The organism is Sphingomonas turrisvirgatae (assembly GCF_001721295.1).
Classification (GTDB): Bacteria; Pseudomonadota; Alphaproteobacteria; order Sphingomonadales; family Sphingomonadaceae; genus Sphingomonas; species Sphingomonas turrisvirgatae.
Genome location: NZ_MDDS01000024.1, coordinates 1 through 55235, shown reverse-complemented (window position 1 = coordinate 55235; position 55235 = coordinate 1). Strand labels below are relative to the sequence as shown.

The following is a 55235-nucleotide window of genomic DNA, read 5'->3' as shown; positions in this document are numbered from 1 at the left end:
CTCATCGAGGATGACGAAGGCGTCGGCAAGCGTGCGACCGCGCATGAAGGCGATCGGCGCGATCTCGATCTCTCCGCTGGCGATGCGTCGCTCGACCTGTTCGGCGGGCAGGCAGTCATAGAGCGCGTCGTAGAGCGGGCGCAGATACGGATCGACCTTGTCCTTCATGTCGCCGGGCAGGAAGCCCAGCCGCTCGCCCGCCTCGACCGCCGGGCGCGAGAGGATGAGGCGCTTGACCGAGCCGGTGATGAGCTGCGCCACGGCCTGAGCGACGGCGAGATAGGTCTTGCCGGTGCCCGCCGGCCCGAGCGCGAAGATGATATCGTTCGAGATCAGCGCGCGCATGTAATGCGTCTGGGTAATCGAGCGCGGGACGATCGTCTTGTTGCGCGTGCGGATCATGATCGGCGGGGCGTTGCCGCCCGCGCCGCCTTCGTCCCCCTCGGCGCGGAAGATGCCGCTGAAGGTCGGCTCGCTCGACATGGCGATGACCGCGTCGATCAGCCCGGTGTCGATTGCCTCGCCGCGGATCACGCGGCTGTGCAGCTCCTGAAGCACTTCGCGGGCGTGAGCGACGGCCTCGGCGCTCCCCTCGATCACCACGCGCTGCCCACGGGCGTGGATGTAGACGCCGAGCCGCTCCTCCATGGCGAGGATGTTGCTGTCATACTCTCCGAACAGCTGCGGCAGCAGTTGCGGCCGGTCGAACGTCACTTCGGTTCGCGAGCGTTCGCCTTGCTGGGCGGGAACGGGTTTGCGGCTCATGCAGTCCTTTCGGCGCGGAAGTTGTTGCGGGATGCGAACGACGAAGCGGTGGCCATGGGGGCCAAACCGGGGGACAGCGCGGAGGTTCCGTTGACCATGTCGTGCCCAAAGAATGGCAGAGCGAACGCGCGGAGGACAGGGGAGAATGGCGCTTTATCGTCATCCCGGCGAAACGGGGAGCGGCTGTGGCAAGCGCGCCACACCATCGTCCGTCACGCCGCCTTTCGCCGGATGACGGTGGGGCGGGGATCGGCTATAGGCCCGCGCGATGAACGCTCCGACCAAGACCCCCAAGGCCGATCCCAAGACGTTCCACGTCAAGTCGTTCGGCTGCCAGATGAACGTTTATGACGGCGAGCGCATGGCCGAGCTGATGACGGCACAGGGCATGACCGCCGCTGCGGACGCCGACAGTGCCGATCTGGTCGTGCTCAACACCTGTCACATCCGCGAAAAGGCGACCGAGAAGGTCTATTCGGACATTGGCCGGTTGCGGAAGGGCGCGCGGCTGAAGGATCGCGCTGCACCGATGATCGCGGTCGCCGGCTGCGTCGCGCAGGCCGAGGGCGAGGAGATCGTGCATCGCGCCAAGGTGGACGTGGTGGTGGGACCGCAAGCCTATCACAACCTGCCCGACCTGGTGCGCGAGGCAGCCGCGCGGGGATCGGCGCTGGACACCGACATGCCGGCGATCGCCAAATTCGGCGCGCTGCCCGCGCGGCGCAAGACCGGGCCGTCGGCATTCCTGACCGTGCAGGAAGGGTGCGACAAGTTCTGCACCTATTGCGTGGTGCCCTATACCCGAGGCGCCGAAGTCAGTCGGCCGTTCGCGGCGATCGTCGATGAGGCCAAGGCGCTGGTCGATGCCGGCGCGCGCGAAATCACGCTGCTGGGCCAGAACGTCAACGCGTGGGACGATGAGGCCGGCACTGGCCTGCACGGGCTGATCGCCGCGCTCGACCGGATCAAGGGGCTGGCGCGCATCCGTTACACGACGAGCCATCCCAACGACATGCGCGAAGGCCTGATCCGCGCCCACGCGGAGGTCGAGAAGCTGATGCCGTTCCTGCATCTGCCGGTGCAGGCGGGCAACGACCGGGTGCTGAAGGCGATGAACCGGTCGCATGATCGCGATTCATACCTTCGCCTGTTGGACCGGGTGCGCGCGGCGCGGCCGGACATCGCGCTGTCGGGCGACTTCATCGTCGGCTTCCCAGGCGAGACCGATGCGGAGTTCGAGGATACGCTGAGCCTGGTCGACGCGGTCGGCTATGCGCAGTGTTTCAGCTTCAAATATTCGCCGCGGCCCGGGACTCCGGCAGCGGACATGGCGGGGCAGGTGCCGGCGGATGTGATGGACGAGCGGTTGCAGCGGTTGCAGTCGGCATTGAACCGCGATCAGGCAGCGTTCAACGCGGCGACGCTGGGCAGGACCTGCAGCGTGCTGATCGAGCGGCAGGGCAAGCTGCCGGGTCAGATGCTGGGCAAATCGCCCTGGCTGCAATCGGTGCATCTGATGACCGACGCCCGGATCGGCGATCTGGTCGAGGTCGAGATCGTGCGGGCCGATCCCAATTCCCTGGCCGGGGTGGAGCGGGTGAAGGCGGCAGCCTGAGGGGCTGAACGCTGGTCGCCCTCACCCTTCCGGCGCTTCGCGCCTCCCTCCCTCTCCCGGCGGGAGAGGGAAGGGGCCTGCCGCCGCACCGGTGGGACGGGTATGGCGATCGGCTAGAACCAGGCCCGTACGCCCGCGACGAACGACCAGCCGCCCGTCCGCTCGCCAGCGGCTCGCGCATGGTCGGCGGTTCGTCCGACCGAACGCTCCCATTCGACGCCGAGATAGGGCGCGAACTCCGGCACGAATTCGTAGCGCAGGCGTAATCCCGCTTCCACTTCCGTCAGCCCGGCACCTACGCGCAGCTCGGTGATGTCCTGCGCCGACAGGCCGAGCTCGACGCGCGGTTGCAGGATCAACTGGTTGGTTATGCGCTGGTCGTATTCGGCCTCGACCCGCGCGGTCAGCTCACCCTTTGTGGAGAGGAAGGCGGCGGCATCGATCTCGAACCAATAGGGCGCGAGCCCCTGGATGCCGAGCGCGAGCTGCGTACGGTCCGGGCCGTGGCCGAAGTCGTGGCGGACGCCGCCCTGAAGGTTGAACCACGGGTTGATCGCGCGGCTGTAGAGCGCTTGAAGCTCGGCGGATTCGAGCGGCTCGCCAAACGTGCCGTCGGCTGCGAACTTGAGCCAGAGCCGATCATAGTCGCCCCCGAACCATGCCTCGCCCTCCACCGCATAGCCGTCGCGACCCTTTGCGGCGCGATATTCGAGCCGGTCGAGCAGGATACGGTTGTCGGTGAAGCCGCCATGCTCGGCATGGACTGCGCGGCGCGCCGGAGCCATCGCGTCGGCGCCCCAGATCGCATCGGCGGCATGGTCCGGTCCGCTGCGTGCGGCTGGCGGCGGGGCTGAACTGGGCGGCGCGGCGGGCGTTGCGGCGGCGGGCCGGCAATGCCCCATCGCCGCATGTTCCGGCGTGCAGGGGTCCGTAGCCGGCGGCGTCGGTAGCGGGGGCGCCGGCGACGACGGCGCGGGCGCCGCCGGCTGCTGCGGAAGCTGGCAATGGCCCATTGCCGCGTGCTCGGGCGTGCAGACCGGCCCAGCTGAGGGTTGCTGCCTGGGCGTTACGGCGGGATGCGGCTTTTCACGAGCGGCGGCCGCAGGTCGTGGGCGCGGGTTGGCGACCGGCTTGGGCTTTTGCCTGGCGACCGGCTTCGGCTTTGCGGCCGGCGTCATCTTGCAATGGCCCATGGCGGCATGTTCCGGTGTGCACTGGACGGCGGTGAGGAGGAGCGCGGCGAGCAGGCTCATTGCGCGCCTCCATCCGCCAGCGGACGGATCTTGACCACGTTCATCATGCCGGCGTGCATGTGATAGAGCAGGTGGCAGTGGAACGCCCAGTCGCCGGGCGCATCGGCGGTGAGGTCGAAGCTTGCCTTGCCGCCCGGCATCACGTTGACGGTGTGCTTGATCGGGTGACCGTGCGCCTGCCCCGTGACCAGCTCGAAGAAGTGCCCGTGAATGTGGATCGGGTGGTTCATCATCGAATTGTTGATGAGGTTGATCCGCACGCGTTCGTCGAGCGCGAGGCGAATCGGCTCGGCCCCCTCGTTCATCTTCTTCCCGTCGAACGACCACATGAACTTCTCCATGTTGCCGGTGAGGTGGATGTCGATGCTGCGGGCGGGTGGGCGCTTGTCTGGAAAGGGCACCAGCGGGGCGAGTTGATGATAGGTAAGCACGCGGTGCGGCACTTGTTCCAGCCCCAGTGGGCGATCGCCGGTGCGATCGACCGGCATGGGCGCGATCATATCCACGCCGACGCCGACTTTCACGCTGGGCGGAACGAGCGACTTGTCGCGCATGCTGTGGTCCATCTTCATCGACGCGCCGGGCGCGCAATGGCCCATCGCCGCGTGCTCGGCGGTGCAATGGTCCATGCCGTCCATTCCTCCGGCGGCTGTCCCACCATGCTGCGCATGGCCGGAGCCTGGGCCGCCCATGCCCATGTCCTTCATGCCGAGCGTCGGGCGTTCGCGCAGCGCCGGCACGGGCGCGGTCATGCCGAGCCGCGGGGCGAGGGTGGCGCGCGTGAGGCCTGACCGGTCGATCGATTCGGCGACCAGTGTATAGGCCCGGTCGGCCGGAGCGACGATCACGTCATAGGTTTCCGCGACCGAGATCTGCAGCTCGTCGGTTTCGACCGGCTTCACGTCCATGCCGTCGGCCTGCACGACGGTCATTGGCAGGTCGGGAATGCGAAGGTTGAAGATCGTCATCGCCGAGGCGTTGATGATGCGGAGGCGAACTCGCTCGCCGGGCGTGAACAGCCCAGTCCAGTTCTCGGCCGGGCCGTGGCCGTTGACGAGATAGGTGTAGGTCGAAGCGGTCACGTCGGCGATGTCGCTGGGGTCCATGCGCATCCGGCCCCACATCGCGCGGTCAGCGGCGGACATGCTGCCGCTGGTCGCAGTCTGACGGTTGCGGTTGAAATAGCCACCGCGCGCCTTCAGCTTGGCGATCACTTCATGTGGGTGGCGGAAGGTCCAGTCGGACAGCACGATCACATGTTCGCGATCATAAGGTGCAGGCTCCGCGCCGGCGGGATCGATCACGATCGGGCCGTAATGGCCCATCTGCTCCTGCAGGCCGGAATGCGAGTGATACCAATAGGTGCCGGCCTGTTTCACCGGGAACTCGTAGGTGAAGGTCGAGCGCGGCTTGATGCCGGGGAAGCTGATGCCGGGCACCCCGTCCATGTGGAAGGGAAGGATGAGACCGTGCCAGTGGATCGAGCTGTCCTCGTCCAGCGCATTCTCAACATGCAGGCGGACGTTCTGCCCCTCGCGCAGGCGGATCAGCGGGGCGGGGAGGACACCGTTGAGCATGATGGCATGGCCGGTGCGGCCGCCGACGTCGAACATGCCGTGCGCGATGCGCAGGCGGATATCCTCGCCCGACAGCGGGGGAGAAGTCGGGCGCAGGCCGGGCGAGCCGGTCTGTGCCCAGGCGGGATAAGGAAGCGCCAGGCCGGACAGGCCAAGCGCGCCGGCGCGCAGCACGCCGCGGCGTTTGATGGTGGTGGTCATCGGTTCGTTCCTGAGATCGGATCAGATCGGCGGCCGCGACGGGCCGCACAGCGGATCGCTCAGGCCGGGCGAGGTGGCGGCGGTTCGTGATCGATCAGGATGCCGGCAAGCGCTGGCATGATGGGCAAGGCCAGCGCTGCGCGGCGGTGCGCGACGCGATCGGGCAGGCGGGCAATGCCGACCTCCACGCCGAAACACGCGCCCATGCAGCGGAACTGCTTGGCCGGCGCCGGGTGGTCACGATCGGCTGCCGAGCTGTCGGGCATGTCGGCGCAATGGCTGGCGGCCACGGTGCCCGCGTCGGCGACGCGCTCGCCGGCCATCGCCAGCGGGGCCAACAGCAGTCCGCAGACGACTGCCAGGGTGAAGAGCCAGCGGCGCAACATCACGCAAGTCTAGGCGTGGCGAGTGCGCGCCGCAAGGCGGTCAGCCGGTCGGGCAGGGCGCACTGTCGAGGCCGGCAAGGTGTGCGATGCGCAATGCCTCAGGCAGGCCGCGCACGCCCAGGCGGCGCATCATCCGCACGCGGTGCATCTCGATCGTGCGGATGCTGAGGCCGAGATCGAAGGCGATGATCTTGTTCGGCTTGCCCGCGGCGAGGCAGGCCAGCACCTCGCGCTCGCGCGTGCTGAGCGCCTCTACCCGCCGGATCGCCTCGATCATGCTTTGGTCGCGCTGTGCGTCGTCGCGCAGCTGTACGGCGGCGGCGGCCACGATGGCGAGCAGCGTCGCCTGTTCCAGCGGCTTTTGCAGGAAATCGAACGCGCCGCCCTTCATCGCGCGCACGGCGCAGGCGACATCTCCGCCGCCCGTCATCAGGATGACCGGCGTGGCCGGGCGGCGGCACTTCACCGTGTCAAGCAGCGCCAGCCCATCCATGCCCGGGATCCAGAGATCCGCAACCAGTGGTGCGATGGGGAGATAATCGAGCTCGTCGAGATAATCCTGACTTTCGGCGAACACTCGCGGCGCATATCCGGCGGTTTCGAGCATGTACCACAGCGCGCGGCGCATTGCGGCATCGTCGTCGACGATATGGACGGCCGTGCGCGGCGGCCGGATGGGCGCGTGTTTCAAACCTGCCTCTTCGCAGTGAGCGAGCTAACCTGCTGTAAGGTACAGAAAAACTTCGGCATGTTGGCGCGTCGACCGGTCCAATCCGGGTTAATCATCCGCAAGATCCGGCGGATGCGCCTGCGCCGCTGAAATGCGCGGTTTGCCTGAAGGTCCGTGCCGCGGTCGACGCCGTACCGCGCCGCGAAGTGCCGCCTTGATCGCGTAAAACCACCGTATCGGCCGCGCCGCCGCCGCCGCGATAGCTGCACACAATGGTAAGCGCGCCGGCAGCAGATCGAACCCCACGAACACATCGAAGAACAGCGCGAGTGATCGGTCCGAAACGGATCGAAATAGGCGCCGACAGACGGATCTGAACTGGGGGGAGGCATGCGCATATTGGTCAACGGCCGACCGAGCGGAATGATGTTGATCGCGCTCGGAACGGTCCTGGGGCTGGGACTGATCACCATCGGCATCGTGCGGTTCAACAATCGTGCGATGGTGCCGCAGGGCGCCGTCGCCCAGCCCGAGATGAAGCTGTCGCGGCTGGTCACCGCCGCCAAGCCGATCGAACGCGGCCAGCTGATCAAGGCCAGCGACCTCAAGGCGACGCTGGTGTTCGGCGCGCCGCCGGCGCATTCGATCGTGACGCCCGCCCAGGCGATCGGGCGCATCGCGACCGTCGATATCCAGCCACAGCAGCTGATCCTCAGTTCGCTGGTCTCGTCCGATCCGTCCGCCGCCGGGCTTGCCATGCTGGTGCCGGTGGGCCAGCGCGTGATCAGCATCGACACGACCGACGAGATTGCGGTCGGCGGCTTCCTGCGTCCCGGCGACACGGTCGACATCGAAATCGTGCTGCCGAGCGAAGCACTGGGCGGGACGAGTGGCGTGGATCGCAGCGAATCGCACACGCTGCTCCAGAACATCAAGGTGCTGACCGTTGGCCCGACGCTGAGCGAGGCCGATCCCAAGGCGAAGGACGCCGATGCCGCGGCGAAGGCCGCGCAGCAGAAGCGATCGCTGACGCTGGCGATGGCGCCCGAGCAAGTGGGCCAGCTGACGCTCGCACGGAAGATCGGGCGTTTCTTCCTGGTGCTGCGCAATCCGCGGGACGAGGCGATCGTGCCGCCGGGCCGCACCACGCTGACCGGCCTGCGCAATGGCGAGGCGCCGCGTGAGGCGATCACGGGCGCGCCGCAAGCCTATTCCCCCGCGCCGCGCCGCCAGCCGGCCGCGCAGCCCCGGCCGGTCGAACTGATCGTCGGCGGCGAACGCCAGATCATCTATTCGGGAGGCCGCTGATGCGCCCGCTTCTTACCTCGGTCGCTATGTCGGCCTGTGTCGCCGCTGCCCCGGCCCTGGCCCAGAGCCAGGAAGTCGAGGTCGGCGCGAGCCGCACCCTGTCGGCGCGCGGCGCAATCCGCCAGGTCATCGTCGACGTGCCCGGCGTGATCGATGCGCAATTGCAGGGCAGTCGCCGATTGCAGGTCCAGGGCGTAAGGCCCGGCCGTGCGACGGTGACGCTGGTGAGCAGCGCCGGGCGCAGCAGCCATGTCATTGAGGTGGTCGAGGCCGGCACGATAGAGGCCGCCGAGTTCCGCCGCCGCCTGGGTGAGGAACGTGGCGCCGAGAATGTCATGGTCGAGCGCAAGGGCGGCCAGTATATCCTCATGGGGCAGGTCGGCGATGTGGCGACCCATAATCGGATCGTCTCGGCCGCGCGGGCACTGGCCGGCGACAAGCTGGCAGACCAGTTGCAGATCGCCGGCAACCAGATGGTCGCCGTCGACGTGCGCTTTGTCGCGGTGTCGGACACGACGCTCAAGTCGCTTGGCTTCAACTTCTCGAAGCTGGCCGGCGGGTTTCAGAGCGCGCTGGTCGCGCCCAACGGCCTCAATGGCTTTGAGTTCAACCGCAACGGGCTGCAGATCGATGGCGCCGCGCCGTTGCAGAACGCGTTCAACCTGTTCCTCGCCAGCCGTGGCAACGGGCTGTTGAGCGTGATCAGCGCGCTGTCGGACACGGGTCTCAGCCAGGTGCTGGCGCAACCGACGCTGCTGGCCCGGTCGGGCGAGCAAGCCGAGTTCCTGGCCGGGGGTGACGTGCCCGTGCCGGTGCCGCAGGCCGGTGGCAATGGCGGGGTCATCACGGTCGAATATCGCCAATATGGCGTGCGGCTGAGCGTCGAACCCTATGTGCTGAGCAATGGGCGCATCGCGCTGAAGCTGGCGCCCGAGGTCAGCGAACTGGACTATGCCAATGGCGTAAGCCTGCAGGGCTTCCGCATCCCCGGCTTTCGCCGGCGCTCGGCGAACACGACGGTCGAACTGGGGGACGGCGAAAGCTTCGTCATCGCGGGCCTGAGCTATGCCAGCAGCAACCTGCAGGATGGCAAGGTGCCGCTGTTCGGCGACATTCCCGTTCTGGGGACGCTGTTCAAGCGCACGCAGGATAGCCGCGAGAAGCTGGAGCTCATCATCGTCGCGACGCCGCGGCTGGTGAACCCGATGACCGAGGCCGCAGTGCGCGCGATCGTGCCGCCGCCGCCGGGCGCACCGAAGCTGTCGCGCGGCATCGTCAATCCGGGCAGCGCGGAAAAGCGCGCCGCGTCCTTTGGCCTCAGCCGCTGACCGGAGCCGTCGACATGCACCGGGTCGCCCTGCTTGCCCATGATCAGTTCCTGATGGGCCGCGTGCGTGCCGCCGCCGCCGATCTGGCGGGGGTCAGCGTGCTGCCGATGCTGCCGAGCAAGTTCGCGCCGGAACTGGCGATGTTGAAGCCGGTGCTGGTGCTGGTCGATGCCGCCGGGCCCGAGACGCTGGCGATGCTGCCGCAGATCATCGCCAGCGTGGCGGCATCGGCCGGGGACGTGCCGGTGGTGACGATCGGCAACGCGGGCAATGCTGCCGACGTGCTGACCGCGGTGCGCGCGGGGTCGAACGACGTGATCGATCGCGAAGAGCCGATCGCCAATCTGCGCGCGCAGATCGAGCGGCGGCTGGCGGATACCGACCCGTGCAGGCCGGGGGAGGCATGCGGCTTTTCAGTCGTGCTGAACGCGCAGGCGGGCGGCGGCGGCGGGCTGTTCGCGCTCAACCTTGCCGTGCTGCTCGCGAGCCGCACCAAGGAGGCGCTGTATGTCGATTGCCAGTTGCCGGCGAGCGATGCCGGCGCGGCGCTTGACATCGGTATCTCCTATTCGCTGGCCGATGCCGCGCGCGACATCGGCCGGATGGACCGCACGCTGCTGCTCTCCGCCATCGCCCATCACGCGCCATCGAGCCTCAGCGTCCTACCGCTGGCGATACGGGCAAGCGACCAGCTCGGCATCTCGCACGAAGGGCTGCTGGCGGCGCTGCGCACGATCCGCCCGCTGTTCCGCAACCTGGTGCTGAATGCCGGTAGCCTGCGTGAGCCCGGCGTGCTGGACGTACTGTCCGATTGGGCGACGCGCGTACATCTGGTGGTGCCGCAGACCGTGACGGCGTTGCGCCACGCCAAGGCGTTGCTCGACGCGCTGCCGTCCCGCTTCGATGCCAGCGAGCGCGTGCAGCTGGTGGTCGACCAGTTCAGCCCGCGGATCGAATTGTCGCCGCAGAAGATGTGCGATGCGCTCGGCCTCGATCAGATGATCGCGTTGCCCGATGCGCGCGACGAGCTGATCAACGGCTTCAACATCGGCCGCCCCTATGTGCTGGCCAAGCCGCGGGCGCCATGGAGCCAGACGATCGCGGCGGCGGCGGGCGTTCCCGTCTGCGTCGAGCCGGCGCGGCCGCGCAGCCTGATCGGCGCATTTCGCAGGAAATCGGCATGACCATGCTTTCCTCTGCCTGGACCGCCCCGAGTTCGATCGGCACGCTGCCCGATGCCGCGGCGGCGTTCGGCCTGAGCGACGCCTATCAGGCGACCAAGTTCACGATCTTTGCTCAGGTGCTCGAACTGCTCGACCTGCGCAACATCGCGGCGGACGCCAGCTCCGCGCGCGCCGTGCGCACGACGATCGAGGAGGGCATCCAGCGGCAAGCCCTTCGGGAAGGCCTGGCGCTCAACTCGGCCGAGCGGGTGTGGCTGGCCGACGATATCTATCACGAGATCACGGGGCTCGGGCCGCTCGACCCGCTGCTCGCCGACCCTAGCATCGACGATATCATCGTCAATGGCGCGCGGCATGTGTTCGTCGAGCGCGCCGGGCAGCTGGAGATCGCGCCCGCGCGCTTCCGCGACGATGCGCATCTGATGACCATCATCCAGCGCATCGTCAGCGCCATCGGCCGGCGCGTGGACGAAGCCTCGCCGTTCGTCGACGCGCGGCTGGCCGATGGATCGCGCGTCAATGTGATCGTGCCGCCGATCGCGCTGGACGGCCCGATGCTGTCGATCCGCAAGTTCAAGCCCGAGCCGATGACGGGGCAGGAATATGTCCGCACCGGCGCGATGGACGATGCGATGCTGGCGTTCCTGGCAAATGCGGTGGAATCGCGGTTGAACATCCTGATCTGTGGCGGCACCGGATCGGGCAAGACGACGCTGCTCAACACCCTGTCCGGCTATATCGGCGAGCGCGAGCGGCTGATCACGATCGAGGACGCGGCCGAACTGCGCCTGCGCCAGAGCCATGTCGTGCGGCTGGAGACGCGGCCGCCGACGCTGGATGGCGCGCGCGAGGTGCCGGCGCGCGACCTGCTCCGCAACGCACTGCGCATGCGGCCGGATCGCATCATCCTGGGCGAGGTGCGCGGGACCGAGGCGGTCGAGATGCTTCAGGCGATGAGCACCGGCCATGCCGGGTCGATGGCGACCGTCCACGCCAACAGCGACCGGGAGGCGCTCTCGCGGATCGAGATGCTGCTGAATTTCGGCGGCCTGCAGACCGACCTTAAGACGCTGCGCCGCTACATTGCGAGCAGCATCGAGCTGATCGTGCACATTCAGCGCATGGGCGATGGGCGGCGGCGCATCCATTCCATTGCCGAGGTGATGGGGCTTGAGGGCGACACCTTCGTGCTCAACCAGCTTTATCGCTTCGTGCCGGTCTCGCCGATGTCGGGGGAGGGCGGGTTCGAGCAGTTGTCGAACCGGCCGTTCTTCGCCGATCGGCTCAAGCGGCCGGTGAGCGTGGCGCAGGGGTGGGCGGCATGATGACCCTGGCGTTTCTGCTGAGCGGGCTGGCGCTGATGCTGACCGTGGCGGTGGCGGCGCAGCGGATGTTGCGCGAGCGAGCGGCGGCGGCGCTGGTGCTGGACACCCGGCTGAGCGCGCTGCGCCCGAGCGCGGTGGCAGTGGCGCGGTCCGACTTGCCCTGGCTTGCATGGATCGAAGCACGGGTTCCGGCTTTCCTGAAGCGCAACCTGGCGCGGGCGGACGTGACGATCGCGGCGCGTTTCCTGAACGGCTATGGCGTGACGCTGTTGCTCGCCGTCATGGTGGCGACATGGCTGGCGGGCGTGCTGGGCCTCGTGCTGGCGCTGCTTGCCGGCGGGGCACTGCCGTTGTTGTGGATCAAGCATCTGGCTGATCGCCGCATCGGTCAGTTCATCGACCTGCTGCCGCATTATCTCGAGGCGATCCGCCAGCTGTTGCTGGTCGGCAACTCGTTTCAGCAGGCGCTGACAAAAGCGACGAACGACGCGGGCGTGGCGGTGCGCCGCTACCTCGATCCGGCCGTGCGCCGCATCGCCAACGGCGCGTCGGTGAGCGATGCGCTGGATGCGGTCGCCGAGCGGATCGACCTGACCGAACTGCACATGGTCGTCGCGGCGGTACGCACCAACCAGCGGACTGGCGGCAGTATCGCGCCGATGCTGGTGGCGCTCGCGACATTGCTGCGCGACCGGGCGCGGGTGATACGCGAGTTGAAGGCGGCGAGTGCGGAGACGCGACTGTCCGCCGCGGTGCTGTGCGGCCTGCCGCCGCTCGCCTTCCTGCTCATCTCGGCAATCAACTATGACTATATGCGCTATATGTGGGAGACCGCAGGCGGGCGGCGGCTGTTACTCGTCGGGCTCGGCTTCCAGACCGTCGGCGTGCTGGTCATGCGTCGCCTCATGCGGCTGCAATTCTGATGTGGGGCGTGGCGGAATTCGCGCTGATGGCGCTGGCCGGGCTGTTGTGCGCCGGACTGCTGACGCGCGGCACGATGCAGCTTGCGGGCGAGCGGCGGCTTGGCGCGCGGCTCGATGCGCTGACGCAACCGGCCGAGCCCGCGACGGAGCGGGATCGGTCTGCGCTTGCGACGCTGCTGGCGGGTGGGGGCGAAGCGCGCGCCGAGATCGATCGGCAGCTGGGCGCGGCAGGCTATGTTTCGAAGAACGGCGTGCTGATGTTCGGGCTGGCGCGACTGGGCGCGACGCTGGGGAGCGGGGTGGCGCTGTACTGGCTGCTGTCGCTCACCGGCCTGCCGGGCGCGTTGCGTGTCGCCCTGCCGGTCGCCGTGTCGGCGGCGGTGTTCCTGCTCACCCGGCTGGTGCTGCACATGCGCAGCGCGCGGCGGGCGCGGCAAATCCGCGCCGAACTGCCCTTCACGCTCGATATCATGGTGATGATGGTCGAGAGCGGCGCGAGCGTGGACCAGTGTTTCCGCAGCTTTGCCGCGAGCGAAGGGCGCGCCGCGCCGCTCACCCGGATCGCCACCCAGGCGCTGGTCGAGGATATCGCGCGCGGCATGCCCTATGACCTGGCGCTCGGCCGCTGGTCCGACCGGCTGAGCGTGGACGGCGCGCGCGAACTGGCGAGCGTGCTGCGCCAGTCGCTGGCGCAAGGCACCGAGCTTGCCCCGACGCTGCGCGAGTTCGCGCGCGAATTCGCCGAGCGGCGCGTGTTCGTCGCGCGCGAAGCGATCGGCCGCAAGACGACCCAGATGACGATCGCAATGCTGGTGCTGCTGATGCCGGCGCTGATGATCGTGCTGGCTGGGCCAGCCGTGTCGACGCTGGGCACCACCATCAAGAAGATCAGCAGCAGCAAATGAGGAGCGAGAGGATGGCATTGCGGATTTACTGGCGAGCGAAGCGGCGGCGGTGCGTTGCCGAACTGGTGATCGCCGCGGGGCTGATTGCGCCGAGCCTGGCCTGGGCGAAGGATGAGCCGGCACCCCGCGTCACGGCGCGCGAAGCGATGGAGCGGCAGTTCGCCGCACCGGCCCCGGCCGAGCGTGCGACGATGAGCGCGGCCGAGGCGGTGGCGATCATGAAGAAATATCACGCGCGCATCGGCCAGATGATCGAGCCGAAGCGCGAGATGGGCGGGGATCGGCCCGGTCGATGACGCGCGCCCGGTTCACTTGGCTGGCCGCCGATCAGGGGGCCATCGCGCCTGCCACCGCAGTCTTGCTCGCGGTGCTGATCGGCATGGTCGGTTTGGTGACCGACAGCAGCGTCTGGTACGCGCAGCGTCGGCAGCTGCAGGCGGCGACCGACGTTGCCGCGCTCGCTGCCGCCCCCTATGCGGAAGATGCGGTGGCGGCGCGCGATGCGGCAAATGCTACGCTGGTGGCGAATGGGCTGGACCCGGCCGAGGCGGTGCTGACCTTCGCGACCGGGCAATATTGCACCGGCGAAGGCGTCGGCCAGCGCTTTCGCAGCGTCGGGTGCAGCGACGCGATCGACACCACCGGCAACGCCGTGCGGATCGAGACGGGGCTGGGCTCGCCACTGTTTCTTTCACGCCTGTTCAGTGAGCGGGCGGAGCGGCGGATCAGCGTGGTTTCGACCGCCGCCCGGATCAACCAGGCGGGTATCGAGGCGGGGACTGGTATCGCCAGCCTGAATGCGGGCCTGGCCAATGCGGTGCTGTCGTCGCTGGTTGGGGGATCGGTGTCGCTTAGTGCCGCGCAATATGACGGGTTGCTGAGGACGAATGTCGACGCGCTGACCTTTTTCGACGCGCTGGCGACGCGTTTGGGCGTGACCGGCGGCACTTACGAGCAGCTGCTGCAAGCCGATGTCGGGGTACGCGACGTGATCGCCGCGCAGATCGCCGCACTGGCCGCGCAAGGCCAGGTGGCGGAGGTGAGCGCCGCCATCGCCGGACTGCAGGCGTTGCAGGGGCAGATCGCGGGAAACCCTGCCATCGCGCTTGGTCGCCTGTTCGACCTTGGCCTGTGGCAGACGCGCCAGGTGGGCGATCGCGCCAGCACCAGCGCGCTGCGCGCCGGCATCAACCTGATGCAGCTGACCAGCTTCAGCCTGCAACTGGCCGACGGCAATCATTTCGCAACGGTGCCGGCAAGCACATTCGGCATCGGCAACCTCGCCAGCATTCGCGTCGCGGCCACTGCGATCGAGCCGCCGGTGCGGCCCTATTTCGCCTTCGGTCCCGAAGGCACGCGCGTGCACAGCGCGCAGGTGCGACTGAAGCTGGAGCTCGAGGTCCTTAACCTGGTGCCGCAGCTTGGCACGGGCGTTCGCGTGCCGCTGTATATCGAGGCGGCGAGCGGCGACGCACAAATCGACGAGATCGCCTGTTCGGGCGATCCGGCGCGGGACACGACCGTCACGGTCAGCGCCAATGGCGGGGTCGCCAACGTCTATATCGGTGCGCCGGCCGACGAGGCGATGAACAATTTCAGCCAGCCGGTGGCGCTGTCGCAGATCCGTCCGGTGCGCATCCTCAACCTTGGCCTGCCGGGCATCCTGACGCTGGCCGAAACCAGCGCGCGGGCGCACGTCGCCATCGGATCGACGCTGGCACCGAGCCGCACGCTGAACTTCGTTCAGCCGAGCGGGACGGTGAGCCAGCCGTTGCCGCCGACCTCGACCGGCGTGATCGGGCGACCGGCGAGCGGCACCCAGACCGCATCGTCGGTCGTGCGAGCGCGGGCGACCAGCACGCAGCTGGCCGGCAACCTGCTGGGCGGGCTTGCCGAGACGCTGTCGGTGCGTGCGTGCACGCTGTCGCTGCTCGGCGGCTGCCTGTTGCCGGTGACGCTTCAGGGTAGCCAGGTCGGTGCGCTCTATACCGTGCTCGATCCCGTGCTGACCGGCCTGGACGGCGTGGTCGATGGCCTGCTGCGCACGCTGGGCGTCCAGCTTGGCTATGTCGACGTTGCCGTCACCGGCGTGCGGTGCGGCCATCCGGTTCTCGTTTCGTGAATTCCCCCGGCGCCTGGGCAGCGCCGGTGGGCCAGTTCGTGCCCCAAGGAAGGAACCTGCCATGTTGAACAAGATCAAGCTGTTCGTCGCCGAAGACGATGGTGTCACCGCGGTGGAATATGCCGTGCTCGCCGTGCTCATCATCGCCGCCGTGGCGGCTGCGGTCACCGCATTCAGCGGATCGTTGACGACCGCCTTCGAAGCGATCGGCGATCGTCTGACCAACACGACGCTTTGATGAAGTCCGGAACGCGGGGGCGACGGATGAAGCGAGCATGGGGCCGTGCCGCCCGGCGGCTGTCGGCGTCGAACGGCGCGGTCGCGCTCGAATTCGCGCTCGTCGCCCCGCTGTTCCTGTTGCTGGTGTTCGGGACGATGATCTTCGCGATCTATTTCGCCACCTTCGTCGCCGTGATCCATGGATCGGCAGAGGGTGCGCGGGCTTCGATCGGCGGATTCACCAATGCCGAACGCTCGCAACTGGCGCGCGAGCGGGTGGACGCGCTGCTCACCGGATATCAGCCGCTGCTCAACCCCGCACGAGCGACGGTGACGACGCAAGCGACGGTATCGGGCGGGCGGCCGGCCTATCGCGTTTCGGTCGCCTATCCGGTCAGCGAGTTCGGATTTGGCTGGTTCTATGGCCTGATCGCCTCGGTCGGCGGAAACGGTCAGGCGCCGACCACCGTGTCCTTTTCGGTCACCGTCGCCAATGGAGGCTATTGATGGATATGATCGAGATCGTGGCGGCGGCGATGCTGTTGCTGCTGCTCGTGCCGATCACGGTTGTCGACCTGCGTGTGCGGCGGATTCCGAACAGCCTCAACGTCATGCTCGCGACGACCGGCATCGGCTTTCGCATGCTGACGGCACCGAACTGGCAGTCGCTCGCCTGGGCGCTGGCGGCGCCGATCGCGATCATCGCGCTGTTCCTGGCGCTGATCGGCGTGATGAAGCTGTTGCGGCGACGCGGCACGCTGGGGCTGGGCGATGTCAAATTCCTGGCTGCGGCGAGCCTGTGGGTCGGTTTCGTGGGCACTACCCTGGTGTTCGTGTGCGCCAGCCTGCTCGCCCTGCTGTTCACGTTGGCCCGGACCCCGTGGCGCAAGCTGGACCTGAAGGCCGCGATCCCGTTCGGGCCGTTTCTGGCCGTCAGCCTCGCGCTGATCTTCGTAACGGGCGCATCCTTCTAGCTGGCGGGCTGAGCGGTCGCGGCGGCGACTGCGGGCCTCGCCAGCTCCGCTTCCAGATCCGCCTTCTGCTGCGGGTCGGCGACCGTTGCGAGCAGTTGTCGTGCCGCGGCATCGTCGCCGGAGGCGGCGAGCGCAAGGATGAGGTTGTTGCGCGCACGCGCGTCACCGGCGTCGAGTTCCACCGCCTGGCGCAGGCGGAACACGGCGTCGCGAGGACGCTGCGCGCGCAGCAGCACGAAGCCATAGTCACTGAGATAGGCGGCCATGGTCGGCGCGCGCTGCACGGCCAGCGCGTAATTTGCGGCGGCGGCCGCCCAACGCTCGCTCAAGGCATCGATGCGGCCGAGCCCGGCATAAGCGGCGGCGGCCGCCTGCTTGCCGCGCGTCAGTTTCTGAAACACTGCCGCCGCCTCGGCATGGCGGGCGATATCGGTCAGGCAGTCGCCGCGCAGCAGGGCCGCGTCGTCAGAGCGCGGAAACTGGCGGTCGAATGCATCGAGATGCGCAAGCGCCGCATGGACCTGTCCCGCGCGGCGCAGGTTGCGGATCAGTGTGAGGTAGAGCGAGCGCGAGCGCGCATCGGTGCCGGTGAGCGTTGCGGGCGGCGCTGCGCCGTCCTGTCCGCTCGCCGCGGCGGTGCCCCACGGGAGCGACAGCAGCATGGCTGCAAGCAGGCAGTTGCGACGCAGGCGCATGGCGAATCCTCCCCTCGTGCCAGCGATATAGCGGAAGGAAGCGCGAGATAGGCGCGCCGTTCAGTCCGGAATGGACGTTACACGGCGCGCCGGGGCGGTGCGCAGCGCGTTCAGCCGTCGAGCACCGCATCGTCAAACAGGCCGAACGCGATGGTCGAGCCATAGAGCGCGATGGCACGCTCGCGCGGCATGGTGCCGGCCCATTTGCGCATGTCGAACGCGGCGTTCTGCATCGCCATCATCGTCTGGCTGGCGACGAGCGGGTCGATGGCGCGGATCGATCCTTCCGCAATGCCGTCCGACAACATGCCGGAATAGCGGCGCGCGATGCGGTTCGAGCGGTCGATCATCGTGGTCCGCACGCGCGGCTCAAGGCCATTTAGCGCGGTAGTGCGCAGCAGCGGGCCTTTTTCGGAGAACTGGAAATCGAGCAGCGTCGCGATCACGCTGGTTAGCCGCTGCCATTGATTGCCGGGCAGTTCCTCGGACAAACGCTGCGCGTCGGCGATGATGTCGAAGCTGCGCTTGTAGCATTCGATCACCAGTTCGTCCTTGGCATCGAGATGATGGTAGAAGCTGCCCTTGGTGACGTTGAGCTCGCTCGCGATCTTCTGCACCGAGGCGCCGCGATAGCCGAGTTCGTTGATCAGGCGCGTGGCGGCGAGCAGGAATGCCTCGCGCCCCGGCTCCGCCTCGTCATGCGTGAGGTCGAGCAGGCGCGGCGCCCAGCTGTCGCCGGGGGTCGCGATGCCGTGGCGGAAGACATCCATCAGCCGTTTGCCGACGCGATTATATTCGTCGATCTCGTAGCGGACGAGCCACGCGGGCAACCAGAAGGTGTTTTCGAGCAGCACATGCGCGCGTGCCCCGCGCAAATCGGTCTGTGCCCGACCGCCATCGGTGCCCCATAGCGCGCGCGTCTTGCGGAAGATCTGTTGCCAGCGCTGCATCAGCCGCTGGCGCACCTCACCCTCCATGGCGCGCAGGTCGGACAGGATCGCGAATGCCTTTTCCTCGCCGCGCTGGATCCGCGCCAGCCGCTCCATATTGGTGTCGAGGTAGCGGGCGACGCGCGCTTCGGGCGTTGCTTCGCCATGCGCCGCGTCGAGCATCGCATCCAGTCGGTCGAGCGTCACTTCGAACGCGGCGGCGGCAAGGTCTTCCTTGCGCTTGAAATAATAGGTGACACTGGTCGTATTGAGGCCGACGCGTTGCGCGACATCGGCGAAGGTCATCCCCTTCGCGCTCTGTTCGTTGATGACGTCGGCGGCCGCCGCGAGGATCGCGTCGCGCTTGGCACGGAATCGTTTGGTTTCCCCCCGCGCCTCTGCCGGGCCCGCTTCTTCGATCGTCATCCGGCCAGATTAGCAGCTTTGATTCGAAGATACAGTCATAATGCGGGTCAGGCGGTCATGGTGCGCCGCCGCAGCGGAAAATGGCGTCCAGCCCACTTTACCGAATATCGGGTATGGCGTAGTCAGGCGCAAACCGACGAATCTGGAGAGGTGCGGCATGGACTTCACGCTGAGCGAACGCGAAACCTTTTTCAGGGACCGCGTGAAGGCGTTCATCGACCAGTATATCACGCCGCGCACCGACACCTATCGCGAGCAGGTGCGAACCGGCGAGCGGTGGAAGGTGCTGCCGGTGATCGAGGAGTTGAAGCCGATCGCCCGGGCGCAAGGGCTGTGGAACTTCTTCATGCCCCCGCACTCCGGACAGAACCATGTCGACGACAGCTTCGAGTTCGAGGGGACGCAGCTCACCAACCTGGAATATGCGCTGTGCGCCGAGGAGATGGGGCGTGCGGGCTGGGCGAGCGAGGTGTTCAACTGTTCGGCACCGGACACCGGCAACATGGAAGTGCTGCACCGCTATGGCACCCGCGCGCAGAAGGACCGGTGGCTGAAGCCACTGATGGACGGCGAGATCCGCTCCGCCTTTCTGATGACCGAGCCCGACGTCGCATCGTCCGACGCCACCAATATCCAGACGTCGATGGTGCGCGACGGCGACCACTATGTCATCAACGGACGCAAATGGTGGTCGTCGGGCGTGGGCGACCCGCGCTGCGCCGTCGCGATCGTGATGGGCAAGACCAATCCCGACGCCTCCCGCCACGCCCAGCAGAGCCAGATCCTGGTGCCGATGGACACGCCGGGCGTCCGAGTCGAGCGGATGCTTTCGGTGTTCGGGTATGACCACGCCCCGCACGGACATGGCGAGGTCGTGCTGGAGAATGTGCGCGTGCCGGTCGAGAACCTGTTGCTGGGCGAAGGGCGCGGGTTCGAGATCGCGCAGGGCCGGCTGGGGCCGGGGCGCATTCACCATTGCATGCGCTCGATCGGCGTGGCCGAGGGCGCGCTGGAGCTGATGTGCAAGCGACTGGTCAGCCGCGTGGCGTTCGGCAAGCGGATCGCCGACCATTCGGTGTGGGAGCAGCGCGTTGCCGAAGCGCGATCGAACCTCGAGATGATGCGGCTCCTCTGCCTCAAGGCCGCGGACATGATGGACAAGGCGGGCAACAAGTCGGCGCAGCTGGAAATCGCGATGATCAAGGCGATGGGGCCGCGCATGACGCTGCAGATCCTGGACGATGCGATCCAGGCATTCGGCGGGGCGGGCGTGTCGGGCGACACGCCGCTCGCCAGCGCCTGGGCGAGCATGCGCACGCTGCGCTTTGCCGACGGACCCGACGAAGTCCACAACCGCGCCATCGCACGGAGCGAGTTCGGAAAATACGGGGAATTCAAGGTCGACCGCCCGTCCAGTGGCGACATGGCCGTGGCGCGGTAAGGAGCGGGCAGTTGAAGGCAGCGGTTCTGTTCGAGGCGAAGCAGCCCCTCGAGATCCACGACATCCAGATATCCAAGCCGGGGCCGCGCGAAGTGCTGATCCGCACGGCAGCGTGCGGGGTGTGCCGGTCCGATTTGCACTTCGTCGACGGTGCCTACCCGCACGTCATGCCGACGGTGCCCGGGCATGAGGCGGCCGGGGTGGTCGAGGCGGTTGGCAGCGACGTGACGCGGCTGAAGCCGGGCGATCATGTCATCAGCTTCTTCACCGTCTTTTGCGGATCATGCGAGTTCTGCGTGTCGGGACGGCCGTCGCTGTGCGTCGACAGCTCGACCCGGCGGCCCAAGGATGCCGAGCCGCGCCTGAAGCTGAACGATGGAACGCCGGTTGCGCATTTCCTCAACCTCTCGGCCTTTGCCGAACAGATGCTGATCCACGAAAATGCCTGCGTCGCGATCAGCAAGGATATGCCGCTCGATCGCGCTGCGCTGCTCGGCTGTGCGGTGATGACCGGGGCGGGATCGATCTTTCGCGACAGCAAGGTGACGCCGGGCGAGACGGTGGCGGTGATCGGCTGTGGCGGTATCGGCCTGGCTGCGATCAATGCGGCCAAGATCGCGGGCGCGAGCAAGATCGTCGCGATCGATCCCGTGCCCGAAAAGCGCGCGCTCGCCCGCAAGCTGGGCGCGACGCACGACTTCGATGCGATGGCGCACGACGCGGTCGCGCAGGTGCTCAAGCTGACCGATGGCGGGGTGAACTATGCGATCGAGGCCGTTGGTCGGCCGAGCAGCGCGGAGATGGCGTGGAACGTGCTGCGGCGCGGCGGCACCGCGACCATCCTGGGCATGATCGCGCCGGGCCAGTCGGTCAGCATCCCAGGTCCTACCTTCCTGTCGGGCAAGAAACTGCAGGGTTCGCTCGCCGGATCGATGCAGTTCCCAATCGACATGCCGCGGCTGGTGCAGATGTATCTCGATGGCGTGCTCGACCTCGACACGATGGTCGCCGAGCGAATCCGGCTCGAGGACGTCAATCACGCCTTCGACAATCTGCGCAAGGGCGACGCCGTGCGATCGGTGATCGAGTTCAGCTGATGGAGGCCGTCAGCGATCTCGACACGGGCAAGCTCACCGCATGGATGGCGGCGAATGTCGCCGGCTTTGCAGGGCCGCTGACTTACGCCAAGTTCGAGGGCGGGCAGAGCAATCCAACGTATCGCATCGATGCCGCGAGCGGATCCTATGTGTTGCGGCGCAAGCCGTTCGGGCCGCTGCTTCCGTCGGCCCATGCGGTGGATCGCGAGTTCCGGCTGATCGCCGGGCTGCATCCAACCGGCTTCCCCGTGCCGCAGCCCTATGGCTTGTGCGAGGACGACGGCGTGGTCGGGTCGGCCTTCTACGTGATGGAGCTGGTCGAGGGCACGACCTATTGGGACGGGTCGCTGCTAAACAAGACCCCGGCGCAGCGCACCGCGATCTATCACGAGATCTGCGACCGGCTCGCACAGCTGCACCAGACCGACTACGTGGCGGCGGGCCTTGGCGAATACGGCAAGCCGGGCAGCTATTTCGAGCGGCAGGTCGGCCGCTGGACCAAACAGTACCGGCTGGCGCAGACCGACGACCTGACCGATGTCGAGCGGCTGATCGAATGGCTGCCGCGCACGCTGCCGCCACAGACGCGCACGTCGATCGTGCATGGCGATTACCGCATCGACAACATGATCTTCGATCACGAACAGCCGCGCGTGAAGGCCGTGCTCGATTGGGAGCTGTCGACGCTGGGCGACCCGATGGCGGATTTTTCGTACCTGCTGATGAACTGGTTCGTGCCAGCCAACGGCGCGTCGGGGATCGCGGGGCTGCCGGGTGCTGAGACGGGCATCCCGACGGTCGAGCAGATGGTCGAGCGCTACTGCGCCGCGACGGGCCGAGACGGCATTCCTGACCTCAACTGGTATTTCGCTTTCGGTCAGTTCCGGCTGATGAGCATCGTCCAGGGGATCAAGAAGCGGCTGCTGGACGGCAATGCCAGCAACGCGAAGGCCGAGGAAACCGCCGCGCGCGTGCCGGGGCTGGCGGCGAGCGCGTGGCATTTCGCGGAATTGGCGGGAGCGTGAAGGCATGAAATTGTTCGACCTGACCGGCAAGGTCGCGATCGTCACCGGCAGCTCGCGCGGAATTGGCAAGGCATCGGCAGAGGCGCTGGCCGATCACGGCGCGAAGGTGGTGATCTCGAGCCGCAAGCAGGATGCCTGCGACGCGGTTGCCGCGGCGATCAACGCGAAACATGGCGAGGGTACGGCCATTGCCATCGCCGCCAGCATCTCCGACAAGGACGCGCTGGCGGGGCTGGTCGCGGAAACGCGTGCGTCCCTCGGGCGGATCGACGTGCTGGTCTGCAATGCCGCGTCCAATCCCTATTACGGGCCGCTTGCCGACATCGAGGACGATCAGTTCCGCAAGATACTGGACAACAACATCATCGCGAACCACTGGCTGATCCAGCTGTGTGCGCCCGAGATGCGCGAGCGCAAGGACGGGGCGATCATCATCGTGTCGTCGATCGGCGGCCTGCGCGGGTCGCCGGTGATCGGGGCTTACAACGTGTCCAAGGCGGCCGACTTCCAGCTGGCGCGTAACTATGCGGTCGAATACGGCCCCGACAACGTCCGGGTGAATTGCATCGCCCCGGGGCTGATCAAGACCGATTTCGCGCGTGCGCTGTGGGAGAACCCGGAGGCGGAAAAGCGAGTGAACCAAGGCACGCCGCTGCGCCGGCTGGGCGACCCGGAGGATATCGCGGGGGCCGTGGTCTACCTCGCTTCGCCGGCCGGCCGCTACATGACCGGACAGGCAATGGTGGTCGATGGCGGGGTGACGATCTGATGGCGCGCTTTGCCGGCAAGTCGATCATCGTCACCGGCGCGGGCAGCGGAATCGGCCGCGCGGCATCATTGCTGTTCGCGGCGGAGGGCGGGCGCCTGATCGTCGCCGACAAGACGGAAGGCGCCGAAGAAACCGCTCAGGCGATCGGCGAGGCGGGCGGCACGGCCCGGGCGATCCGTATCGATGCGGGCAGCGAGGCCGAGGTCGTTGCGGCGGTCGAACTGGCGGTTGCCGAGTTCGGCGGGCTGGACGTGTTCTTTGCCAATGCCGGCATTTCCGGCGGGATGGCCAATATCTTCGACACCACGCCCGAGTTGATGGCAGAAGTGCTGCGCGTCAACCTGATCGGCCCGTTCCTGGCGATCAAGCATGGCGCGCCCAGGATCGCCGAACGAGGCGGCGGGGCGATCGTGCTGACCGCGAGCGTCGCCGGCATCCGATCGGGCGCGGGAAGCCCGGCCTATTCCGCGTCGAAGGCGGGGGTCATCAACCTGGCCATGACGGCGGCGCAGCAGCTGTCCGGGTCGAACGTGCGAGTCAACGCGCTGTGCCCCGGCCTCACTGAGACGGGCATGACCCAGCGCGTGTTCGACTATGCGCGCGAAGCAGGAAAGATCGACAAGGTTGGGCGGTTGAACCCGCTGCGCCGCGGTGCGCAGGCCGAGGAACTGGCGCGCGCGGCGCTGTTCCTGGCGTCGGACGATGCGAGCTATGTGAATGGACAGGCGCTCGCGGTGGATGGCGGGCTATCGTCCAGTCATCCCGTGACGCGGCAGGAATATGGACTGACCGCCGTCTGACTTGCATCCGCAGCGGCTGGGTGAAGTTGATGGCCCGCCCGGGGATGGGATAACCCAGTGCGTAGAGCGAATCCGCTATAGCATCGGCCGCGGGGCGCGTCGAGCGCGGTCAGCTGGCAGTCGATTGCAGCACGTCGGCAAACATGACTCGGGCGACGACGCTGCGCGACTCATTTTCGATGTCGAGCGCTTCGCGGCGCAGGCGCATCGGGTCGGCGGCGCGGGCGATCGCGGTACGGGCGATACGATTGGCTTCGGCCAGCGCTTCGTCGAGGTTGCGAAGTTCGCAGCGAACATCGTCGGGGCAGGCGGCGGCATCGCGGCGGTGGAAATAAAATAAAGGCACCGCTCGGCTCCTCCTGACCGGAGCGGCCCCATGCCGCCCCTGCCCAGTAGAACCGCAATGAAATCAATTCGTTCCGTCAGCGCTCGCGCTTGCGGATCAACCCTTCTTGCGACGTGCTGGCCACCAGCCGCCCGTCGCGCGTGTAGACCCGGCCGCGATTGAAGCCGCGCGCATGACCGGCCCAGGGGCTGTCGCACGCATAGAGCAGCCATTCGTCGGCGCGGAACGGCTCATGCAGCCACACCGCGTGGTCAAGGCTGGCGGTCTGCATGCCCGGCGTCTGCCAGTTGACGCCGTGCGGCAGCATCGACGTACCCATCAGCGCCATGTCGGAGGCATAGGCGAGCACGGCGCGATGGACGGCAGGATCGTCGGGCAGGGGGCTGAGCGCGCGGATCCAGCACTGCCAGACCGGCTCCGCCTTTTGCGGATCGATCCAGTCGCGCGGCTGGCACGGCCGCATCTCGATCGGGCGCCGGCGCAGGAAAAAGGGGCGAAAGCGCTCCGGGATTTCGTCGATGCGTTCGCGGCGGAGTTCCTGTTCGGTCTTCAGGCCCTCGGGCGGCGGCACGTCGGGCATCGTGTCCTGGTGATGAAGCCCGCCCTCGTCGCGCTGGAACGAGGCGGTCATCGAGAGGATCGGCGTACCGCGTTGCATCGCGATCACGCGGCGCGTTGCAAAGCTGCCCCCGTCGAAGTCGCGCACCACGCGATAGGTGATCGGGAAATTCTCGTCCCCCGGCCGCATGAAATAGGCGTGCAGCGAATGCGCGACCTTGTCCTCGACCGAGCGCTGCGCCGCCTGAAGGCCCTGCGCGATCACCTGGCCCCCGAACACGCGCCCGACGCCGCCCGGCTGGCGATGGCCGCGATAGAGATCGACGTCGAGTTCCTCGACATCGAGCACCGCCAGCAGTTCGGCGACGATGTCCGCGTCGGAGCGGCGGGGGCGGCTTTCGTCGGTCATTCAATATCCATTGGCGCGAGCGAACTGGTCGGCATGGAAGTTGGCGTCGCCGAACATCTCGGCAAGGACACGTGCACGCTTCATGTAGAAGCCGATGTCATATTCGTCGGTCATGCCGATGCCGCCATGCATCTGCACCCCTTCCTGCACCGCGAGCGTCGAGGCAAGCCCCGCCATCGCCTTGGCGACATTCACCGCCTCGCTCGCCTGCGCGTCGCCGGCGTCCAGCAGTTGCTGCGCCTTCAACACTGCCGCGCGCGCGACCTCCATCTCGGCATAGAGGTGCGCGGCGCGATGCTGAAGCGCCTGGAAGCTGCCGATCGGTACGCCGAACTGCTTGCGCTCCTTGAGGTAACCGACCGTCATATCCATCGCGCCGCCGCCGACGCCGAGCATTTCGGCGGCAACGCCCGTGCGACCCGCGGCGAGCAGACGGGCAAGCACGGCGCGTCCGCCATCGATCTCACCAATCACGGCGTCGGCATCGATCTCAACGCCGTCGAAGGTCATTCGTGCGGCGAGGCTGGCATCGGCGAGCCGCTGGGGATCGGCAGTAAGGCCAGCGGCGTCCTTCGCGACGGCAAACAGCGTGACCCCGGCATCATCCTCGGGCGATCCGGCAGTCCGCGCCGCGACGAGCAGCAGGTCGGCGGCATGGCCGTGCGTGACGAACTGCTTGGTACCGGTAAGCTTGAAGCCGTTGCCGGAGCGTTCAGCCTTCATCGCCACCGCATTGCCATGCTTGGCGCGCTCGTCGATCGCGAGTGCGGCGACCGTCTCGCCGGCGAGGATGCCGGGATACCAGCGTTGCGCGAGCGCGCTGCCCTTGAGCGCCTCGACGGCGGCGACAGCGGTCGTGAGGAACGGGGAGGGGGAGAGGTTGCGCCCGACCTCCTCCAGCACCACGCCGGCCTCGACATGGCCGAGGCCCAGGCCGCCATCGGCTTCCGGGATGAGGATGCCGGTGAACCCCATATCGGCGAACTGCTTCCACAGGTCGCGGGAAAAGCCGGTGGCGTCCCCGGCGTCGCGCAGGCCGCGCATATGGCTTACGGGGGCGGCTTCGGCCACGAATTGCTGCGCAGCATCCCGCAGCATGGTTTGTTCTTCGTTGAGGAACAAAGGCATTATCGTCTTCCTTCGTCATCCCGGCCTTGTGCCGGGATCCACCGCGCTGGCGGCGTCGGTGGAGATGTGGGTTCCGGCACAGGGCCGGGATGACCATCGGCTTCAGGCGCCCGGCAATTCCAGGATGCGCTTGGCGATGATGTTCAACTGAACCTCGCTGGTGCCGCCCTCGATCGAATTGGCCTTGGTCCGCAGCCAGGCCCGCGGCGCAGCGCCGTGATTGCTGCGCTCGCTCTCCCATTCGAGTGCATCGGAACCGCCGCTAGCCATCACCAGTTCATGGCGCGACTTGTTCAGTTCGGTGCCGTAATATTTCATCATCGATGGCTGGGCAGGGTGGGCGCGGCCGGCCTTCAACTCGTCGATGAACCGCTCGGACATCGCGCGAAATGCCTTGGAGCGCACCTCGAACAGGGCGAGCTGGCCGCGCAGCAGCGGGTCGGCAAGTTCGCCACGGTCATTGAGGCCGATCGTCGCGATCGCGCCTTCGATCAGCGGATTGCCGCCGGGTCCGGCAAGGCCCATGCCGCTGATCATCTCCCGCTCATGCCCGAGCAGATATTTGGCGACGTCCCAGCCCTTGTTCTCTTCATGTATGCGGTTCTTCTTGGGCACGCGGACATTGTCGAAGAAGGTTTCGCAGAACGGCGAATAGCCGCTGATCAGCAGGATCGGCTTGGTCGAGACGCCGGGGCTGTCCATGTCGAACAACAGGAAGCTGATGCCGCCTTGCTTGCTCTCCTTGCTGGTGCGGACCAGGCAGAAGATCCAGTCGGCCTTGTCGGCATAGCTGGTCCACACCTTTTGCCCGTTGACGATATAATCGTCGCCGTCCGGCACGGCGCTGGTCTGCAGCCCGGCCAGATCGCTGCCGGCATTGGGTTCGGAGTAACCCTGGCACCAGCGGATCTCGCCGCGCGCGATCTTTGGCAGATGCTCGAGCTTCTGTTCCTCGGTCCCGTACTTGAGCAGCGCCGGGCCGAGCATCGAGATGCCGAAGCTGTTCAGCGGATTGCGTGCCTTGATCCGCCCCATTTCCTCACGCAGGATCTTGGCTTCCGCCGGCGACAGTCCGCCGCCGCCATATTCCGTCGGCCAGTCGGGCACGGTCCAGCCGCGCGAGGCCATCCGGTCCATATACAGCTTTTGATCGGGGTTCTTGCTGTAGTCCGCCTTGCGGCCGCCCCAGTTGGCGTCGCCTTCGCCGCGCACCGGCTGGCGCATCGAGTGGGGAACGTTTTCTTCAAGCCAGGCACGGGTCTGGGCGCGGAAGGTATCGAGTTCGCTCATGGTTTCTTCTCCGCGGCGGCGGACGGCCGCACGATCTGAATGAGTTCGAGTTCATGGCCTTCGGGATCGTGGACGAAGGCGAGGCGCATGCCGGGCAGATCGATCGGCCCCTTGTCAGGGGTCGCGCCGCTTGCCAGCACATGGCCGAGCGCTGCGTCGAGATCGCGCGTGATGAAGCCGAGGGGGCCGTGCCCGTCGCCGATCTCGACCGCGCGGCCATCGGTGTGGTGATAGAGGACGAGGTTGAAGCGCTCGCCAGGCAGGACGAGCATGACTTCCTCAAGCCCGGACAGCCTGATGCGGTTCTGCACCTCGAACCCGAAGGCGGTGGTGTAGAAATCCACCATCGCGTCGAGGTCGCGCACGACCAGCTTGAAGAAATTGAGCTTGAATCCCAGCGCCGCGACGTCGGCAACTGGAGGATCGGCAAGGGCAGTGCTCATCGCAAGGCTCCGTGCAGGAGGTGGGCGATCGCGATCGCGCGGTGGTCTGCGCGGAAATCGGCGATCACCTGAACGCCGATGGGCAACCCATCGGACGGGACGGCGGCGGGGAACGTGGTCGCGGGCAGGCCGGGATAAGTGGCGACGCCAGCCCAGACGAGTTGGGCGTCATAGGCGACGTCCTGGCCATCCACGGTCATGCGCCGCTCGTGATAGGGATCGTCCCGGTGCGGGAAGGCGGCGACGACATTGGCGGGCGCGATCACCGCGTCGAATGCCTCGAACAGCCGGCCCCAGGCGCGGCGGTTGCGCGCCTGCGCGTCTAGCATGTCGAACCAGTCGGCAAGGCTGGCGGCGCGGCCATCTGGCGCCGGCGCGCCGCGAGCGAAGGTGATCGCCAGCATCTTTCCGAAGGCGCGGTGCTGCGCGGCGAGATCGGGCAGCAGGTCGCTCGAGCGGGCGACATCCGCGCCGCCGGCGATGGCGGCATCGGCGACGCGATCCAGCGCGACGCGAACGGCCGGATCGAGTGGCGCGGACGGATGCGCGTCGATCAGCAGGAGGCGCTTGCCGCGCAGGTCCAGCCCGGCGTCTGCACGGTCGAGCGACGCGTCGGCGAGAATGTCGAGCGCGGCGGCAAGGTCGGCGGCGGTACGAGCCATCGGACCGATCACGCCGAGTGGCTGCGGCGCGCCGTCGCTGCCCGGGTAGCGGTGGCCGTGAGCGTCGGCGATGCCGTAGCTCGGCTTGTGCCCCCATACGCCGCAGAAGCTGGACGGCACGCGGATCGACCCGCCGATGTCCGATCCGAGTTCGAGCGGGATGATGTGCGCCGCCAGCGCCGCAGCCGAACCGCCCGACGAGCCGCCAGCGGTGCGGCTAACGTCCCAGGGATTGTTCGTCCGGCCGTAAACGGGATTGTCCGACTGCCAGTCGCCGAGGCCCGGCGCGACGTTGGTCTTGCCCAGGATGATCGCGCCGGCGGCCTTCAGTCGCTGGACGGCGACCGCGTCACTGTCGGCGATGTTGCCGCGACCTTCCGCAAGCCCCCAGGTCGTGGGCAGGCCGGCGACGTCGAACGCTTCCTTGACGGTGATCGGCACGCCCAGCAGCGGGCGGCGATCGCCGTTCGGGAGCGCCTGGTCGGCGGCCTGCGCGGCACTACGGGCGCGATCGAAATCGCGCACCACCACCGCGTTCAGCCGGTCGTCCAGCCTCTCGATCCGCGCGATCGCCAGGTCGCATTGTTCGTGCGCGCTCGTCTCGCCGCGGCGGATCGCCGCAGCGATGTCGAGCGCGCTCGCCCCGCTCCATGCGTCGTCGGCATGGATCGGGGCTTTTGCGTCAGCCATTGAAGCGGCCGCCGCTCGCGGCCTTGTCCTTGAGGAGCTTGGCGACCGTGAAGCCGTGCTTCTCCAGTCCCTCGACAATCGTCTTGAGCCCGACGGTGTCGGCCCAGAACATCGGGCCGCCGCGATAGACCGGCCAGCCATAGCCATAGATCCACACGACATCGATGTCGGACGCGCGCTGCGCCATGCCCTCTTCCAGGATCAGCGCGCCTTCGTTCACCATCGGATAGAGCGTGCGCTCCACGATCTCCTGATCGGTCACTTCGTGCTGCTGCGCACCCGACTTCTTGCGGAACTCCTCGATGATCTCCGCAACGCGCGGGGAGGGCGAGGGGGTGCGCTTGTCGTCATAATCGTAGAAGCCCGCCTTGGTCTTCTGACCCCAGCGGTTTTCGGCGGCGAGCGCGTCGCGGATGCTCTCGATCCGCGTGGGATCGCGGTGCCAGCCGATGTCGACGCCGGCCAGATCGGCCATCTGGAACGGACCCATCGGCATGCCGAATTCGACATGCACCTTGTCGATCTGCTGCGGCGTCGCGCCTTCCATCAGCAGCTTGTTGGCCTCGACCTGGCGCGGCATCAGCATGCGGTTGCCGATGAAGCCGTGGCAGACACCGGCGACCACGGCGACCTTCTTGATCCGCTTGGCCACGTCCATCGCAGTGGCCAGCACGTCGTGCGCGGTCTTCGCCCCACGCACGATCTCGAGCAGCTTCATGACATTGGCAGGCGAGAAGAAATGGAGGCCGAGCACGTCCTGCGGGCGCGAGGTGCTCGCCGCGATCTCGTCGATGTTGAGATAGCTGGTGTTCGAGGCGAGGATCGCGCCCTGCTTCGCGATCTTGTCGAGCTTGCCGAAGATATCCTTCTTGACGTCCATATTCTCGTAGACGGCCTCGATGATGAGGTCGCAGTCGGCGAGATCGTCCAGGCTGAGCGTCGGCTTGAGGAGGCCCATCGCACCCTCGACCTGCTCGGGCTTGAGCCGGCCCTTGGCGGCGCTGGCCTCGTAATTCTTGCGGATCGTGCCGGTGCCGCGGTCGAGCGCTTCCTGCTGCATCTCGACGATCGTCACCGGAATGCCGGCCGACAGGAAGTTCATGCTGATCCCGCCGCCCATCGTGCCGGCACCGATCACGCCGACACGCTTGATGTCGCGCAGCTTGGTATCCTCGGGCACGTCGTCGATCTTCGCGGCCTTGCGCTCGGCGAAGAAGATATGGCGCATGGCGGCGGATTGCGTGCCCATGATGAGCTTCATGAAGCCTGCGCGCTCGCGCTGGACACCCTCGGCATAGGGGAGCGAGACGGTCTGTTCGATGACGTCGATGATTTCGGCCGGGGCGTCGAAGCCGCGCATCCGCCTGGCGTTTTCCTTGCGGAACGCGTCGAACACGCCGTCTTCGACCTGCACCGGCTTCTCGCTGGCGCGGGGCAGCGGGCGGGCCGCGGCGATCTCGCTGGCATAGGCCACGGCGTCCGGCGTCAGGCTGTCCTCGTCCGCCAGGCGATCGACCAGCCCGGCGGCCTGCGCGACCTTGGCCGGGACCGGATCGCCCTTGGCCGCCAGCTCGAGCGCGAACTTGACGCCCGCGACGCGCGGCAGGCGCTGCGTGCCGCCGGCGCCGGGAAGGATGCCAAGCTTCACCTCCGGCAGGCCGAACTTCGCCGAGGGAACCGCGATGCGGTAATGGCAGGCAAGGGCGACTTCGCACCCGCCGCCGAGCGCCGTGCCGTGCACCGCCGCGACGACCGGCTTCTCGCTCGCCTCGATCTGATCGACCAGCGTGGGCAGGCCCGGCTCCTGCATCGGCTTGCCGAATTCGGTGATGTCCGCGCCGGCGAAGAAGGTGCGTCCTTCGCAGCGGATGACCGCCGCCTTGAGGCTGTCGTCGCCGTTCAGTTCCTCGATCGCCGCCGCCAGGCCCTGCCGCACCGCCGCGCCAAGCGCGTTCACCGGCGGGTTGTTCGACGTGATGACGAGGATGTCGCCCTGACGCTGCGTGGTGATTACGGACATCAAACTCTCCTTGTGCGGTAGCGCGTGGCTCAGACCAGCGCGGAATAGATCATCGTCTTGAGCTCGCGCCGGATCGGGTAGAGCCCCGATGGCGAGAGCTGAGTCATGAACACCATCGTGATCCGCTCGACCGGATCGACGAAGAAGGCGGTCGAGAACATGCCGCCCCAATAGAATTCGCCCACCGAGCCCGGCACCAGCGACTTCGCCGGGTCCATGTTCACGGCGAAGCCGAGGCCGAAGCCCATGCCGGCATTGGTCGCTTCGCTGAACAGCGAGCGCGAGAGTTCAGTAAGGTCCCGGCCGCCGGGCAGGTGGTTCTGAGTCATCAGCTCGAGCGTCTTGCGCCCGATGATGCGCTGTCCCTCCAGCGTGCCGCCATTGAGCAACATGGTGCAGAAACGGTGATAGTCGAGGCTGGTCGAGACGAGCCCGCCGCCGCCGGACAGCAGCTTGGGCCGCTGGCTCCAGGCCGACTTGGCCCCCGTATCGTACATGACGCGCTTGCCACCGGCGAAGGTGTAGCAGTCGGTCAGCCGGTCGATCTTCTCCTGCGGCACCCAGAAGCCGGTATCGACCATGCCGAGCGGGGCGAAGACGCGCTCCTCGAACACGCGGTCGAGCGGCATTCCGGTCACTCGCTCGATCACCGCGCCGAGCACGTCGGTCGAAACCGAATAATTCCATGCCTCGCCCGGCGAGAATTCGAGCGGCAGCTTGCCCAGCGCGGCGACGAAGCCGTCGAGATCGAGATTGCCGTGCCACCCCTCGATCCGCGCCTCGCGATAGGCGGCGTCCACGTTCGAACGGTTCTGGAAGCCATAGGTCAGGCCCGAGGTATGGCGCAGCAAATCGACCATGCGCATCGGTTCGGCAGTCGGCTTGGTCAGGAACGGTACGCCGCCGCCGCCGCCATTGTAGACGCCGACGCCCTTGAGTTCGGGCAGCACGTGATGGACCGGCGCGTCGAGCGCGACCCTGGCTTCCTCGACCAGCTGCATGAAGACGATCGAGGTCACCGGCTTGGTCATCGATGCGATGCGGAAGATCGAGCATTCGTCGATCTGCGCGCCGCCCTCTCGCGCCAGCCCCTGGTGGCTGAAATGCGCGATCTGCCCGTCACGGGCAATCAACAGCTGGGCGTTCGGGAGCTTGCCGGAGTCGAGATAATTGTTTTGGACGAAGGCGTCGATCGCCGCGAGCCGGCGCGGGTCGAAGCCGAGATCGGACGTCGGAGCGAATTGAGCCGAATCCATACCTGTCTTTCGAATCCTTCCTGTCGCGAACGGTTGCCGCCTGTCGCTTCCCTATTGCGTTCCAGCGCGGATGAATCAAGAATGATCTTCAATTCGGGACGGCGCCGTCGCCGAACCCGATATTCGACAAGCGATACGGAGAGACCTGTCTTGGCTGCCGAACCGATCATTCCGCTCGACCCCGCCTGGCCGAAAATGTCGCTCGCGCAAGCGCAGGCCCTGCTTACCGCGCCGGGCCAGCGGTTCGAGATCGAGGAACTCGACATTCGCGGCGTGCCGACTCGCGTGTGGAAGAACGCACCGGCCAATCTCTCGCTGCTGCTTCTGGCGTCCCGCGCGCATGGCGAGCGCTTGTTCACGATCCACGAGGACGAGCGCGTGACGTTCGAGGCGAACTTCCGCGCGACGGCGCAGCTTGCGACCCGATTGCGCGAGATGGGCGTGCGCAAGGGCGATCGCGTGGCGCTGGCGATGCGCAACCTGCCGGAATGGCCGGTGATCTTCTTTGCCGCAGTCAGCATCGGCGCGATCCTCGTCCCGCTCAATGCGTGGTGGACCGGCCGCGAACTGGATTACGGCCTTCGCGATTCGGGCACGCGCGTGCTGTTCCTGGACGGCGAGCGCTATGACCGGCTGAAGGACCGGCTGGGCGACCTGCCCGATCTGGAGCGCGTGGTGGTCAGCCGCTGCCAGGGCGACCAGCCGGCCGGGGTCGAGCGGCTGGAGGATCTGATCGGCAAGCCCAATGACTGGGCGGCGCTGCCCGAAATCGTATTGCCGGCCGACCCCGATCTGGGGCCGGAGGACGACGCCACCATCTTCTATACCAGCGGCACGACCGGCCATCCCAAGGGGGCGCTCGGCACGCACCGCAACCTGTGCTCCAACATCATGTCGGGCGGCTATGCCGCGGCGCGTTCCTACCTGCGGCGTGGTGAAATGCCGCCCGATCCGACCCCGCGCACCGGCCTGATGGTCATCCCGCTGTTCCATGTCACCGCTTGTTCGGCGAGCCTGATGGGCGCGGTGGCGGCTGGCAACACCACCGTGTTCATGCGTAAATGGGATCCGGTCGAGGCGATGGAGATCATCCAGCGCGAGAAGGTGAACCTGACCGGCGGCGTGCCGACGATCGCCTGGCAGCTGCTGGAGCATCCCGATCGCCACAAATACGACCTCTCGAGCATCGAGGCGATCGCCTATGGCGGCGCGCCGTCCGCGCCCGAACTGGTGAAGCGCATCTACACCGAATTTGGCGCGCTGCCCGGCAATGGCTGGGGCATGACCGAAACGATGGCGACGGTAACCAGCCATTCGAGCGAGGATTATCTCAATCGCCCGACCAGCGCGGGGCCGCCAGTGCCCGTCGCGCAGCTCAAGATCATGGACGCCGATTGCGTGAACGAGCTGCCCGCTGGCGAAGTCGGCGAGCTATGGGCCAAGGGGCCGATGATCGTGAAGGGCTATTGGAACAAGCCCGAGGCGACCGCCGAATGTTTTCGCGACGGGTGGGTGCGCACCGGCGATCTCGCCAAGCTGGACGAGGAAGGGTTCCTCTATATCGTCGATCGCGCCAAGGACATGATCATCCGCGGCGGCGAGAACATCTATTCCTCCGAGGTGGAGGATGTTCTCTACGCGCACCCGGCCGTGACCGACGCGGCGCTGATCGGCATTCCGCACAAGACGCTGGGCGAGGAGCCGGCGGCGGTGGTGCACCTCGCGCCCGGCATGCACGCTACCGAGGCGGAGTTGCAGACATGGGTCAAGGAGCGGCTGGCGATCTTCAAGGTGCCGGTGGCGATCCGCTTCGTGAAGGACACCTTGCCGCGCAATGCGAACGGCAAGATCCTGAAGACCGAACTGCGCGGCCTGTTTGTGGACGAGAAGGCGGCCTAGCCCACCCAGCTGCGCTGGATGGCGGTGCCGGCCCGCTCCTCCACCCGGCCACCCACGCCAGTGTATTCTACGGGTGGCCGGGTGGGGGAGCGGGCCGGCACCGCGGCCCTAGCGGATTACCGGGCGGCAATTACTCCATGCTTGCCTATATCGGGGCGGCGCGGGCATAAGCCGCGCTTCTTCACGCAAGCAGAAAGCCCTTATCCGTGTCCGAGATGTTCCGCATTACGCTGCCCGACGGTTCCGTCCGGGAGGTAGCCCCGGGAACTACCCCGGCGGACATCGCCGCCGCCATCGGTCCGGGCCTGGCCAAGGCGGCGATCGCCGCGCGCGTCGACGGCGAGTTGCGCGATATCGGCCGCCCGTTCGAAGGCGACAGCCGACTGGCGCTGGTGACGACGAAGGACGAGGCCGATGCGCTCGAACTGGCGCGGCACGACTTCGCGCATGTGCTGGCCGAGGCGGTGCAGCATCTGTTCCCCGGCACGCAGATCACTTTCGGCCCGGCGACCGACGATGGTTTCTATTATGACTTCGCGCCCAAGGACCGGCCCTTCACCGAGGAGGACCTGCCCGCGATCGAAGCGGAAATGCGCCGGATCATCGCCGCCGACAAGCCGCTGAAGCGCGAAGTGATCGATCGCGATGTGCTGATCACGCAGTGGCGCGCGGCGGGCGAGACGTTCAAGGCCGAATGGGCGGCGGAACTGCCGGCGGGCGAGGAACTGACCGTCTATCACTCCGGTGAAGGCTGGTACGACATGTGCCGCGGCCCGCATCTGGCGAGCACGGGCAAGCTCGATCCCGCCGCCTTCAAGCTGACGCGCGTCTCGGGCGCCTATTGGCGCGGCGACCAGAAGAATGCGATGCTCAGCCGCATCTATGGCACCGGCTGGCTGAACAAGAAGCAGCTCGACGCGCATCTGTTCCGCCTGGAAGAAGCGGCCAAGCGCGACCACCGCAAGCTGGGGCAGGAGATGGACCTGTTCCACCTTCAGCAGGAAGCGCACGGCTCGGTCTTCTGGCACCCCAAGGGCTATATGATCTGGCGCGAGCTGGAGGCCTATATGCGCCGCGCGATCGATGGCGCGGGCTATCGCGAGGTCAAGACGCCGCAGGTGATGGACGCGCGCCAGTGGGAGCAGTCCGGCCATTGGGGCAAGTATCGCGAGAACATGTTCGTGATCCCCGACGAAGTGCCGAACGTCGAGGATGAAGGCCCGATCGTCTCGCCGCAAGCGGACTGGATGGCGCTCAAGCCGATGAACTGCCCGGCGCACGTCCTGATCTTTCGCCAGGGGATCAAGTCGTATCGCGACCTGCCGCTGCGCCTCTATGAAAATGGCTGCTGCCATCGCAACGAACCGCATGGCGCGCTCCACGGGCTGATGCGCGTGCGCCAGTTCACACAGGACGATGCGCATATCTTTTGCCGCGAGGATCAGATCGTCGGCGAGGTGCAGGCGTTCTGCGCGCTGGCGGATCGCATCTACAAGGACTTTGGTTTTACCTATTCGATCAAGCTCGCGCTGCGTCCCGAGAAGCGCTTCGGCACCGAGGCGATGTGGGACCAGGCGGAGAACGAGTTGCGCGATGCCGTCGCCGCGGCTGGCCTCAACACCAGCGAATATGGCTGGGAGGAACTGCCGGGCGAGGGGGCGTTCTATGCGCCGAAGCTGGAATGGCATCTGACCGACGCGATCGGGCGGACGTGGCAGGTCGGCACGATCCAGTCGGATCGCGTGCTGCCCGAACGACTCGACGCGAGCTATGTCGGCGAGGATGGCGAGCGACATCGCCCCGTCATGCTGCACCGCGCGATCTTTGGCTCGTACGAGCGGTTCATCGGCATTTTGATCGAGCATTTCGCCGGCCGCTTGCCTGCGTGGCTTGCCCCGGTGCAGGCGGTGGTGGCGACGATCGTGTCCGATGCCGATGGCTATGCCCATGATGCGGTGGCGAAGCTGCGCATGGCGGGCATCCGCACCGAGAGCGACCTGCGTAACGAGAAGATCAACTACAAGGTGCGCGAGCACAGCCTGGCCAAGGTCCCGCATCTGCTGGTGGTGGGCAAGCGCGAGGCGGAGGAGGGCACCGTCGCGATGCGCTCGCTGGGCGTCGAAAGACAGAGGGTCATGCCGCTCGATGAGGCGATCGCGTGGCTTGCAGGTGAAAGCCGGGCACCCGATATGCGTTCTTGACGCCACACCGTGTGGCTTTTTCGTTCGGCGGCGCGCGGTGGGGCTACCTTCTCGCGCCGCTGTGCGTTATCGTAAGTCGTCGTAATAATCACAGGAGCTGTTCCTATACGTCCTCCCATGTCCCGGCGCGGTTTCGCGCCCCCGGTGCCGACCGGCCCGCGGTTCAACGAATTCATCCAGTCGCCCAAGGTTCGCGTGATCGACCATGAGGGCGAGAATCTGGGCGTGATGTACACGCGCGAGGCGATGGAGCAGGCGCAGGCGCTCGGGCTCGACCTCGTCGAAGTGTCGCCCAACGCCGATCCGCCCGTCGCCAAGTTCCTCGACGTGGGCAAGTACAAGTACGAGGCGCAGAAGAAGGCTAACCAGGCCCGCAAGACCCAGAAGACGCAGGAGATCAAGGAGATCAAGATGCGTCCGAACATCGACGATCATGATTATGATACGAAGATGAAGGCGGTCCACAAGTTCATCGGCGAAGGTGACAAGGTGAAGATCACCCTACGCTTCCGTGGCCGCGAACTGTCGCATGGCCAGCTGGGCATGAACTTGCTGAAGCGCGTACAGGAAGACTGCGCCGAAGACGCGAAGGTCGAGAGCTATCCGCGCATGGAAGGCCGGCAGATGCTGATGGTGCTTTCGCCGAAGAACTGATCGCGGCTTGTGTGATGGTGGGGTCGGCGGCCGTGCGGTCGGCGGCTCCGTTTGCATGTGGCGTCAGTCGCCGCCGCCTCCGCCATCGCCGCCGTCCGACGCATCATCCCGGTCATGCATATAAGCTGACTCGCCATCGCCACGCTGCTTGGTCGCCTTCGCCTGAGTCGCGCTGCGCATCAGGAAGACCGAGAATAGCGCAATGCCGGTAGCGCCGAGCGCGATCCAGACCGCGCTCATGCTGCCGGCTGCTCCCACAGTTCGATCGCGTTGCCCTCCGGATCGTGGATGCGGGCGAACTTGCCGACCTCAGGCGAGTCCCACTCGGCCTTGGTGACGATTTCGATGCCTGCCGCGTTGAGCCGTTCGAGCATTCCGTCGAGATCGCTGACGCGGAAGTTGAGCATGAACTGCTTGTCGGCGGCGAAATAATCGGTGCTTGCCCTGAACGGCGAAAAGACCATCGGCCCGCCCAGCGTCTGCCACACCCATTCGGTGGGGGGAGCGGCGGCATCCTCCGCCGCGCAGCCGCCGCCGACGCCGAGATGCTCGCGATACCAGCCGCTCAGCATGTCCGGATCGTTCGCGCGGAAAAACAGCCCGCCCATGCCCAGCACGCCCATCGCCCGTCCTCCCGCTACAGCGCGATTGTGCGCCGCTCTCTTGCGCTGTGCAATCCAGCCTCGAGCACTTCCATGACTTGCAGCGCCTCGCCGGCTGGGACCGGGTTTTCGCCACGGCCGCCGAGCGACTCAGCCAGCGCGCGCCAGAAACCGGCGTAATCGCCGCGCTCGTTATCGGTCGGCTGGCGCGCCGCCGGGTCCTCAGCCGCGGTGTAGTGGCCGCGTGACGGATCGAGGCCGAACGCCGGATCGCTGGGCGCCATCCCGGCGAGGATGGCAGGTTCCTGCGTGTCGAGCCCGTGCTTGATCCAGCTGCCGCCCGTCCCGTGGACTGCGAAGCGCAGGCTGTGATCGGCGGCAAGCTTGCTGGAATGAAGGATCGCGCGGCAGTTCGGGTAATGCAGAACGACGTGGAACCAGTCGGGGGCGGGGGCACCGCCGCGGAACGTCGCGATATCGGCGGTGATCGCGTCGGGCCGCCCGAACAGGCGCAGCGCCTGATCGGCCAGATGCGGGCCAAGGTCGAACCACGCGCCGCCCTGACGCGCCTCCTTCCAGATCGCCGGTGCGGTCGGCCGCCAGCGGTCGAAGCGGCTTTCGAACTGCACGATGTCGCCCAGCGCACCGTCTGCGATCAGCCGCTGCAACGTAAGGAAATCCGCGTCCCAGCGCCGGTTCTGAAAGGCGGTGAGAACGACGCCGGCTCGATCGGCGGCGGCGACCATCGCCCGCGCATCGTCAAGGCTGGTCGCGAATGGCTTGTCCACCAGCACATGCTTGCCCGCCGCAATCGCTGCCAGCGCATGTTCGGCGTGCAGCGCGTCCGGGCTGGAAACAACGACGAGATCAATGTCGGCGCGAGAGAGGAGCGTTGCGACATCGGGCGCGACCGCCATGCCGGGAAGGTCGGCATGTACCTTGGCCGCGTCGCAGCTGACCACGGCGCGAAGCTCCATTCCGGGCGTCGCGGCGACGAACGGCGCATGGAACACGCGCCCGCCCAGCCCATATCCGATCAGTCCGACACCGATCATCCGCCGCCCCCTCTCCATTGTCAGCGAGGCGGGTTGGCAGTTCGCGGCGGCGCGATCAAGCGCAGGAATTGCGGATCAGCGCTGGTGCATTTCGATGATGCGCCAGCCGCCCTCGACCTGACAGGCCGTGCCATCAACGGCACCCTGAGCGAAGGGGCGGCATTTGCGGCCGGCCTTGTCGGTAAATGGCGCGCCCGCCGAGGGCCCTTCGATCCGATCGCCGATCGTCGGTGCGTTCAACATTGCCTGCAGCCGTCCGCTCGCCACCATCGTGCCGCTGTCGAACACCACCGGCGCGCCGGGTTCGGCCCAGATGCTGAGCGTGATGAACGCCCCGAACAGCGTCAGCATGACGGCCAGCGCACGGCGCGTCCATTTGCCGCCTAGGCCGCGCAACCGACCGGTGCGACCGGCAGGCGCGGGGGTTGCAATGGTATCGTATGTGTCAGCAGCCATGCGTGGCTTCCCCAGAACCAGGTGTGTTGGTTGAGTAAATCACATTCGAATGTCGCGCAACGCCTTTGTCGATGTATTGCTGCCTCGCACTTCCGCTCCTGCGGCGCTCCCTCTCTTTCCCCGACAGAATGGATTCAGGCGGCGGTGGCGAACTCGCCCATGCCGGCGGCGGCATCGAGCATGCGGCGTTCGAGCGATTTGAGGCGCAGCACGGCGTTGATCTTGTCGCCGGTCAGATCGGTCACATAGAAGGTATCGACCGCGCGTTCGCCATAGGTCGCGACATGCGCGGAATGGATCGTCACCTTCGACTGGAACAGCGCATAGGCGAGGTGGTGGAGCAGCGCCGGCCGGTCGCGCGCGTTCACCTCGATCACCGTGAAGCGGTTCGACGCCTTGTTGTCGATCAGCACCGCCGGTTCGATCGCGAAGGCGTCGGCACGCAGGCGGGGCAGGGGCTTGGCGGCCAGGCGCTCGGTCAGCCTGGCGCGGTTGGCCAGCGCCTCGGCAATGGCTGCCTCGATCCGCGCCAGCTGACCGGGATCGTCGAACGGGCGGCCGAGCGGGTCCTGGACCAGGAAATTGTCGATCGCCATGCCGTCGCGCGTTGTGTGGATGCGAGCGTCGATGATGTTGCCGCCGGCGGCGTGGATCGCGCCGGCAATGCGATAGAACAGGCCGGCATGATCGGCAGCATAGACCGTGACGAGCGTCGCGCCGCGATCGGGATAGACCGTGGCCTCGACCGACAGCTGGGCGCTGCCGACACGCTCGATGAAGCGGGCGTTGCGCTCGATCACGTCGTCGGGTTCGGCCACCCAGTAAGCTTCGGGCAGGCGTCCGACAAAGGCGGCGATGTCACGGCCCAGCGACTGGGCGAGCTCGGCCTGTTTGGCGGCGATCCGCTCGCCGCGGCCCTTCTGCTTGTGGCCGAGGCGCAGCACTTCCTCGGCACTGTCGAATAGGTTGGTGAGCAGCTGGCGCTTCCACCCGTTCCATACCCCGGGACCCACGGCGCGAATATCGACTACGGTCAGCACCAGCAGCATCATCAGCCGCTGCGGCGATTGCACTGCTTCGGCAAAGTCGAGGATCGTCTTGAAGTCGCTGAGGTCGCGCTTGAATGCGGTCGCGGACATCAGCAGGTGATGGCGGACCAGCCACGCCGCCGTTTCGGTTTCCGCCTTGCTGAGGCCGAAGCGGGGGCCAAGCTTTTCGGCGATCGCGGCGCCCAGAATGCTGTGATCGCCGCCGCGCCCCTTGGCGATGTCGTGCAGCAGGACCGCGACATAGAGCGCGCGGCGCGATGCGATCTGGTCGAGGATGCCGCTGGCCAGCGGGTGATCCTCACGCTTTTCGCCCTTCTCGATGCTGGCGAGCAGCCCCACGGCGCGGATCGTGTGTTCGTCCACCGTGAAATGATGGTACATGTCGAACTGCATCTGCGCGACGACCCGGCCGAAATCGGGCACGAACTGGCCGAACACGCCGGCCTCGTTCATCCAGCGCAAGACCGTCTCGGGATCGCGCTTTGACGTCAGCACATCCATGAACAGCGCGTTGGCGCGCGGATCGGTACGCTTGTCGGCGATCAGCTTGGCATCGCGCGAGGCGGCACGCATGGTCAGTGGATGGACCTCTAGCCCGTGCAGATCGGCGAGTTGGAATACTTCGAGCAGCCGCACCGGATCCTCGGCGAAGAAGTCGTCGCGCGGCAAGGCGAGGCGCCCGCGGTCGAGCACGAACCCCTTCAATTTGGCGGGCGAGCGGCGGATGCGCGGCAGGCCGAAACGGCTGCCGCGTGCGGCGAACTTCTCGTCCAGATGCGCGAGGAAGACGCCGGTCAGGTCGCCGACCATCTTCGCCTGCAGGAAGTAGAAGTGCATGAAGCGCTCGACCTTCGACTTGCCCGGCCGGTCGGCAAAGCGCATCCGCTCCGCTATCTCGCGCTGGACGTCGAACGTCAGCCGATCCTCGCCGCGGTTGGCGATGGTGTGCAGGTGGCAGCGCACCGCCCACAGGAAGTTGTCGGCGCGGCGGAACTGCTTGTATTCGAGCTTGGTCAGCAGCCCGGCATCGACCAGTTCGGCCGGCTCGCGCACCGCATACATGTATTTGCCGATCCAGAAGAGCGTGTGTAGGTCGCGCAGCCCGCCCTTGCCCTCCTTGATGTTCGGTTCGACGACATAGCGGCTGCCGCCCATCTTTCGATGGCGTTCGTTCCGCTCGTCCAGCTTCTGCGCGATGAACTGGCGTGCGCTGTCCTTCTGTACCTCCGCCTTGAAGCGGTGCGCGGCTTCGTCGTAGAGGCTGGTGTCGCCCCAGACATAGCGCCCTTCCAGCAGGGCGGTGCGGATGGTCACGTCTGCCTTCGCCTCGCGCACCATTTCGTCCAGCGTGCGCGAGCTGTGGCCGACCTTCAGCCCCATGTCCCACAGCGAATAGAGCATCGATTCGATGACCTGCTCGCTCCAGCTGGTCTGCCGCCACGGGGTGATGAACCCGATATCGACGTCGCTGAACGGCGCCATCTCACCCCGGCCATAGCCGCCGACCGCGATCAGCGTGATCCGCTCGGCGGCGCTGGGGTTGCCGTTGGGATAGAGCCGAGTCGTGGTGAAGTCCCACAGCACGCGTAGCAGCTGGTCCATCAGGAACGCGCCGCTCGCCGCGCTTTCATGGCCGCGGGCCGGATGGTCGAGCAGGCGACGCGCGATCTCGGCGCGGCCCGCTTCGAGCGACTTTTTAAGGTGGAGCGCGGCGGCCTGGCGCAACCGCATCGTGTCGGGCGCTTCGAGCGCGGCGAGTTCTTCGGCCAGGGCGCGGCGATCCACGATCGCACGACGATTTGGGACGGAGTCGAAGCGCGCGGTCATGCGCGTTCAGATAAGGGAAGTGGCCGCGCGAGGCCAGCGGCGAAAGGTGGTGGCTTACCCGAGTTCGTCACCCCGGCCTCGGGCCGGGGTGACGGTTGTTCCGGGGGATTGGCAGGTCAGTCCGGCTTCTTCGCCACACCGACCAATGCAGGACGCAGCAGGCGGTCCTTGATCATGTAGCCGGTCTGGATTTCCTGCACGATGGTGCCCGGCTCGGCATCGGCCGAAGGGACTTCCATCATCGCCTGGTGGCGATTGGGGTCGAGCGGCTGGCCCTGTGCCTCGATCCTGGTGATGCCGTTGCGGGCGAATACCGAGTCGAGCTCACGCCCGGTGGCTTCGAGGCCGGTGACCAGACCCTTCCACTTCTCGTCGGTGCGCAGTTCCTCCGGGATCGCGGCCAGGGCGCGCGACAGATTGTCGGCGACCGACAGGATGTCGCGCGCAAAGCCCGTGGCGGCATAGGCGCGAGCGTCCTCCGCCTCCTTCTGTGCGCGACGCAGCAGGTTCTGCGCTTCGGCCCGGGCATAGAGGGTCGTATTCTGCGCCTCGGCAAGCTGCGCCTCGAGCTCCGCGACGCGATCGTGCTCGGCGACTTCGGGTGCTTCCTGCGCGGTTTCCTGACGCAGGTCTTCGGTCGTGTCGGTCTTGCTTTCTTCGGTCATGGTCCCTGTTTTCTTCGTAGTTACGCCAGCAGACGAGCCAGCGTGGCAGCCGTGAAATCCACCATGGGCACGACGCGGGCATAGTTCAACCGTGTCGGTCCGATCACGCCGACCACGCCGACCACGCGCCCGTCGAGAGAGCGCACCGGTTTGGCAATGACCGACGAGCCGGACAGCGCGAACAGCTTGTTCTCGCTGCCGATGAAGATGCGGGTCGCCTCGCCCTCACGCGCGCTGTCGAGCAGGCGGGCGATCTCCTCCTTGCCCTCCAGCTCGTCGAGCAGTTGGCTGACGCGGTCGAGATCGTCGGCGGCGGCAGCGTCGAGCAGCCGGCCCTGACCACGTACGATCAGCACCGGGCGATCGTTGCCGTCCTGCGACCAGACGGCGAGGCCGCGTTCGACCAGCGCTCGCGCGGCAGTGTCGAGCGCGTCGCGACCGGCCTTCAACTCACGCTCGATGCGGGCGCGCGCCTGGCTGAGCGTCAGCCCGCCGAGCGTTGCAGTGAGGTAGTTCGCGGCCTGTTCCAGCGCTCCCGAAGGCATGCCGGGCGGCAGATCGACCACGCGGTTCTCGACCGAACCGTCGTCGCCGACCAGCACGGCCAGCGCGCGGTTTTCGCCCAGCGGGACGAAGCCGAACTGGCGCAGCACGCGCTCGGCCCGGGGCACCAGCACCAGGCCGGCGCAGGCCGACAGGCCGGACAAGGCGGCGGTGGTGTTGGCGAGCGCTTCCTCGACCGGGCCTTGCCGCGCGGCGCGTGCCTCGATCGCGGCACGCTCCTCGGCCGAGGGCTCGTTCGCCTGCATCATGCCGTCGACGAACAGCCGCAGGCCGATCTCGGTCGGCATTCGCCCGGCGCTGGTATGCGGCGCGGCGAGCAGGCCCAGTTCCTCAAGATCCTGCATCACATTGCGGATCGAGGCAGGCGAAAGGTTGAGCGTGGAGACCCGCGAGATGGTGCGAGAGCCGACCGGCTGCCCCGCCTCCAGGTAGGATTCGACCACGATGCGAAAGATATCGCGCGCGCGGTCGGTCAGCTCGGTGATCGGCGGGGTGGTCACGTCCAATGATTTAGCGCGGTTGCGCTCGACCTCAAGGCTTTGCGGGGCTAGGGGCGCTCGCCAAGACAGCCACAGGAGAAACCCCATGCGCCCCAGCGGCCGCACCCCCGACCAGATGCGCTCGATCAGCATCGAACCGAACTTCACCGTGCATGCCGAAGGTTCGGTGCTCATTTCGTTCGGCGACACCAAGGTACTGGTGACCGCCAGTGTCGAGGAGCGCGTGCCGCCGTTCCTGCGCGGCAAGGGACAGGGCTGGGTGACGGCCGAATACGGCATGCTGCCGCGTGCGACGCATACCCGTGGCTCGCGTGAGGCGGCCAAGGGCAAGCAGTCGGGCCGCACGCAGGAAATCCAGCGTCTGATCGGGCGCAGCCTGCGCGCCGTCACTGACCTCAAGCTGCTCGGCGAGCGGCAGATCACGCTCGATTGCGACGTGATCCAGGCCGATGGAGGAACGCGGACCGCATCGATCAGCGGCGCATGGGTCGCGTTGCGGCTGGCAGTGGACAAGCTGCTCGCCTCGGGCGCGCTGAGCCAGGATCCGATCATCCAGCAGGTCGCGGCCGTCAGCTGCGGCATCTATCAGGGCACGCCGGTGCTCGACTTGGATTACCCCGAGGACAGCGCGGCCGATGCCGACGCCAATTTCGTGCTGCTGTCGGACGGCAAGATCGCCGAGGCGCAGGCGACGGCGGAAGGGGCGTGCTATGACGAGGAAAGCCTGCTTCGCCTGCTTCGCCTCGCGCGGATGGGCTGCAGCGAGATTTTCGCCGCTCAGCTTAAGGCGGTCGGCCGGTGAGCGGGGAGGGCGACGGCCGCCAGGCGATCCGCAAGCTTGCGCCTGGCAAGCTGGTGATCGCGAGCCACAACGAGGGCAAGGTGCGCGAGATCAAGGCGCTGCTCAGCCCCTTCGGGATCGAGCCGATCAGCGCCGGGTCGCTGGGCCTGCCCGAGCCGGAAGAAACCGGCACCACCTTCGTCGCCAATGCCGAGCTGAAAGCGATGCAGGCCGCCGACCTGTCCGGTCTGCCGTCGCTGGCGGACGACAGCGGACTATGCGTCGAGGCGCTGAACGGCGATCCCGGCATCTTCTCGGCACGCTGGGCTGGACCGGGCAAGGACTTTGCCGTCGCGATGGAACTGGTCGAGCAGAAGATCGGCGAGAAGGGGCCGGCGGCGTCGCGTGACGCGCATTTCGTCTGCGCGCTGGCCCTGGCCTGGCCTGACGGCCATGTGGAATGGTTCGAAGGGCGCGTGGACGGCACGCTGGTCTGGCCGCCGCGCGGGGCCAACGGCTTCGGCTATGACGCGATGTTCCTGCCCAATGGCCACGAACAGACGTTCGGCGAGATGGCGCCTGAGGCCAAGCACGCGATGAGCCATCGCGCCGACGCCTTCCGCCAGCTGGTCGCGGCGGTGTTCTAAGGCACTGCGCGCTGGCCGAGCAGGTTGCCGGCCGGCGTGTAGCGGCAGACGAGATAGTCGTCGCGTCGGTTGCTCGCAAAGCCGCAGCCGACGCGAGTCGTGCTGCGCCAGATGATCTGCGTGTAGTGGCCGACATCCTCGAACCGCCCGCTGCGGCTGACGTTCGGGATAGCGTTGTTGATGAAGAAGCGCTGCTCGTCGATCCAGTGTTGCGCCATTTCGTCATAGCGGTACGCGCCGCGTGTCCCCATCCACAGATTCTCGCCCTGCGGGGGATTGCCGCGCGGTTGTCTGGAATGTTCGAATACGCTGCGCTGCGCCAGATCGCGGGCATAGGCCTGCGCATCGCGGGCGAGGCCTTCGTCCCAGGCGAGTTCGGGCGCACGAACCGAGGCGCGCGCGGCGTTGTGCAGCGTCAGCATCGCGCGCCGCAGCAGTGGCGCGCCACGCGGTGCGTTCCCTTCGAACGCGCGCGGTTCGGTCACGCGCGGCGGCAGGGCTTCCTGCTCGGGCGTGCACGCAGCAAGGATCAGTAGGGGTAGCAGCAGCATCTTTCGGATCGCCCTCGATGCGCGCATAGCGACCGGCAGATGAACGTTTCCGATCCGAGTTCGAAAGACCCTTTGGCGCTGTACGTCCATTGGCCGTTCTGCGTCTCCAAATGCCCTTATTGCGATTTCAACAGCCATGTCCGCGACGTGGTGGACCAGGAAGCGTGGCGCAAGGCGCTGCTGGCTGATCTGGCGCATGAGGCGGCTGCGCTGCCCGGACGGCGGCTGGGATCGATCTTCTTTGGCGGCGGCACGCCTTCGCTCATGCCCCCGGAAACGGTAGCGGCGGTGATCGGAGCGGCGACCAAGGCCTGGGTACCCGTCGACGGGCTCGAGATCACGCTGGAGGCGAACCCGTCATCGGTCGAGGCGGCGCGCTTTGCCGATCTGGCGGCGGCGGGGGTAAACCGCGTTTCGCTGGGCCTACAGGCGCTGGATGACGAAGCGCTGCGTTTCCTGGGTCGGGCGCATGGCGTGGACGAGGGGCTGGCGGCGCTGGCGACGGCGCAGCGGCATTTCGGGCGCGTGAGCTTCGACCTCATCTATGCCAGGCCGGGCCAGTCGGTGGCGGCATGGGAGGCGGAACTGGCCCGCGCGCTGTCGTTCGGAACCGAACATCTGTCGCTATACCAACTCACCATCGAGCCGGGGACGCGCTTTGCGACGCTGGCCGCAAAGGGTGAGCTGACCATCCCCGATGCCGACGCGGCGGCGGACCTGTGGGATGTAACCCAGGCTCTGACCGGGGCGGCGGGCCTGCCGGCCTATGAAGTGTCGAATCATGCGCGACGAGGGGCGGAAAGCCGCCACAATCTCGCTTACTGGCGATACACCGATTATGCGGGTGTGGGTCCGGGCGCGCACGGGCGGCGCAGCGGGCTGGCGACGCTGCGGCACAAGAAGCCGGAGAATTGGCTGGGCGCGGTCGAGCGCAACGGCAGCGGGCTTCAGGAGGAGACCGCCCTCACCGCCGGCGAGCGTGCGACCGAGGCGCTGGTGATGGGATTGCGGCTGGCGGAGGGCGTCGATCTGGCGCGGATCGGCGCGGGCTATGTCGACGATGCAGCCGTCGCGCGGTTGTCAGCGCACGGATTGATCGAGCGTGATGGCGAGCGGCTGCGCGTGACGGCGGCAGGGATGCCGGTGCTGGAGGGCATTTTGCGCGAGGTGGTGCGGTAGATCGCCTTCACCCTTCCGCGCCTTCTGCGCTCTCCCTCTCCCGATTAGAGAGGGCCCGCTCGGCGTAGCCGAGTGGGAAGGGGGAGGGTGGCCCGTTGCGCTTACCGCCCGAAACCCGATGGCGCCGGCGATACCGTAACGGTGGTGCCGCCGCGGATTTCCTGAACTTCGAGCGCGCGCTCTGCGATGCCATCGCGGCCGAAGCGGAACGCGCCGTCCAGTCCGCCAAACCCGCCGCGATCGCCCAGCCGGTCGATCGGGAACACATCGCCCGGGCGCCAGTCCCGCGCGATGCGCACGGTAAGCAGCACAGCGTCATAGCCAAGCGTGGAAAGGCGGTATGGCGCGGCGCCAAAGCGTGCGCGATATTTCGCCGCATAGGTGCGATACAGCGTATCCGATACGCTGGCGAACCAGGCGCCGTTGAGCTGAGTCATGCCGCCGATGCCCGAGGTGCTGTTCCACAATTCCGGGCCGAGCACCCGTGCACCGGGGTTCGCGCGGCGAAGGCCGGGGATCGCCGTCACCGCGCCGCTTGCGCTGTCGGCGATCAGCACCGCCTGGAACGGCGAGCGCGCCAGCCTGGCGATCGCCGCGTTCATCGCCGCGGGACCGCGATTATAGGTTTCAAGCGCCGTGACCGTGCCGCCGGCACCCTCGACCGCGCGCAGGAAGGCCGTCGAGGCGCGTTCGCCATACAGGCCGGTCGGCATCAGCCCGGCAAAGCTCGTGACGCCGCTGCGCCGGGCGTGATCGACCACGCGCTCGATCGACTGGGCCGGGTTGTAACCCATCAGATAGGTGCCGTTGCCCGCGACGCTGGTGTCGTTGGAAAAGCTGAGCACCGGCACGCCGGCGCGGCGCGCGATCGGGGCGACGGCGCGGGCATCTTCGGCCAGCAGCGGACCGAGAATCAGCTTGTTGCCATCGGCCAGTGCGCGCTGCGCCGCCGCGGCAGCGCCGTTCGCGGTGTCATAGGTCGTGATGCGGACATCCTCGGCCTTGGTATCGAGGATGGCGAGCTGCGTTGCATTGGCAAGGCTGCGGCCGACGCCGGCATTGCCGCCGGTCAGCGGCACGAGCAGCGCGACGCGGTGGCGCTGCGCGTCGTCCGGCAGGCCGGGGTTGACCGGACCGGGTGCCGGGCGGACCGGGGCGGGGCCGGGACGAACGGGCGCAGGCGGCGGTGCGGTTGGGCGAACGCAGGCCGCGACCGCCATCGCGCCGGCGATGACGATCCCCCGTAGCAACGACGCAATGCCCCGTTGCGGTGTGACTGCTGCCTCTGCCATGACGTTCCCCAATGACATCTTCTCTTGCCCCCGGCCTCTACATCGTCGCGACGCCGATCGGCAATCTTGGCGATCTTTCCCCGCGCGCGTCTGAAATACTCCTGAACGCCGATATCGTTGCGGTTGAGGATTCGCGTGTGACGGCGGGGTTGTTCCGGCACCTGGGCGCGAGGCGGCCGATGACGCCCTATCACGACCATAATGCGGAAAGCGTTCGGCCGGGGCTGGTCGCGCGCATGGCGCAGGAGGCAGTGGCGCTCGTGTCGGACGCGGGAACGCCGCTGATCTCCGATCCCGGCTACAAGCTGGTGCGCGATGCACGCGCGGCCGGGCATACGGTGACGACGATCCCTGGACCGTGCGCTGGTATCGCCGCGCTGACGCTGGCGGGCCTTCCGACCGACCGGTTCCTGTTCATGGGCTTCCTGCCGGCCAAGCAACAGGCGAAGGGTGAGGCGATCGCGGAAGTGGCGACGGTGCGCGCCACGCTGGTCTTCTATGAAAGCGGTCCGCGTCTGTCGGCGACGCTGAGCTTGCTGGCCAACGGCCTGGGCGATCGCGAGGCGGCGGTGGCGCGCGAGATCACCAAAAAGTTCGAGGAATGCGTGACGGGATCGCTGACCGAGCTTGCCGCACGCTATGCCGATGCGCCGCCCAAGGGGGAGATCGTCATCGTCGTGGCGCCGCCGGGGGACGCTGCGCCGGCGAGCGAGGAAGACGCCGATGCCGCGCTTGCCGAGGCGTTGACGCGGCTGCCGGTATCGAAGGCGGCGGGCGAGGTGGCGAAGCGGCTGGGGCTGGACCGCAAGTCGCTTTACGCGCGCGCAATGGAATTGAAGGGTGCGTGACCGCCGCGCGGCCGAGCAGGCCGGGCGCGATGGCGAGACGCGCGCCGCCTGGTATCTGCGGCTGCGCGGGTGGCGCATACTGGACCGCCGCGTTCGCACGCCGGCGGGTGAGGTCGACCTGGTGGCCAAGCGCGGCAAGCTGGTCGCGTTCGTCGAGGTGAAGGCGCGCAAGACCGCCGCCGAACTCGACTTCGCGATCGACGAGCGGCGGCTGGCGCGAGTCGCGGCGGCGGCGGAGTATCTGATGCCGCGCTATGCCGCGGACGGTGAGGACATCCGGGTCGACGTCCTGCTGATCGCGCCGGGGGTGAAGCCACGCTACATTGAGAATGCGTGGATCGGGTGACAAGGCGGGCCGGTGTCCCTAACTGCCGTTCCGTCAGATAAGGAAAGCCGATGCCGCTAACCGTCGCCGTGCAGATGGACCCGCTCGATTCGATCAACATCGCGGGCGATTCGACCTTTGCGCTGATGCTATCGGGCCAAGCGCGCGGGCATCGGCTGTTCCACTATGCGCCCGAGGACCTGAACTACGCCGATGGGCGGGTGTGGGCCAAAGCGCACCCGGTGACCGTCCAGCGCGTGGCGGGCAATCATTTCAGCTTCGGCGAGGCCGTCAGCCTGGATCTGGGCGAAGCGGCGGACGTGGTGCTGATGCGGCAGGACCCGCCCTTTGACCTGGGTTATATCACCGCGACGCATTTGCTCGAGCGGATCGCGGACCGCACGCTGGTGGTCAACGATCCGGCGAGCGTGCGCAATGCGCCGGAGAAGGTGTGGGTGCTCGACTTCGGGCGCTTCATGCCGCCGACGCTGGTGACGCGCAGCCTGGAAGAAGCGAAGGCGTTTCTCGCGAAGCATGGCGCGGTCGTGGTGAAGCCGCTGCACGGCAATGGCGGGAAGGCGATCTTCAAGATCGATGCCGACGGCGCGAACCTGTCCTCGCTGATCGAGGTGTTCAACACCGCCTATCGCGAGCCGCACATGGTTCAGGCATTCCTGCCGGACGTGGCCAAGGGCGACAAACGCATCGTGCTGGTCGATGGGGAGGTCGCGGGCGCGGTCAACCGCGTACCGGGCGAAGGCGAGATCCGTTCGAACCTGGCGGTCGGCGGCACGGCGGCCAAGACGGAGCTGACCGCGCGCGAAGCCGAAATCTGCGCCGCGCTTGGGACGGAGCTCAAGGCGCGAGGGCTGATCTTCGTGGGGATCGATGTGATCGGCGGCGAGTGGTTGACCGAGATCAACGTTACCTCGCCCACCGGGATCGTCGCGATCGACAAGTTCAATGGGACGGATACGGCTGGCATGATCTGGGATGCGATCGAGCGGCGCGTGGTCGGAATGAAGAAATAGATTGTTTGGGCGCCCTGCGGGCGCGAGGCGCGGCGGCGCGAAGATGTTGAGGCTGGTCGCCGCGTAGCGGCTTTGAATTCATCGTCTGACCGTCTTCCGGTCGCGTGCCTTTGGCTGACATCCTCCGCGCCTCGCGCCCGCAGGCGCCAAATCATCCCGTCCAGGATCGAACCGCATGCCCGCCCTAGGCGTTACCGCGCATCCATGACCGAATTCATCCTCAACCTGATCGCCTGGGGCGGTTACGTCGGCATCTTCCTGCTGATGGTGATCGAGAACGTGTTTCCGCCGATCCCGTCGGAAGTCATCATGGGCTTTGGCGGCATGGCCGTCGCCCGCGGTGACATGGCGATGGTGCCGTTGATCGTCATCGGAACTGCGGGCACGACGCTCGGCAATGTCTTCTGGTACGCAATCGGGCGCTGGATCGGATATGAGCGGCTGAAGCCGTTCGTCGATCGGCACGGCCGCTGGCTGACGCTGCATTGGGACGATGTCGAGAAGCTGCACTGCTTCTTCGTCAAGCACGGCTTGTGGGTCGTGTTCGTCTTCCGCTTCCTGCCGACCTTTCGCACGATGATCTCGCTGCCCGCCGGCATGGCGAAGATGGGAATGCCGCGTTTCCTGATCGCAACGTTCCTCGGCAGCGCGGTGTGGAACGCTGTGCTCGCCTATGCCGGGCTGATCCTCGGATCACGGTTCGGGCAGTTGCAGGATTATGTCGGCCCGGTCGCGGTCGGCATGACCGTGCTGATGGGGCTGGGCTATCTCTACCGCGTGCTTACCTGGCGATCGCGCGACTGATCGTCGGCGAGCTCCAGCTGCTCGGCGATCTGGTCCGCAATCGCCTGGATCCGGGGGTACAGCAGTGCCAGCGGCTGGCGGCTGGGGGCGGGATCGATCGCGCACAGCGTGCCGAACATCTCTCCGTCGCGGCGGATCGGGACCGAGATATAGCTTTCAAAGCCATACATTGCCGGCGTGTGGTGCGTGCGCCAGTCGGGATGGTCCGACGCATGGTCGATGATGACGTGCCAGCCGCACTGGCGGATCTCGTCGCAGATCGTGGTCTTGAGGTCGAGCTCCTCGCCCGCCTTCAGCCCGAAATCGATCCGGTCGAGAACCTGGCAGGCGACCCAGTGCGTGTCGGTGACCCGGGCGATCGCGGCAAAGCCGAGGCCGGTGATGTCGCAGACCTCGCGCAGCATCGCCTCGACTTCAGGAACGCGCCGCAGCCGGGCGATATCGGGCTCGAACGGGCTGCGTGTCCAGTCGGTCATGTATCAAGCGTAACAGTCCGCGAGGGCCAAGTCACTGATAATACTCATGCCCGGGGATGCGCGTTGCGATAGACATCCAGAAGATGCGCGGCATCGACCGCAGTATAGATCTGCGTCGAACTAAGGCTGGCATGGCCGAGCAACTCCTGAAGCGCGCGAAGGTCCGCGCCTCGGCCGAGCAGATGGGTGGCAAAGCTGTGGCGCAGTGCGTGCGGCGTGGTGCGCGGTGGCAGGCCCAGCCGCACGCGCGCTGCGCGCACGGCACGGCGGATGATCGCGGGAGAGAGCGGCCCGCCGCGTGCACCCCTGAACAACGCTTCTGTCGGGGCAGTTCCATAGGGGCAGCGGCGGACATAGTCGTCGATCGCGTGGCGGACCTGCGGCAGCAGCGGCACGATCCGCGTCTTGTTCCGCTTGCCGGTCACGCGCAGCGTTTCGTTGAGGGGCAGGATCGCGCCGGTAAGCGCCATCGCCTCGCCGATGCGCAGGCCCGCGCCATAGAGCAGCAGCAGCACGGCCAGGTCGCGCGCGGCGATCCACGGCTCGCGCGCGTCGTCGGCAACTTCCTCGGCCAGCGCGATCGCCTCGTCCGGCGAGACGGGGCGCGGCACGCCCTTTTTGACGCGCGGGCCGCGCAGCCGAGGAAGATCGGCCCGTTCGCCGCCGGCAAAGGTCAGGAAGGCGCGCACGGCGGACAGTTCGCGCGCGGCAGAGGCATTGGTGAGACCGCTCGCCCGACGATGCGCGAGATAGGCGCGCAGGTCCGCCGTCGTGACCCCGGCCAGCGCGTCCTGCGATACCCGCTCGCCCCAATGGCCGCCCAGGAAGTGTAGCAGCCGGACGGCCGTCGCCTGATAGGCCCGCACGGTATGCGCCGAGCGCCGCCGATCGCGCGCGAGATGCTCGCCGAACAGCAAGGGCAGGGGGCGCTCGTCCATCGTTCGTGGGGTAGCATGGTTCACGCCCGGCGCGAATCCGCTATGACGTTGGACATGCACTTCATCGACAATGGCGCGGGCCGGCGCCTCGCCTTCCAGCACACGCCCGGAGCGGGGCCGACGATCGTCTTCCTTCCCGGCTATGCCAGCGACATGAGCGGGAGCAAGGCGGTGGCGATCGACGCCTGGGCGCGCGCGCATGGCCGCGCCTGCCTGCGGTTCGATTATGCCGGCTGCGGCGACAGCGAAGGCGCGTTCGAGGATGGCACGCTCGAAAGCTGGCGCGACGATGCGCTGGCGGTGATCGACCATGCAGCGCCGGGCCCGGTGGTGCTGGTCGGATCGTCGATGGGCGGATGGATCATGCTGTTGGTCGCGCTGGCCCGTCCAGGCCGCGTCGTCGGGCTGGTCGGGATCGCCGCCGCTCCCGACTTCACCGACTGGGGCTTTACCGCAGAGCAGAAGGCGACGCTCGCTCATGAAGGCCGGCTGCTGGAACGTTCGGACTATTCGCCCGAGCCGACCGTCACGACTTACGCCTTCTGGCAATCGGGCGAAGCCAACCGCCTGCTGACCGGGCCGATCGACCTTGCCATGCCGGTCCGCCTGCTTCACGGCCAGCGCGATCCGGACGTGCCATGGCAACACAGCCTGACGCTCGCGGAACGGCTCGGTTCAGATGCGGTGCAGGTGTTACTGGTCAAGGACGGCGATCACCGCCTGTCGCGGCCGCAGGACATCGATCTGATCCTGCGCGCAATCGAGGAATTGCTGACCCGATGCTGAGCTTTGCCCTGCTGATCTTCTCCGCTCAGGTCGCGGCCGGACCGCCGTCGCCCGCGCGCGAGCGGTGGGAGCTGTGTGTGGATCAGGCGACCGGCGATCCCGCCGCGGGACTTGCCGAGGCCGAGCGCTGGCGGCTGGCTGGCGGCGGCTTCCTGGCGGAGCAGTGCCGCGGCATGGCCTATGCCACCGCGCGGCGCTGGATTAGTGCGGCCGAAGCGTTCGAGGTCGCGGCGCGCGAGGCCGAAGTCGCCAAGGACAATCGCGCTGGCAAATATTGGGCGCAGGCCGGCAACGCCTGGATTGCCGCCGCCGAGCCGGTCAAGGCGCGCGCCGCGCTCGACGCGGCACTGGCGTCGGGCGTTCTGGCGGGCGTGGAGCTTGGCGAGGCGCATCTCGATCGGGCGCGCGCGCGCGTTGCGGCGGGCGATCGCCAGGGCGCGCGGCAGGATCTGGACCAGGCAGTGGCGAAGGCGGCGGCGGATCCGATGACCTGGCTGCTCTCGGCAACGCTGGCGCGGCAGATGGGCGACGTGCCGCTGGCGCAAAAGCATATCTACACCGCGATCGAACTGGCCGGCGATGCCGCCGCAGTCCAGCTCGAGGCCGGCAACATTGCGGCGATGGCGCGCGACGAGGCCGGGGCGAGGACGGCATGGGCCAAGGCAGTGCAGATGGCGCCGGGCTCACCCGAAGCCGCCGCCGCGCGTGACGCGCTCAAGCAATTCGACGACGTGGCGCAATAGACTCTCGCGAAACGCGCCTTATCTGTGGCGCGAACCAAGCGAGGTCCGAATGCACTATCTTCACACCATGATCCGCGTCACCGATCCCGACGCGACGATCCGTTTTCTCGAACTGGTTGGTCTCAAGGAAGTTCGTCGCATCGAGAGCCAGCAGGGCCGCTTCACGCTGATCTTCCTCGCCGCGCCGGGGGACATCGTCGCCGAGGGTGAGCGTGCGCATGCCGAGGTCGAACTGACCTACAACTGGCCGCCCGAGGACGGCACCCCGGCCGAAACCTATACCGGCGGGCGCAATTTCGGGCATCTCGCCTATCGCGTCGACAACATCTACGAGACGTGCCAGCGGATCATGGACGCGGGCTATACGATCAACCGGCCGCCGCGCGACGGGCACATGGCGTTCGTGCGCACGCCCGATGGCATCTCGATCGAGCTGCTGCAGGACGGGCATCTCGAGCCAGCCGAGCCGTGGAAGTCGATGCCGAACACGGGCAGCTGGTAACGCCGTTGAGGCTCGACCGCTTCATCGATCTGACCGGCGCCAGGGTGCCGATCATCCAGGCGCCGGTCAGATCGATGAAGCGGTCGAGCCTCAACGGCGTTACCAGCTGCCCGTGTTCGGC

General features: G+C 67.1%; 56 protein-coding genes (1 of these 56 running past the window's edge). 30 read left to right on the top strand and 26 right to left on the bottom strand.

Annotation, left to right across the window (positions count from 1 at the left end; genetic code table 11):
- Window positions 1-765 carry the 5' portion of a PhoH family protein gene (locus tag BFL28_RS10110; protein WP_069320438.1) on the bottom strand. The gene continues 252 nt to the left of window position 1, outside the view, so only the first 765 of its 1017 coding nucleotides appear in the window; its start codon is at window positions 763-765; its stop codon lies beyond the left edge, outside the window.
- A gap of 268 nt (window positions 766-1033) precedes the next feature.
- Here BFL28_RS10110 and miaB point away from each other — a divergent pair, with 268 nt between their 5' ends.
- A complete protein-coding gene (gene miaB / locus BFL28_RS10105) occupies window positions 1034-2380 on the top strand; it encodes a tRNA (N6-isopentenyl adenosine(37)-C2)-methylthiotransferase MiaB (RefSeq protein WP_079247057.1) in 1347 nt (448 codons plus the stop codon).
- A 113-nt stretch (window positions 2381-2493) separates the two neighbouring features.
- Here miaB and BFL28_RS20155 read toward each other — a convergent pair whose 3' ends face one another.
- The 4 genes from BFL28_RS20155 to BFL28_RS10085 are packed head-to-tail and all read right to left on the bottom strand — an operon-like array spanning window position 2494 to window position 6488.
- Window positions 2494-3633 carry a copper resistance protein B gene (locus tag BFL28_RS20155; RefSeq protein WP_079247056.1) on the bottom strand — a complete coding sequence of 380 codons (1140 nt, stop codon included), beginning with the start codon at window positions 3631-3633 and terminating at the stop codon, window positions 2494-2496.
- Window positions 3630-5411 carry a copper resistance system multicopper oxidase gene (locus BFL28_RS10095; protein WP_069320437.1) on the bottom strand — a complete coding sequence of 594 codons (1782 nt, stop codon included), beginning with the start codon at window positions 5409-5411 and terminating at the stop codon, window positions 3630-3632. Before BFL28_RS10095 ends, BFL28_RS20155 begins: the two co-directional genes overlap by 4 nt.
- Before the next feature lie 59 nt (window positions 5412-5470).
- Window positions 5471-5797, bottom strand: coding sequence for a hypothetical protein (locus tag BFL28_RS10090; RefSeq protein WP_069320436.1), 327 nt, complete (start codon window positions 5795-5797; stop codon window positions 5471-5473).
- A gap of 40 nt (window positions 5798-5837) precedes the next feature.
- The gene (locus BFL28_RS10085) at window positions 5838-6488 is read right to left on the bottom strand and encodes a response regulator transcription factor (RefSeq protein ID WP_241527287.1); all 651 of its coding nucleotides are present in this window, start codon (window positions 6486-6488) and stop codon (window positions 5838-5840) included.
- Between the two features lie 405 nt (window positions 6489-6893).
- On the opposite strand from BFL28_RS10085, the gene cpaB reads away from it, so the two are divergent.
- The 11 genes from cpaB (at window position 6894) to BFL28_RS10035 (ending at window position 16755) form a co-directional block, all read left to right on the top strand.
- A complete protein-coding gene (gene cpaB, locus BFL28_RS10080; RefSeq protein ID WP_173655722.1) occupies window positions 6894-7775 on the top strand; it encodes a Flp pilus assembly protein CpaB in 882 nt (293 codons plus the stop codon).
- On the top strand, window positions 7775-9103 hold the full coding sequence (locus tag BFL28_RS10075) for a type II and III secretion system protein family protein (protein ID WP_069320434.1): 1329 nt from the start codon (window positions 7775-7777) through the stop codon (window positions 9101-9103). The genes cpaB and BFL28_RS10075 overlap by 1 nt, the downstream gene beginning before the upstream one ends.
- Before the next feature lie 14 nt (window positions 9104-9117).
- Entirely contained in the window at window positions 9118-10287 is a 1170-nt protein-coding gene (locus BFL28_RS10070) for a hypothetical protein (RefSeq protein ID WP_069320433.1), read from the top strand.
- Window positions 10284-11612, top strand: a complete 1329-nt coding sequence (locus BFL28_RS10065) for a TadA family conjugal transfer-associated ATPase (RefSeq protein WP_069320574.1) — start codon at window positions 10284-10286, stop codon at window positions 11610-11612. Before BFL28_RS10070 ends, BFL28_RS10065 begins: the two co-directional genes overlap by 4 nt.
- Window positions 11609-12535, top strand: coding sequence for a type II secretion system F family protein (locus BFL28_RS10060; RefSeq protein WP_131818629.1), 927 nt, complete (start codon window positions 11609-11611; stop codon window positions 12533-12535). The genes BFL28_RS10065 and BFL28_RS10060 overlap by 4 nt, the downstream gene beginning before the upstream one ends.
- Window positions 12535-13440 (top strand): type II secretion system F family protein, encoded by a 906-nt coding sequence (locus BFL28_RS10055; RefSeq protein WP_069320432.1) that lies wholly within the window; start codon window positions 12535-12537, stop codon window positions 13438-13440. The genes BFL28_RS10060 and BFL28_RS10055 overlap by 1 nt, the downstream gene beginning before the upstream one ends.
- A gap of 11 nt (window positions 13441-13451) precedes the next feature.
- Window positions 13452-13736: a hypothetical protein gene (locus tag BFL28_RS10050; protein WP_069320431.1), complete on the top strand. Its 285-nt coding sequence runs from the start codon at window positions 13452-13454 to the stop codon at window positions 13734-13736.
- A complete protein-coding gene (locus tag BFL28_RS10045) occupies window positions 13733-15562 on the top strand; it encodes a pilus assembly protein TadG-related protein (protein ID WP_069320430.1) in 1830 nt (609 codons plus the stop codon). Before BFL28_RS10050 ends, BFL28_RS10045 begins: the two co-directional genes overlap by 4 nt.
- A gap of 61 nt (window positions 15563-15623) precedes the next feature.
- Entirely contained in the window at window positions 15624-15800 is a 177-nt protein-coding gene (locus tag BFL28_RS20930) for a Flp family type IVb pilin (protein WP_158011643.1), read from the top strand.
- A gap of 26 nt (window positions 15801-15826) precedes the next feature.
- Complete coding sequence (locus BFL28_RS10040; RefSeq protein WP_069320429.1) at window positions 15827-16288, top strand: TadE family protein; 462 nt, start codon at window positions 15827-15829, stop codon at window positions 16286-16288.
- On the top strand, window positions 16288-16755 hold the full coding sequence (locus tag BFL28_RS10035; protein WP_069320428.1) for a prepilin peptidase: 468 nt from the start codon (window positions 16288-16290) through the stop codon (window positions 16753-16755). Before BFL28_RS10040 ends, BFL28_RS10035 begins: the two co-directional genes overlap by 1 nt.
- On the opposite strand, the gene BFL28_RS10030 is transcribed toward BFL28_RS10035, so the two are convergent.
- Together BFL28_RS10030 and BFL28_RS10025 are read right to left on the bottom strand one after the other, a co-directional pair.
- A complete protein-coding gene (locus tag BFL28_RS10030; RefSeq protein ID WP_069320427.1) occupies window positions 16752-17450 on the bottom strand; it encodes a tetratricopeptide repeat protein in 699 nt (232 codons plus the stop codon). The genes BFL28_RS10035 and BFL28_RS10030 overlap by 4 nt on opposite strands.
- Before the next feature lie 110 nt (window positions 17451-17560).
- A complete protein-coding gene (locus BFL28_RS10025) occupies window positions 17561-18805 on the bottom strand; it encodes a TetR/AcrR family transcriptional regulator (RefSeq protein ID WP_119184581.1) in 1245 nt (414 codons plus the stop codon).
- Between the two features lie 157 nt (window positions 18806-18962).
- On the opposite strand from BFL28_RS10025, the gene BFL28_RS10020 reads away from it, so the two are divergent.
- Genes BFL28_RS10020 through BFL28_RS10000 form a run of 5 tightly spaced genes read left to right on the top strand, consistent with a single transcriptional unit; the run spans window position 18963 to window position 23937 of the window.
- Window positions 18963-20246 carry an acyl-CoA dehydrogenase family protein gene (locus tag BFL28_RS10020; protein ID WP_069320426.1) on the top strand — a complete coding sequence of 428 codons (1284 nt, stop codon included), beginning with the start codon at window positions 18963-18965 and terminating at the stop codon, window positions 20244-20246.
- An 11-nt stretch (window positions 20247-20257) separates the two neighbouring features.
- Window positions 20258-21343, top strand: a complete 1086-nt coding sequence (locus BFL28_RS10015; RefSeq protein WP_069320425.1) for a Zn-dependent alcohol dehydrogenase — start codon at window positions 20258-20260, stop codon at window positions 21341-21343.
- A complete protein-coding gene (locus BFL28_RS10010; RefSeq protein ID WP_069320424.1) occupies window positions 21343-22368 on the top strand; it encodes a phosphotransferase family protein in 1026 nt (341 codons plus the stop codon). The genes BFL28_RS10015 and BFL28_RS10010 overlap by 1 nt, the downstream gene beginning before the upstream one ends.
- A 4-nt stretch (window positions 22369-22372) precedes the next feature.
- Window positions 22373-23137 (top strand): SDR family oxidoreductase, encoded by a 765-nt coding sequence (locus BFL28_RS10005; protein ID WP_069320423.1) that lies wholly within the window; start codon window positions 22373-22375, stop codon window positions 23135-23137.
- Complete coding sequence (locus BFL28_RS10000; RefSeq protein WP_069320422.1) at window positions 23137-23937, top strand: SDR family NAD(P)-dependent oxidoreductase; 801 nt, start codon at window positions 23137-23139, stop codon at window positions 23935-23937. Before BFL28_RS10005 ends, BFL28_RS10000 begins: the two co-directional genes overlap by 1 nt.
- A 109-nt stretch (window positions 23938-24046) precedes the next feature.
- On the opposite strand, the gene BFL28_RS09995 is transcribed toward BFL28_RS10000, so the two are convergent.
- From BFL28_RS09995 to BFL28_RS09960, 8 genes are all read right to left on the bottom strand, one after another.
- On the bottom strand, window positions 24047-24283 hold the full coding sequence (locus BFL28_RS09995; RefSeq protein WP_069320421.1) for a DUF6894 family protein: 237 nt from the start codon (window positions 24281-24283) through the stop codon (window positions 24047-24049).
- A gap of 76 nt (window positions 24284-24359) precedes the next feature.
- Window positions 24360-25250, bottom strand: coding sequence for an acyl-CoA thioesterase (locus BFL28_RS09990; RefSeq protein ID WP_069320420.1), 891 nt, complete (start codon window positions 25248-25250; stop codon window positions 24360-24362).
- Complete coding sequence (locus BFL28_RS09985; RefSeq protein ID WP_069320419.1) at window positions 25251-26378, bottom strand: acyl-CoA dehydrogenase family protein; 1128 nt, start codon at window positions 26376-26378, stop codon at window positions 25251-25253.
- Window positions 26379-26480: 102 nt separating this feature from the next.
- The gene (locus BFL28_RS09980; protein WP_069320418.1) at window positions 26481-27668 is read right to left on the bottom strand and encodes an acyl-CoA dehydrogenase family protein; all 1188 of its coding nucleotides are present in this window, start codon (window positions 27666-27668) and stop codon (window positions 26481-26483) included.
- Window positions 27665-28111 carry a VOC family protein gene (locus tag BFL28_RS09975; RefSeq protein WP_079247051.1) on the bottom strand — a complete coding sequence of 149 codons (447 nt, stop codon included), beginning with the start codon at window positions 28109-28111 and terminating at the stop codon, window positions 27665-27667. Before BFL28_RS09975 ends, BFL28_RS09980 begins: the two co-directional genes overlap by 4 nt.
- Window positions 28108-29463 (bottom strand): amidase family protein, encoded by a 1356-nt coding sequence (locus tag BFL28_RS09970; RefSeq protein ID WP_069320417.1) that lies wholly within the window; start codon window positions 29461-29463, stop codon window positions 28108-28110. The genes BFL28_RS09975 and BFL28_RS09970 overlap by 4 nt, the downstream gene beginning before the upstream one ends.
- A complete protein-coding gene (locus tag BFL28_RS09965) occupies window positions 29456-31483 on the bottom strand; it encodes a 3-hydroxyacyl-CoA dehydrogenase NAD-binding domain-containing protein (protein ID WP_173655721.1) in 2028 nt (675 codons plus the stop codon). The genes BFL28_RS09970 and BFL28_RS09965 overlap by 8 nt, the downstream gene beginning before the upstream one ends.
- A 29-nt stretch (window positions 31484-31512) precedes the next feature.
- A complete protein-coding gene (locus BFL28_RS09960) occupies window positions 31513-32739 on the bottom strand; it encodes a serine hydrolase domain-containing protein (protein ID WP_069320415.1) in 1227 nt (408 codons plus the stop codon).
- Between the two features lie 195 nt (window positions 32740-32934).
- On the opposite strand from BFL28_RS09960, the gene BFL28_RS09955 reads away from it, so the two are divergent.
- From BFL28_RS09955 to infC, 3 genes are all read left to right on the top strand, one after another.
- Window positions 32935-34638: a class I adenylate-forming enzyme family protein gene (locus BFL28_RS09955; protein WP_241527293.1), complete on the top strand. Its 1704-nt coding sequence runs from the start codon at window positions 32935-32937 to the stop codon at window positions 34636-34638.
- A gap of 215 nt (window positions 34639-34853) precedes the next feature.
- The gene (thrS, locus tag BFL28_RS09950; RefSeq protein ID WP_069320413.1) at window positions 34854-36839 is read left to right on the top strand and encodes a threonine--tRNA ligase; all 1986 of its coding nucleotides are present in this window, start codon (window positions 34854-34856) and stop codon (window positions 36837-36839) included.
- A 117-nt stretch (window positions 36840-36956) separates the two neighbouring features.
- On the top strand, window positions 36957-37493 hold the full coding sequence (gene infC / locus BFL28_RS09945) for a translation initiation factor IF-3 (protein ID WP_069320412.1): 537 nt from the start codon (window positions 36957-36959) through the stop codon (window positions 37491-37493).
- A gap of 63 nt (window positions 37494-37556) precedes the next feature.
- On the opposite strand, the gene BFL28_RS20925 is transcribed toward infC, so the two are convergent.
- From BFL28_RS20925 to hrcA, 7 genes are all read right to left on the bottom strand, one after another.
- Window positions 37557-37733: a hypothetical protein gene (locus tag BFL28_RS20925; RefSeq protein ID WP_158011642.1), complete on the bottom strand. Its 177-nt coding sequence runs from the start codon at window positions 37731-37733 to the stop codon at window positions 37557-37559.
- The gene (locus BFL28_RS09940; RefSeq protein ID WP_069320411.1) at window positions 37730-38116 is read right to left on the bottom strand and encodes a VOC family protein; all 387 of its coding nucleotides are present in this window, start codon (window positions 38114-38116) and stop codon (window positions 37730-37732) included. The genes BFL28_RS20925 and BFL28_RS09940 overlap by 4 nt, the downstream gene beginning before the upstream one ends.
- 14 nt (window positions 38117-38130) lie before the next feature.
- Window positions 38131-39150 (bottom strand): oxidoreductase, encoded by a 1020-nt coding sequence (locus tag BFL28_RS09935; RefSeq protein ID WP_069320410.1) that lies wholly within the window; start codon window positions 39148-39150, stop codon window positions 38131-38133.
- A gap of 75 nt (window positions 39151-39225) precedes the next feature.
- On the bottom strand, window positions 39226-39606 hold the full coding sequence (locus tag BFL28_RS09930; protein ID WP_131818628.1) for a hypothetical protein: 381 nt from the start codon (window positions 39604-39606) through the stop codon (window positions 39226-39228).
- Window positions 39607-39740: 134 nt separating this feature from the next.
- Window positions 39741-42482, bottom strand: coding sequence for a [protein-PII] uridylyltransferase (locus tag BFL28_RS09925; protein WP_069320408.1), 2742 nt, complete (start codon window positions 42480-42482; stop codon window positions 39741-39743).
- 116 nt (window positions 42483-42598) lie between these two features.
- Complete coding sequence (grpE, locus tag BFL28_RS09920; RefSeq protein WP_069320407.1) at window positions 42599-43147, bottom strand: nucleotide exchange factor GrpE; 549 nt, start codon at window positions 43145-43147, stop codon at window positions 42599-42601.
- Window positions 43148-43167: 20 nt separating this feature from the next.
- Complete coding sequence (gene hrcA / locus BFL28_RS09915) at window positions 43168-44211, bottom strand: heat-inducible transcriptional repressor HrcA (protein ID WP_069320406.1); 1044 nt, start codon at window positions 44209-44211, stop codon at window positions 43168-43170.
- Window positions 44212-44296: 85 nt separating this feature from the next.
- On the opposite strand from hrcA, the gene rph reads away from it, so the two are divergent.
- Together rph and rdgB are read left to right on the top strand one after the other, a co-directional pair.
- On the top strand, window positions 44297-45013 hold the full coding sequence (gene rph / locus BFL28_RS09910; RefSeq protein WP_069320405.1) for a ribonuclease PH: 717 nt from the start codon (window positions 44297-44299) through the stop codon (window positions 45011-45013).
- Window positions 45010-45639 carry an RdgB/HAM1 family non-canonical purine NTP pyrophosphatase gene (gene rdgB, locus BFL28_RS09905; RefSeq protein ID WP_069320404.1) on the top strand — a complete coding sequence of 210 codons (630 nt, stop codon included), beginning with the start codon at window positions 45010-45012 and terminating at the stop codon, window positions 45637-45639. Before rph ends, rdgB begins: the two co-directional genes overlap by 4 nt.
- Here the strand turns inward: rdgB and BFL28_RS09900 are convergent.
- Window positions 45636-46190: a CAP domain-containing protein gene (locus tag BFL28_RS09900; protein ID WP_079247070.1), complete on the bottom strand. Its 555-nt coding sequence runs from the start codon at window positions 46188-46190 to the stop codon at window positions 45636-45638. The genes rdgB and BFL28_RS09900 overlap by 4 nt on opposite strands.
- A gap of 39 nt (window positions 46191-46229) precedes the next feature.
- Between BFL28_RS09900 and hemW the strand changes: the two genes are divergently transcribed.
- Window positions 46230-47369: a radical SAM family heme chaperone HemW gene (gene hemW, locus BFL28_RS09895; RefSeq protein WP_069320402.1), complete on the top strand. Its 1140-nt coding sequence runs from the start codon at window positions 46230-46232 to the stop codon at window positions 47367-47369.
- 101 nt (window positions 47370-47470) lie between these two features.
- Here the strand turns inward: hemW and BFL28_RS09890 are convergent, their stop codons facing one another.
- Window positions 47471-48661 carry a penicillin-binding protein activator gene (locus tag BFL28_RS09890; protein WP_069320401.1) on the bottom strand — a complete coding sequence of 397 codons (1191 nt, stop codon included), beginning with the start codon at window positions 48659-48661 and terminating at the stop codon, window positions 47471-47473.
- Between the two features lie 11 nt (window positions 48662-48672).
- Here BFL28_RS09890 and rsmI point away from each other — a divergent pair, with 11 nt between their 5' ends.
- From rsmI to BFL28_RS09870, 4 genes are all read left to right on the top strand, one after another.
- Window positions 48673-49509, top strand: a complete 837-nt coding sequence (gene rsmI, locus BFL28_RS09885) for a 16S rRNA (cytidine(1402)-2'-O)-methyltransferase (protein WP_069320400.1) — start codon at window positions 48673-48675, stop codon at window positions 49507-49509.
- On the top strand, window positions 49502-49855 hold the full coding sequence (locus BFL28_RS09880) for a YraN family protein (RefSeq protein ID WP_069320399.1): 354 nt from the start codon (window positions 49502-49504) through the stop codon (window positions 49853-49855). Before rsmI ends, BFL28_RS09880 begins: the two co-directional genes overlap by 8 nt.
- Window positions 49856-49905: 50 nt before the next feature.
- Window positions 49906-50865, top strand: coding sequence for a glutathione synthase (gshB, locus tag BFL28_RS09875; protein ID WP_069320398.1), 960 nt, complete (start codon window positions 49906-49908; stop codon window positions 50863-50865).
- A gap of 204 nt (window positions 50866-51069) precedes the next feature.
- Complete coding sequence (locus BFL28_RS09870; RefSeq protein WP_069320397.1) at window positions 51070-51669, top strand: DedA family protein; 600 nt, start codon at window positions 51070-51072, stop codon at window positions 51667-51669.
- Here the strand turns inward: BFL28_RS09870 and BFL28_RS09865 are convergent.
- Complete coding sequence (locus BFL28_RS09865; RefSeq protein ID WP_069320396.1) at window positions 51636-52145, bottom strand: GAF domain-containing protein; 510 nt, start codon at window positions 52143-52145, stop codon at window positions 51636-51638. The genes BFL28_RS09870 and BFL28_RS09865 overlap by 34 nt on opposite strands.
- A gap of 44 nt (window positions 52146-52189) precedes the next feature.
- On the bottom strand, window positions 52190-53083 hold the full coding sequence (locus BFL28_RS09860) for a tyrosine recombinase XerC (RefSeq protein WP_069320395.1): 894 nt from the start codon (window positions 53081-53083) through the stop codon (window positions 52190-52192).
- A 42-nt stretch (window positions 53084-53125) separates the two neighbouring features.
- Here BFL28_RS09860 and BFL28_RS09855 point away from each other — a divergent pair, with 42 nt between their 5' ends.
- From BFL28_RS09855 to BFL28_RS09845, 3 genes are read left to right on the top strand one after another with little or no spacing between them, the layout of a single operon-like run.
- On the top strand, window positions 53126-53869 hold the full coding sequence (locus BFL28_RS09855) for an alpha/beta fold hydrolase (protein WP_069320394.1): 744 nt from the start codon (window positions 53126-53128) through the stop codon (window positions 53867-53869).
- Window positions 53863-54612, top strand: a complete 750-nt coding sequence (locus BFL28_RS09850; RefSeq protein ID WP_069320393.1) for a tetratricopeptide repeat protein — start codon at window positions 53863-53865, stop codon at window positions 54610-54612. Before BFL28_RS09855 ends, BFL28_RS09850 begins: the two co-directional genes overlap by 7 nt.
- Window positions 54613-54661: 49 nt before the next feature.
- Window positions 54662-55114, top strand: a complete 453-nt coding sequence (locus tag BFL28_RS09845; RefSeq protein WP_069320392.1) for a VOC family protein — start codon at window positions 54662-54664, stop codon at window positions 55112-55114.
- Window positions 55115-55235 lie beyond the last annotated feature (121 nt).

Bases quoted from the DNA above. Each gene is read 5' to 3' on its own strand.
- BFL28_RS09930 (WP_131818628.1), bottom strand. From the start codon at position 39,606: ATGGCTGCTGACACATACGATACCATTGCAACCCCCGCGCCTGCCGGT.
- infC (WP_069320412.1), top strand. From the start codon at position 36,957: ATGTCCCGGCGCGGTTTCGCGCCCCCGGTGCCGACCGGCCCGCGGTTC.
- BFL28_RS09855 (WP_069320394.1), top strand. From the start codon at position 53,126: ATGACGTTGGACATGCACTTCATCGACAATGGCGCGGGCCGGCGCCTC.
- thrS (WP_069320413.1), top strand. From the start codon at position 34,854: ATGTTCCGCATTACGCTGCCCGACGGTTCCGTCCGGGAGGTAGCCCCG.
- BFL28_RS09925 (WP_069320408.1), bottom strand. From the start codon at position 42,482: ATGACCGCGCGCTTCGACTCCGTCCCAAATCGTCGTGCGATCGTGGAT.
- BFL28_RS10040 (WP_069320429.1), top strand. From the start codon at position 15,827: ATGAAGCGAGCATGGGGCCGTGCCGCCCGGCGGCTGTCGGCGTCGAAC.
- BFL28_RS09870 (WP_069320397.1), top strand. From the start codon at position 51,070: ATGACCGAATTCATCCTCAACCTGATCGCCTGGGGCGGTTACGTCGGC.
- BFL28_RS20155 (WP_079247056.1), bottom strand. From the start codon at position 3,633: ATGAGCCTGCTCGCCGCGCTCCTCCTCACCGCCGTCCAGTGCACACCG.
- BFL28_RS10060 (WP_131818629.1), top strand. From the start codon at position 11,609: ATGATGACCCTGGCGTTTCTGCTGAGCGGGCTGGCGCTGATGCTGACC.
- BFL28_RS10075 (WP_069320434.1), top strand. From the start codon at position 7,775: ATGCGCCCGCTTCTTACCTCGGTCGCTATGTCGGCCTGTGTCGCCGCT.
- BFL28_RS09970 (WP_069320417.1), bottom strand. From the start codon at position 29,463: ATGGCTGACGCAAAAGCCCCGATCCATGCCGACGACGCATGGAGCGGG.
- rph (WP_069320405.1), top strand. From the start codon at position 44,297: ATGCGCCCCAGCGGCCGCACCCCCGACCAGATGCGCTCGATCAGCATC.
- BFL28_RS09865 (WP_069320396.1), bottom strand. From the start codon at position 52,145: ATGACCGACTGGACACGCAGCCCGTTCGAGCCCGATATCGCCCGGCTG.
- BFL28_RS09975 (WP_079247051.1), bottom strand. From the start codon at position 28,111: ATGAGCACTGCCCTTGCCGATCCTCCAGTTGCCGACGTCGCGGCGCTG.
- BFL28_RS10055 (WP_069320432.1), top strand. From the start codon at position 12,535: ATGTGGGGCGTGGCGGAATTCGCGCTGATGGCGCTGGCCGGGCTGTTG.
- BFL28_RS10020 (WP_069320426.1), top strand. From the start codon at position 18,963: ATGGACTTCACGCTGAGCGAACGCGAAACCTTTTTCAGGGACCGCGTG.
- grpE (WP_069320407.1), bottom strand. From the start codon at position 43,147: ATGACCGAAGAAAGCAAGACCGACACGACCGAAGACCTGCGTCAGGAA.
- BFL28_RS09990 (WP_069320420.1), bottom strand. From the start codon at position 25,250: ATGACCGACGAAAGCCGCCCCCGCCGCTCCGACGCGGACATCGTCGCC.
- BFL28_RS10065 (WP_069320574.1), top strand. From the start codon at position 10,284: ATGACCATGCTTTCCTCTGCCTGGACCGCCCCGAGTTCGATCGGCACG.
- BFL28_RS10035 (WP_069320428.1), top strand. From the start codon at position 16,288: ATGGATATGATCGAGATCGTGGCGGCGGCGATGCTGTTGCTGCTGCTC.
- BFL28_RS09860 (WP_069320395.1), bottom strand. From the start codon at position 53,083: ATGGACGAGCGCCCCCTGCCCTTGCTGTTCGGCGAGCATCTCGCGCGC.
- BFL28_RS10000 (WP_069320422.1), top strand. From the start codon at position 23,137: ATGGCGCGCTTTGCCGGCAAGTCGATCATCGTCACCGGCGCGGGCAGC.
- BFL28_RS09900 (WP_079247070.1), bottom strand. From the start codon at position 46,190: ATGCTGCTGCTACCCCTACTGATCCTTGCTGCGTGCACGCCCGAGCAG.
- BFL28_RS09980 (WP_069320418.1), bottom strand. From the start codon at position 27,668: ATGAGCGAACTCGATACCTTCCGCGCCCAGACCCGTGCCTGGCTTGAA.
- BFL28_RS10010 (WP_069320424.1), top strand. From the start codon at position 21,343: ATGGAGGCCGTCAGCGATCTCGACACGGGCAAGCTCACCGCATGGATG.
- gshB (WP_069320398.1), top strand. From the start codon at position 49,906: ATGCCGCTAACCGTCGCCGTGCAGATGGACCCGCTCGATTCGATCAAC.
- BFL28_RS09955 (WP_241527293.1), top strand. From the start codon at position 32,935: ATGTCGCTCGCGCAAGCGCAGGCCCTGCTTACCGCGCCGGGCCAGCGG.
- BFL28_RS09940 (WP_069320411.1), bottom strand. From the start codon at position 38,116: ATGGGCGTGCTGGGCATGGGCGGGCTGTTTTTCCGCGCGAACGATCCG.
- BFL28_RS10070 (WP_069320433.1), top strand. From the start codon at position 9,118: ATGCACCGGGTCGCCCTGCTTGCCCATGATCAGTTCCTGATGGGCCGC.
- BFL28_RS09890 (WP_069320401.1), bottom strand. From the start codon at position 48,661: ATGGCAGAGGCAGCAGTCACACCGCAACGGGGCATTGCGTCGTTGCTA.
- BFL28_RS10050 (WP_069320431.1), top strand. From the start codon at position 13,452: ATGGCATTGCGGATTTACTGGCGAGCGAAGCGGCGGCGGTGCGTTGCC.
- BFL28_RS09985 (WP_069320419.1), bottom strand. From the start codon at position 26,378: ATGCCTTTGTTCCTCAACGAAGAACAAACCATGCTGCGGGATGCTGCG.
- BFL28_RS09960 (WP_069320415.1), bottom strand. From the start codon at position 32,739: ATGGATTCGGCTCAATTCGCTCCGACGTCCGATCTCGGCTTCGACCCG.
- BFL28_RS09850 (WP_069320393.1), top strand. From the start codon at position 53,863: ATGCTGAGCTTTGCCCTGCTGATCTTCTCCGCTCAGGTCGCGGCCGGA.
- BFL28_RS20925 (WP_158011642.1), bottom strand. From the start codon at position 37,733: ATGAGCGCGGTCTGGATCGCGCTCGGCGCTACCGGCATTGCGCTATTC.
- BFL28_RS20930 (WP_158011643.1), top strand. From the start codon at position 15,624: ATGTTGAACAAGATCAAGCTGTTCGTCGCCGAAGACGATGGTGTCACC.
- BFL28_RS09965 (WP_173655721.1), bottom strand. From the start codon at position 31,483: ATGTCCGTAATCACCACGCAGCGTCAGGGCGACATCCTCGTCATCACG.
- BFL28_RS09935 (WP_069320410.1), bottom strand. From the start codon at position 39,150: ATGATCGGTGTCGGACTGATCGGATATGGGCTGGGCGGGCGCGTGTTC.
- rsmI (WP_069320400.1), top strand. From the start codon at position 48,673: ATGACATCTTCTCTTGCCCCCGGCCTCTACATCGTCGCGACGCCGATC.
- BFL28_RS10005 (WP_069320423.1), top strand. From the start codon at position 22,373: ATGAAATTGTTCGACCTGACCGGCAAGGTCGCGATCGTCACCGGCAGC.
- BFL28_RS10030 (WP_069320427.1), bottom strand. From the start codon at position 17,450: ATGCGCCTGCGTCGCAACTGCCTGCTTGCAGCCATGCTGCTGTCGCTC.
- BFL28_RS10090 (WP_069320436.1), bottom strand. From the start codon at position 5,797: ATGTTGCGCCGCTGGCTCTTCACCCTGGCAGTCGTCTGCGGACTGCTG.
- hemW (WP_069320402.1), top strand. From the start codon at position 46,230: ATGAACGTTTCCGATCCGAGTTCGAAAGACCCTTTGGCGCTGTACGTC.
- miaB (WP_079247057.1), top strand. From the start codon at position 1,034: ATGAACGCTCCGACCAAGACCCCCAAGGCCGATCCCAAGACGTTCCAC.
- cpaB (WP_173655722.1), top strand. From the start codon at position 6,894: ATGTTGATCGCGCTCGGAACGGTCCTGGGGCTGGGACTGATCACCATC.
- BFL28_RS09845 (WP_069320392.1), top strand. From the start codon at position 54,662: ATGCACTATCTTCACACCATGATCCGCGTCACCGATCCCGACGCGACG.
- BFL28_RS10095 (WP_069320437.1), bottom strand. From the start codon at position 5,411: ATGACCACCACCATCAAACGCCGCGGCGTGCTGCGCGCCGGCGCGCTT.
- BFL28_RS10045 (WP_069320430.1), top strand. From the start codon at position 13,733: ATGACGCGCGCCCGGTTCACTTGGCTGGCCGCCGATCAGGGGGCCATC.
- BFL28_RS10025 (WP_119184581.1), bottom strand. From the start codon at position 18,805: ATGACGATCGAAGAAGCGGGCCCGGCAGAGGCGCGGGGGGAAACCAAA.